The sequence below is a fragment of the Rubricoccus marinus genome (genome assembly GCF_002257665.1).
Classification (GTDB): Bacteria; Bacteroidota; Rhodothermia; order Rhodothermales; family Rubricoccaceae; genus Rubricoccus; species Rubricoccus marinus.
This window is the reverse complement of sequence record NZ_MQWB01000001.1, coordinates 1,074,741-1,126,561: the sequence shown is the minus strand read 5'-3', so window position 1 is coordinate 1,126,561 and position 51,821 is coordinate 1,074,741. Positions and strand designations below refer to the sequence as shown.

At 66.9% G+C, this 51,821-nt stretch carries 47 protein-coding genes and 1 tRNA gene; 20 read left to right on the top strand and 28 right to left on the bottom strand.

The window, feature by feature from the left end; all coding sequences use genetic code 11:
- Positions 1 to 114 precede the first annotated feature (114 nt).
- From hisB to hisD, 5 genes are all read left to right on the top strand, one after another.
- Positions 115 to 687: an imidazoleglycerol-phosphate dehydratase HisB gene (gene hisB / locus BSZ36_RS04565; protein ID WP_094546448.1), complete on the top strand. Its 573-nt coding sequence runs from the start codon at positions 115 to 117 to the stop codon at positions 685 to 687.
- On the top strand, positions 684 to 1,268 hold the full coding sequence (gene hisH / locus BSZ36_RS04560) for an imidazole glycerol phosphate synthase subunit HisH (protein WP_094546446.1): 585 nt from the start codon (positions 684 to 686) through the stop codon (positions 1,266 to 1,268). The genes hisB and hisH overlap by 4 nt, the downstream gene beginning before the upstream one ends.
- 136 nt (positions 1,269 to 1,404) lie before the next feature.
- Positions 1,405 to 2,271 carry an imidazole glycerol phosphate synthase subunit HisF gene (gene hisF / locus BSZ36_RS04555; RefSeq protein ID WP_094546444.1) on the top strand — a complete coding sequence of 289 codons (867 nt, stop codon included), beginning with the start codon at positions 1,405 to 1,407 and terminating at the stop codon, positions 2,269 to 2,271.
- 148 nt (positions 2,272 to 2,419) lie between these two features.
- Complete coding sequence (gene hisIE / locus BSZ36_RS04550; RefSeq protein ID WP_094546442.1) at positions 2,420 to 3,658, top strand: bifunctional phosphoribosyl-AMP cyclohydrolase/phosphoribosyl-ATP diphosphatase HisIE; 1,239 nt, start codon at positions 2,420 to 2,422, stop codon at positions 3,656 to 3,658.
- Between the two features lie 23 nt (positions 3,659 to 3,681).
- The gene (gene hisD, locus BSZ36_RS04545; RefSeq protein ID WP_143536751.1) at positions 3,682 to 5,040 is read left to right on the top strand and encodes a histidinol dehydrogenase; all 1,359 of its coding nucleotides are present in this window, start codon (positions 3,682 to 3,684) and stop codon (positions 5,038 to 5,040) included.
- A gap of 11 nt (positions 5,041 to 5,051) precedes the next feature.
- On the opposite strand, the gene BSZ36_RS04540 is transcribed toward hisD, so the two are convergent.
- The 3 genes from BSZ36_RS04540 to glmS all read right to left on the bottom strand — a co-directional run bounded on the left by BSZ36_RS04540 (position 5,052) and on the right by glmS (position 8,042).
- Positions 5,052 to 5,435, bottom strand: coding sequence for a nuclear transport factor 2 family protein (locus BSZ36_RS04540; protein ID WP_143536750.1), 384 nt, complete (start codon positions 5,433 to 5,435; stop codon positions 5,052 to 5,054).
- A 181-nt stretch (positions 5,436 to 5,616) separates the two neighbouring features.
- On the bottom strand, positions 5,617 to 6,045 hold the full coding sequence (locus BSZ36_RS04535; RefSeq protein WP_094546436.1) for a hypothetical protein: 429 nt from the start codon (positions 6,043 to 6,045) through the stop codon (positions 5,617 to 5,619).
- Positions 6,046 to 6,203: 158 nt separating this feature from the next.
- Complete coding sequence (gene glmS, locus BSZ36_RS04530; RefSeq protein WP_094546434.1) at positions 6,204 to 8,042, bottom strand: glutamine--fructose-6-phosphate transaminase (isomerizing); 1,839 nt, start codon at positions 8,040 to 8,042, stop codon at positions 6,204 to 6,206.
- Between the two features lie 184 nt (positions 8,043 to 8,226).
- Between glmS and BSZ36_RS04525 the strand changes: the two genes are divergently transcribed.
- Positions 8,227 to 9,144, top strand: a complete 918-nt coding sequence (locus tag BSZ36_RS04525) for an ADP-ribosylglycohydrolase family protein (RefSeq protein ID WP_094546432.1) — start codon at positions 8,227 to 8,229, stop codon at positions 9,142 to 9,144.
- A 58-nt stretch (positions 9,145 to 9,202) separates the two neighbouring features.
- Here BSZ36_RS04525 and aroF read toward each other — a convergent pair whose 3' ends face one another.
- From aroF to BSZ36_RS04490, 7 genes are all read right to left on the bottom strand, one after another.
- On the bottom strand, positions 9,203 to 10,240 hold the full coding sequence (gene aroF, locus BSZ36_RS04520; protein ID WP_094551163.1) for a 3-deoxy-7-phosphoheptulonate synthase: 1,038 nt from the start codon (positions 10,238 to 10,240) through the stop codon (positions 9,203 to 9,205).
- Between the two features lie 268 nt (positions 10,241 to 10,508).
- Positions 10,509 to 10,733, bottom strand: a complete 225-nt coding sequence (locus BSZ36_RS04515; protein ID WP_094546430.1) for a hypothetical protein — start codon at positions 10,731 to 10,733, stop codon at positions 10,509 to 10,511.
- Entirely contained in the window at positions 10,733 to 12,205 is a 1,473-nt protein-coding gene (locus tag BSZ36_RS04510) for a sensor histidine kinase (protein ID WP_218827554.1), read from the bottom strand. Before BSZ36_RS04510 ends, BSZ36_RS04515 begins: the two co-directional genes overlap by 1 nt.
- Before the next feature lie 59 nt (positions 12,206 to 12,264).
- Entirely contained in the window at positions 12,265 to 12,972 is a 708-nt protein-coding gene (locus BSZ36_RS04505) for a response regulator transcription factor (RefSeq protein WP_094546426.1), read from the bottom strand.
- Positions 12,973 to 13,096: 124 nt separating this feature from the next.
- Entirely contained in the window at positions 13,097 to 14,254 is a 1,158-nt protein-coding gene (gene alr / locus BSZ36_RS04500; protein WP_179271020.1) for an alanine racemase, read from the bottom strand.
- Positions 14,255 to 14,286: 32 nt separating this feature from the next.
- A complete protein-coding gene (locus BSZ36_RS04495) occupies positions 14,287 to 14,880 on the bottom strand; it encodes a hypothetical protein (RefSeq protein WP_094546422.1) in 594 nt (197 codons plus the stop codon).
- Between the two features lie 7 nt (positions 14,881 to 14,887).
- A complete protein-coding gene (locus tag BSZ36_RS04490) occupies positions 14,888 to 16,108 on the bottom strand; it encodes an alanine dehydrogenase (RefSeq protein ID WP_094546420.1) in 1,221 nt (406 codons plus the stop codon).
- Positions 16,109 to 16,258: 150 nt separating this feature from the next.
- Here BSZ36_RS04490 and BSZ36_RS04485 point away from each other — a divergent pair, with 150 nt between their 5' ends.
- Positions 16,259 to 18,631 (top strand): acyl-CoA dehydrogenase family protein, encoded by a 2,373-nt coding sequence (locus tag BSZ36_RS04485; protein WP_094546418.1) that lies wholly within the window; start codon positions 16,259 to 16,261, stop codon positions 18,629 to 18,631.
- 114 nt (positions 18,632 to 18,745) lie between these two features.
- Here the strand turns inward: BSZ36_RS04485 and BSZ36_RS04480 are convergent, their stop codons facing one another.
- Together BSZ36_RS04480 and BSZ36_RS04475 are read right to left on the bottom strand one after the other, a co-directional pair.
- The gene (locus BSZ36_RS04480; protein ID WP_094546416.1) at positions 18,746 to 19,195 is read right to left on the bottom strand and encodes a hypothetical protein; all 450 of its coding nucleotides are present in this window, start codon (positions 19,193 to 19,195) and stop codon (positions 18,746 to 18,748) included.
- A 162-nt stretch (positions 19,196 to 19,357) separates the two neighbouring features.
- Positions 19,358 to 20,131, bottom strand: coding sequence for an endonuclease/exonuclease/phosphatase family protein (locus BSZ36_RS04475; protein ID WP_094546414.1), 774 nt, complete (start codon positions 20,129 to 20,131; stop codon positions 19,358 to 19,360).
- Between the two features lie 255 nt (positions 20,132 to 20,386).
- Between BSZ36_RS04475 and BSZ36_RS04470 the strand changes: the two genes are divergently transcribed.
- The 9 genes from BSZ36_RS04470 to BSZ36_RS04430 all read left to right on the top strand — a co-directional run bounded on the left by BSZ36_RS04470 (position 20,387) and on the right by BSZ36_RS04430 (position 29,893).
- Positions 20,387 to 20,761, top strand: a complete 375-nt coding sequence (locus tag BSZ36_RS04470) for a hypothetical protein (RefSeq protein WP_094546412.1) — start codon at positions 20,387 to 20,389, stop codon at positions 20,759 to 20,761.
- A 237-nt stretch (positions 20,762 to 20,998) separates the two neighbouring features.
- A complete protein-coding gene (locus BSZ36_RS04465; RefSeq protein WP_094546410.1) occupies positions 20,999 to 22,063 on the top strand; it encodes a D-alanine--D-alanine ligase family protein in 1,065 nt (354 codons plus the stop codon).
- Between the two features lie 54 nt (positions 22,064 to 22,117).
- Entirely contained in the window at positions 22,118 to 23,443 is a 1,326-nt protein-coding gene (locus tag BSZ36_RS04460) for a UDP-N-acetylmuramoyl-tripeptide--D-alanyl-D-alanine ligase (RefSeq protein WP_179271019.1), read from the top strand.
- Between the two features lie 71 nt (positions 23,444 to 23,514).
- A complete protein-coding gene (locus BSZ36_RS04455; RefSeq protein ID WP_218827553.1) occupies positions 23,515 to 24,114 on the top strand; it encodes a CIA30 family protein in 600 nt (199 codons plus the stop codon).
- A gap of 73 nt (positions 24,115 to 24,187) precedes the next feature.
- Positions 24,188 to 25,639: a glucose-6-phosphate dehydrogenase gene (gene zwf, locus BSZ36_RS04450; protein ID WP_094546405.1), complete on the top strand. Its 1,452-nt coding sequence runs from the start codon at positions 24,188 to 24,190 to the stop codon at positions 25,637 to 25,639.
- A gap of 5 nt (positions 25,640 to 25,644) precedes the next feature.
- Positions 25,645 to 26,370 (top strand): 6-phosphogluconolactonase, encoded by a 726-nt coding sequence (pgl, locus tag BSZ36_RS04445; protein ID WP_094546403.1) that lies wholly within the window; start codon positions 25,645 to 25,647, stop codon positions 26,368 to 26,370.
- Positions 26,371 to 26,487: 117 nt separating this feature from the next.
- Complete coding sequence (locus BSZ36_RS04440) at positions 26,488 to 27,843, top strand: DUF2851 family protein (RefSeq protein ID WP_094546400.1); 1,356 nt, start codon at positions 26,488 to 26,490, stop codon at positions 27,841 to 27,843.
- Between the two features lie 168 nt (positions 27,844 to 28,011).
- Complete coding sequence (locus BSZ36_RS04435) at positions 28,012 to 29,046, top strand: polyprenyl synthetase family protein (protein WP_094546398.1); 1,035 nt, start codon at positions 28,012 to 28,014, stop codon at positions 29,044 to 29,046.
- A 52-nt stretch (positions 29,047 to 29,098) separates the two neighbouring features.
- Positions 29,099 to 29,893, top strand: coding sequence for an MBL fold metallo-hydrolase (locus BSZ36_RS04430; protein ID WP_218827552.1), 795 nt, complete (start codon positions 29,099 to 29,101; stop codon positions 29,891 to 29,893).
- Positions 29,894 to 29,942: 49 nt separating this feature from the next.
- On the opposite strand, the gene BSZ36_RS04425 is transcribed toward BSZ36_RS04430, so the two are convergent.
- The 6 genes from BSZ36_RS04425 to BSZ36_RS04400 form a co-directional block, all read right to left on the bottom strand.
- Positions 29,943 to 30,509, bottom strand: a complete 567-nt coding sequence (locus BSZ36_RS04425) for an SPOR domain-containing protein (RefSeq protein WP_094546396.1) — start codon at positions 30,507 to 30,509, stop codon at positions 29,943 to 29,945.
- A 43-nt stretch (positions 30,510 to 30,552) separates the two neighbouring features.
- Complete coding sequence (deoC, locus tag BSZ36_RS04420) at positions 30,553 to 31,209, bottom strand: deoxyribose-phosphate aldolase (RefSeq protein WP_342760089.1); 657 nt, start codon at positions 31,207 to 31,209, stop codon at positions 30,553 to 30,555.
- Between the two features lie 285 nt (positions 31,210 to 31,494).
- Complete coding sequence (locus BSZ36_RS04415; RefSeq protein ID WP_094546394.1) at positions 31,495 to 32,889, bottom strand: sigma-54-dependent transcriptional regulator; 1,395 nt, start codon at positions 32,887 to 32,889, stop codon at positions 31,495 to 31,497.
- Positions 32,890 to 33,088: 199 nt separating this feature from the next.
- Positions 33,089 to 34,429, bottom strand: a complete 1,341-nt coding sequence (locus tag BSZ36_RS04410; RefSeq protein ID WP_094546392.1) for an acyl-CoA dehydrogenase family protein — start codon at positions 34,427 to 34,429, stop codon at positions 33,089 to 33,091.
- 232 nt (positions 34,430 to 34,661) lie between these two features.
- On the bottom strand, positions 34,662 to 36,545 hold the full coding sequence (locus BSZ36_RS04405) for an AMP-dependent synthetase/ligase (protein ID WP_094546390.1): 1,884 nt from the start codon (positions 36,543 to 36,545) through the stop codon (positions 34,662 to 34,664).
- Between the two features lie 131 nt (positions 36,546 to 36,676).
- Positions 36,677 to 37,285 carry a TetR/AcrR family transcriptional regulator gene (locus tag BSZ36_RS04400; RefSeq protein WP_094546388.1) on the bottom strand — a complete coding sequence of 203 codons (609 nt, stop codon included), beginning with the start codon at positions 37,283 to 37,285 and terminating at the stop codon, positions 36,677 to 36,679.
- A gap of 67 nt (positions 37,286 to 37,352) precedes the next feature.
- Between BSZ36_RS04400 and pepT the strand changes: the two genes are divergently transcribed.
- The 3 genes from pepT (at position 37,353) to BSZ36_RS19980 (ending at position 39,259) form a co-directional block, all read left to right on the top strand.
- Positions 37,353 to 38,750: a peptidase T gene (pepT, locus tag BSZ36_RS04395; RefSeq protein ID WP_094546386.1), complete on the top strand. Its 1,398-nt coding sequence runs from the start codon at positions 37,353 to 37,355 to the stop codon at positions 38,748 to 38,750.
- Between the two features lie 47 nt (positions 38,751 to 38,797).
- Positions 38,798 to 39,040 carry a hypothetical protein gene (locus BSZ36_RS04390; protein WP_094546384.1) on the top strand — a complete coding sequence of 81 codons (243 nt, stop codon included), beginning with the start codon at positions 38,798 to 38,800 and terminating at the stop codon, positions 39,038 to 39,040.
- Positions 39,041 to 39,136: 96 nt separating this feature from the next.
- Positions 39,137 to 39,259: a hypothetical protein gene (locus tag BSZ36_RS19980; RefSeq protein WP_281253132.1), complete on the top strand. Its 123-nt coding sequence runs from the start codon at positions 39,137 to 39,139 to the stop codon at positions 39,257 to 39,259.
- On the opposite strand, the gene rpoC is transcribed toward BSZ36_RS19980, so the two are convergent.
- Both rpoC and rpoB read right to left on the bottom strand, forming a co-directional pair.
- Positions 39,256 to 43,635: a DNA-directed RNA polymerase subunit beta' gene (gene rpoC / locus BSZ36_RS04385; protein ID WP_094546382.1), complete on the bottom strand. Its 4,380-nt coding sequence runs from the start codon at positions 43,633 to 43,635 to the stop codon at positions 39,256 to 39,258. The genes BSZ36_RS19980 and rpoC overlap by 4 nt on opposite strands.
- Before the next feature lie 109 nt (positions 43,636 to 43,744).
- The gene (rpoB, locus tag BSZ36_RS04380) at positions 43,745 to 47,734 is read right to left on the bottom strand and encodes a DNA-directed RNA polymerase subunit beta (protein ID WP_218827551.1); all 3,990 of its coding nucleotides are present in this window, start codon (positions 47,732 to 47,734) and stop codon (positions 43,745 to 43,747) included.
- A gap of 83 nt (positions 47,735 to 47,817) precedes the next feature.
- On the opposite strand from rpoB, the gene BSZ36_RS19235 reads away from it, so the two are divergent.
- Complete coding sequence (locus BSZ36_RS19235; protein WP_179271017.1) at positions 47,818 to 47,973, top strand: hypothetical protein; 156 nt, start codon at positions 47,818 to 47,820, stop codon at positions 47,971 to 47,973.
- A gap of 34 nt (positions 47,974 to 48,007) precedes the next feature.
- On the opposite strand, the gene rplL is transcribed toward BSZ36_RS19235, so the two are convergent.
- The 8 genes from rplL to BSZ36_RS04340 all read right to left on the bottom strand — a co-directional run.
- Complete coding sequence (rplL, locus tag BSZ36_RS04375; protein WP_094546378.1) at positions 48,008 to 48,385, bottom strand: 50S ribosomal protein L7/L12; 378 nt, start codon at positions 48,383 to 48,385, stop codon at positions 48,008 to 48,010.
- Positions 48,386 to 48,546: 161 nt separating this feature from the next.
- Positions 48,547 to 49,077, bottom strand: coding sequence for a 50S ribosomal protein L10 (rplJ, locus tag BSZ36_RS04370; RefSeq protein ID WP_094546376.1), 531 nt, complete (start codon positions 49,075 to 49,077; stop codon positions 48,547 to 48,549).
- A gap of 17 nt (positions 49,078 to 49,094) precedes the next feature.
- A complete protein-coding gene (gene rplA, locus BSZ36_RS04365; RefSeq protein ID WP_094546374.1) occupies positions 49,095 to 49,817 on the bottom strand; it encodes a 50S ribosomal protein L1 in 723 nt (240 codons plus the stop codon).
- A 145-nt stretch (positions 49,818 to 49,962) separates the two neighbouring features.
- Positions 49,963 to 50,400, bottom strand: a complete 438-nt coding sequence (gene rplK / locus BSZ36_RS04360; RefSeq protein WP_094546372.1) for a 50S ribosomal protein L11 — start codon at positions 50,398 to 50,400, stop codon at positions 49,963 to 49,965.
- A 185-nt stretch (positions 50,401 to 50,585) separates the two neighbouring features.
- Positions 50,586 to 51,128, bottom strand: coding sequence for a transcription termination/antitermination protein NusG (nusG, locus tag BSZ36_RS04355; RefSeq protein WP_094546370.1), 543 nt, complete (start codon positions 51,126 to 51,128; stop codon positions 50,586 to 50,588).
- 36 nt (positions 51,129 to 51,164) lie between these two features.
- Positions 51,165 to 51,365: a preprotein translocase subunit SecE gene (gene secE / locus BSZ36_RS04350; RefSeq protein ID WP_094546368.1), complete on the bottom strand. Its 201-nt coding sequence runs from the start codon at positions 51,363 to 51,365 to the stop codon at positions 51,165 to 51,167.
- A 62-nt stretch (positions 51,366 to 51,427) separates the two neighbouring features.
- Positions 51,428 to 51,500, bottom strand: a tRNA-Trp gene (locus BSZ36_RS04345).
- Between the two features lie 90 nt (positions 51,501 to 51,590).
- On the bottom strand, positions 51,591 to 51,821 hold a 231-nt coding region (locus BSZ36_RS04340), incomplete at its 5' end, for an EF-Tu C-terminal domain-related protein (RefSeq protein ID WP_483880254.1).

Genomic DNA, 51,821 nt, shown 5'->3' with positions numbered 1-51,821 from the left:
CTCCCCCGCCCGCCATCACGGCGTAACTGCCCTCCGTCTGGCGTAGCCGCCGCCCCGCTCCGCCTCTGGCGCCAGAGGCACCCCCGCTGGCCACTTCCCCTCCCCACTGGCCCCATGTTCGAGACCACCCGCACGACCAAGGAGACCACCGTCTCCGTCTCCCTCCGCATCGACGGCTCGCAAGAGGCCAACAACGACACGGGCCTTCCGTTTCTGGACCACATGCTGGACCAGCTCGCCTTCCACGCGGGCTGGGACCTGACGGTCAAGGCCACAGGCGACCTGCACGTGGACGAGCACCACACGGTCGAGGACGTGGCGATCACGCTGGGGGGCGTGCTGCAAGAGGCGTGGCGCGATCGGTCCGACCGGTTCGCGCGCTACGGCCAGCGGTGGCTGCCGATGGACGACGCGCTCGTGCTCGCCGCTGTCGACCTCTCGGGGCGCCCGTTCTGCGACGTGAGCCTGAAGCTCAAACGCGACGCCGTGGGAGGCATTGCGGCGGAGATGTGGGACCACTTTTTCGAGAGCCTCGCCACCTCTGGCGCGATCACGTTGCACATCAAGCGCGAGCGGGGACGCAACTCGCACCACGTTGTGGAGGCCTCGTTCAAGGCCCTCGCGCGGGCGCTCCGCGAAGCCCTCGCGATCACCGACCAGGCTACCAGCACGAAGGGCTCGCTATGATCGGCATCGTCGACACGCGCGCGGGCAACCTCACAAGCGTCCGCGCCGCGCTGAACCGCCTCGGGGTGGACCACGTGACGCTGGAGGCGCCACGTCTGGAAGGCATCCACACGCTTCTCGTGCCCGGCCAAGGCCGCTTTGCGGCGGTCATGGAGACCCTCGACGCCAGAGGATGGCGCGAGCCACTTCTCGAATGGCACGCCGAGGACCGACCGTTGCTCGGTATCTGCGTGGGCCAGCAGATCCTGTTCGAGACCTCGGACGAGGACCCCGGCGCCAGAGGCCTCGGCATTCTGCCCGGCCACGTCGAGAAGCTGGCCTTCCCCAAGTCCCCGATGGTCGGCTGGGCGCCCGTCGCGTGGACGCCAGAGGCCTCTGGCGAGCGCGACCTCGCCTCGGGCGACGCCTACTTCGTCAACTCCTACGCCGCGCGCGAGAGCGACGCCGCCATCGCGACGACGACGTACGGCGAGACGTTCGTGAGCGCGGTCCGCAAGGGCAACACGGTCGCGGTTCAGTTCCACCCTGAGAAAAGCGGCACCTGGGGACAGGCCGTGCTCGGACAGCTTCTGGCGCGATGACCGCTCCTCTCCCCCGACCGGTGTCATCGCGAGCGCAGCGCGGCGATCTGCCGGGTTTGCGCTCGGCGTCGCGAGATCGCCACGCGCCGCTCGCGATGACACCCCCTGGATTGACTCTCTTTCCCGCCAGAGGCCGATGATCGACTCCACTGATACCCTCCGCCGCCGGATCATCCCGTGCCTCGACGTCAAGGCCGGGCGCGTGGTCAAAGGCGTCAACTTTGTCGGCCTGCGCGACATGGGCGACCCGGTCGAGCTCGCCTCGCGCTACGAGGCCGAGGGCGCCGACGAGATCGTGTTCCTCGACATCGCGGCCAGCGCCGAGTACCGGCCGACCGCGCTCGACATGGTGCGCCGGACGGCCGCGGCCCTCTCCATCCCGTTCACGCTCGGCGGCGGCCTCCGCACGCTGGACGATGTCTACGCCTTTCTCGACGCGGGCGCGGACAAAATCGCGCTCAACACGCGCGCCGTGGAAGAGCCCGGCCTGGTGGACGACTGCGCCCGGCAGTTCGGCAGCCAGTGCGTCGTCGTGGCCGTCGACATCAAGCCCGATGCGCCTCTGGCGCCAGAGGTACCGGGTACGCGGTACGGGGTACAGGATTCGCCAGAGGCTTCTGACGGCTCACAGCCCCTTCGCTATGGCGTCTACACCCACGGCGGGCGCGAGAAGACCGGCAAAGAGGGGCGCGCCTGGGCGCGCGAGCTCGCCGCCAGAGGCGCGGGCGAGATCCTCCTCACGGCCATCCACCGCGACGGAACCGGCGAGGGCTTCGACACCGCCTTCACCGGCAGCCTCGCGCGCGAGCTGAGTTGCCAGGTCATCGCCTCTGGCGGGGCCTCCACGCCCCAGCACTTCCTCGACGCTTTTGAAGCCGGTGCCGACGCTGTGCTCGCGGCCACCATGTTCCACTCCGGCGAGTACCACGTCGGCGACAGCAAGCGCTGGCTCGCCGAGCGCGGCATCCCGGTAAGGCTGGGGCCAGTAGCCAGTAGCCAGTAGCCAGTAGCCAGTAGCCAGTAGCCAGTAGCCGCAATCACGTGGCCTCTGGCGCCAGAGGCAACCCTTCTTGAACTGAGTTGCTCCGCCGTTCTCCACCACCCGTCCTGTCGTTTCCCGCCACTGGCCACTCCCCACTGGCCCCCTCCTCATGATCATCCCCTCCATCGACCTCTCCGACGGCCAGGCCGTGCAGTGGCGCCAGGGGCGCGACCCGGTTCTCGCCCGTTCCGACGTGTTCGAGCTTCTGGAGCGCTTCTCGCTCTACGGCGAGGTCGCCGTGATCGACCTCGACGCGGCGACGGGCGCGGGCTCCAACGCCGACCTCATCCGCGAGCTCTTGGCGACCGGCGTGCCCATCCGCGTTGGCGGCGGGATTCGCGATCTGGTGACGGCGCGCAACTGGCTCAAAGACGGCGCCTCTCGCGTCATCCTCGGGACTGCGGCCCGCGAGGACTGGGTCACCAAGTTGCCCAAAGCCCAGGTCGTCGTCGCGCTCGACGCCAGAGGCGACGAGTGGACCACGCACGGCTGGCAGGAAGGCTCGGGGCAGCAGGTCGCGGACCTTATCGCGCCTCTGGCGGAGCGCTGCGGCGCGTTCCTGTACACGCAGGTCGAGAAGGAGGGCATGATGCAGGGCGTGGACTGGGACCGCGTCGAGGGCGTGGTCAAGGCCTCGCCGGTGCCCGTGACCGTCGCGGGCGGGATCACGACGCCAGAGGACGTCGCGCGGCTGCACCGGCTCGGCGCCGACGCGCAGATCGGCATGGCCGTCTACACCGGCGCGCTGGACTTGGACGACGCCTTCGTGGCGCAGGTCGACTTCGCCAAGGGCGACGGCCTCGTCCCGACCGTCGCACAAGACGCGGCCTCTGGCGAGGTGCTGATGGTCGCGTACTCCAACGAGCAGAGCCTGCGCGACGCGCTCGCGAACCGCGTCGGCACCTACTGGAGTCGCAGCCGCGCCGAGCTCTGGGAAAAAGGGCTGACCAGCGGCCACCGCCAGAGGCTCGTCCGCGTCGACCTCGACTGCGATGGCGACACACTGCTGTTCCAGGTGGAGCAGACCGGCCACGCCTGCCACCTGCCGCGGCGCTCCTGCTTCCCCTCGCAGACCGGCCCGTTCACGCTCGCCACGCTCGACCGCGTCCTCGCCGACCGGATGGAGAGTCCACCCGAGGGCTCATACACCGCCAAGCTGTTCGCCAGCGCCGATCTCCGCGCCGAGAAGCTCCGCGAGGAGATCGAAGAAGTGCTCACCGCGCCCGACAAGGACAACCTCCGCTGGGAGGTCGCGGACGTGATCTACCACCTCCTCACCCACGCTCGCGCTGAAGGCCTCACGCTCGCGGACATCGAATCCGAACTCGGCGCCCGACACGGCGGATGATGCGTACTGCGTAATGCGTGAGGGTGCTCTCTCGCTCCTCCGCCGCTCGCCTCTGGCCCCAGAGGCCTCCCCCTTGCCGACCGCCTCTGGCGATTGACGACCCCAACATCCCCGACACGATGAACCCGGAACCCGGAAACCGGAGCCGTCAGGCCCGCGATGCGCACCAGGAACCCCAGACCATCCCCGCCGCCGAGTGGCGGCGCCCCTCCACCGACGAGGCCTCTGGCGCGATGGACGACGCGCGCGCCATCCTCGACCGCGTGAAGGTCGAGGGGGACATTGCAATAACGGAATACAGCCAGCGGTTCGACGGCGCCGCGCCAGAGGCCATCGACCTCCAGCCGTTCGAGAGCTACGACCTCCCGCCCGAGGCCTCTGGCGCCATCCGCCTCGCGCACGACCGCATCACGCGGTTTGCGGAGATGCAGCGTGAGACCTACCAGAACCGCGAGTTCACGGACGAGACCGGGACGTACGGCCAGCGCATCCAGCCCGTCGCGAGCGTCGGCGCGTACATCCCGGGCGGGCGCCACCCGCTCGTGTCCACAGCGCTCATGACGCTCGTCCCGGCGCGCGTCGCAGGCGTCGAGACCCGCGTCGCGGTCTCCCCCAGCGACGACCCGGCAATCCTCGCCGCGTGCAGCCTGGCCGGCGCGACCCGGTTTGTCCGCATGGGCGGCGCGCAGGCCGTCGGCGCCCTCGCCTATGGCTCTGGGTGGGCGCCCAAAGTGGACATGATCGTCGGCCCTGGCAACGCCTGGGTGGCCGCCGCCAAAACGCTCGTGCAGGGTGTCGTCGGCATCGACACTGTCGCCGGCCCGAGCGAGGTCCTCGTCATCGCGGGCCCCGAGGCCGATCCGACGTGGCTCGCCTGGGATCTCATCGCCCAGGCCGAGCACGATCCTCTGGCGTTCAGCGTCCTCGTCTCGTGGAGCGAGGAGCTTCTGGACCGCGTCCGCCAGCGGCTCGCGGGTCTTCCCGAGGCCTCTGGCGCGGTCGCCAGAGGCGGCATCCAACTCGTGCTGGCCGAGGATGAAGCGGATGCCATCGCGTTCTCCGACCGGATGGGGCCCGAGCACTTGCACGTCCACAGCGACACGCTCACGCCAGAGGCGTTTACCAGCTATGGATCACTGTTCCTCGGCGCCGAGAGCGCCGTCGCGCTGGGCGACTACGTATCGGGCCCCAACCACACGCTCCCGACTGGCGGCTACGCCGCGGTCAAGGGCGGCCTCTCGGTCGGTGACTTCCTCCGCGTGCTCACGTGGCAGCGCGTGACGCCTTCCGGCCTCGGCATCATCGGCCCGGCCGCCGCCGCCCTAGCCGACGCCGAAGGACTCACGGGTCACGCCGAGAGCGTATGCCAGAGGCTGCAGTAAGCCTCTGGCGCCTAGCCTGTCGCGTTCGAGCGGTGCGAGGCGACGATGCGACAGCGGTTCCGACTCCGCACCCAGGTGTCTGTGTATCGGGAGCGTCGCTCCGGCCGCCCCTCGCCTCCGGGCACGACGTAGATCCCATGTAGGATGGCCATGCTGTCGAACATGCGGATGGACCGTTTCTGCGTGAATGGAACGGGGGTCTTCACCTCACGGAGTGGGAGGCGGTTCAGCCCCGCGATCATCCCCTCGCGCGTGAGTACAGACCCGTCCGGGAGCGTCGCCGTAAACCCATCTCCTAAGATTACGGCCATCGCCCTCCGGTCGTGACGCGCCGACGCATCCAGCCATGCCTGTTCGGCATCGCGGAGCTCGCCCAGGAGATCGTCAGGTTCCATCGGGCCTAGAGAGACGCACCCCGCAAGGCACAGGACAGAACAGATCAGGACAAACGCGCGCACAAGACGTTGGGGAAAGCACACGCTGAACCTAACGCGGCCTCCGGCGCCAGGGACCAAGAGAAAGCCTCTGGCGAGACCGATCCCGCCAGAGGCTCAACGCACGTGGAGACCTCTCGCGCTACTCGTTGGGAAGCACGCGTGAGAAGCTGCCTGAGCCGGTCAGCACAAGCGGTTCCTCATCGCCGAGGCGGCTCACGAGGTACGAATCCACGTCGCCGTCCTTCTCGATATCCAACCTGTAGCCCTCCAACCCGGAGCTGGGAAGAGGAATGATGATGGTGTACGGGCTGACCACCGCCGCGCACCGGTTATCAGCTAGCGCCGGCCCCAACACCTCGATCTGGATGGACTCCGAATCGCCATTGATGTCGACGTCCAGGCCGCAGTTCGTTCCGTACTCCTCCTCAGTCTGGAGGAGGAGGCTGTTGTAGGGAACGCCAGTCGGGTTGAGCGTGAGGGTGAGGTCCCCGATCCCGCTCTCAGGACCGGACGAGTCACAGCCGATCAGCAGGAGCGGGAGCAGAGCACAAAGGGCGAGGAAACGCATAGGAGAACAGTCGTGTGACATCCGGGGCAAAACTCGGCCGTTGCTGGCCTCTGGCGCCAGAGGTTCGCCCCCCAAGGCTCTGGCAGACCGGGCAAAACGACGGGGCCTCTGGCGGGTCGATTCGCCAGAGGCCCCGTGGCGAGGAACTGAGCGGCGGGTTACTCCACCGTCACGCTTTTCGCAAGGTTGCGGGGCATGTCTACGTCGCAGCCGCGCATGACGGCCACGTGGTAGCTCAGGAGCTGGAACGGGATCACCGTTAGCAGCGGCTCGAACGCATCGGACGTCTTCGGCACCTCGATCACGTGCTCGGCGAGGTCGTCCAAGCCACGGTTTCCCGTATCGGTGATCGCGATGACCGACCCGCCTCTGGCGACGACCTCCTCGATGTTCGACACGACCTTGTCGTAGGTCGCCTCTCGCGTGGCCACGAACAGGACCGGCATAAAGCGGTCGATCAGCGCGATGGGACCGTGCTTCATCTCCGCCGCGGGGTAGCCCTCGGCGTGGATGTAGGAGATCTCCTTGAGCTTGAGCGCGCCTTCGAGTGCGACCGGGAAGTTGACGCCGCGGCCGAGGTACAGCGCGTTCTGCGCCAGCCGCATCTCGCGCGCGATGGCCTCGATCTTCTCCGCCTGCTGCTCGAGCACCTCGCGGATCTGCGTCGGGATTTTTGCGAGTGCCTCCAGGTTTTCCTTGAGGTCGGCATCCGAGAGCACGCCGCGCGTCTTGCCGAGCAGGAGCGCGATCTGGGCGAGGACGGTCACCTGGGCGGTAAACGCCTTGGTAGAAGCCACGCCGATCTCGGGACCCGCGTGCAGGTAAACGCCCGCATCGGTCTCACGGGCAATCGTGGAACCGACGGCGTTGACCACGCCGAGAGCGAGGACGCCGGCCTCCTTGGCCTGACGAACTGCCGCGAGCGTGTCGGCAGTCTCGCCACTCTGAGAGATCACGAGCACGACGTCGTTCTCGTTCAGGATCGGGTCGCGGTAGCGGAACTCGCTCGCGTACTCCACCTCCACGGGGATGCGCGCAAAGCGCTCGATGAGGTACTCCCCCACCAAGCCCGCGTGCCACGACGTGCCGCACGCGCAGATCACGATGCGATCCGCCGCCTCCAACTGCTTCATCACGTCCTCCAGCCCGCCGAGTTTGACCGTGCCTTCGTCGGCGTGGACGCGGCCGCGCATCGCGTTGGCCAGCGCCTCGGGCTGCTCCATGATCTCCTTGTACATGAAGTGATCGTAGCCGCCCTTCTCGATCTCCTCCAGGTCCCACTCTAGCGCGTGAACCTCTTTGGCAACGGGCGCGCCGTTGATCTCGGTCACCTCGTATCCGTCCGCGCGGACGACCGCCATCTCGCCGTCGTTGAGGTACACCACATTGCGGGTGTATTCGATAAACGGGCTCGCGTCGCTGCCGATAAAGTGCTCGCCCTCGCCGACGCCGAGCAGCAGCGGGCTGCCGTTGCGCGCCACGATCAGCTCGTCGGGGTTGTCCTCCGAGAGCGCTACGATGCCGTAGGCACCCTCCACCTGCGTCAGCGCCTGTCGGATGGACTCCGCGAAGTCCAGGCCGGTCTCCTTCTGGATGTCGTCGATAAAGTGAGCGAGGACCTCCGTATCAGTCTCGCTCAAGAACGTGTACCCCTTGTCCATCAGCCGCCGCTTGATGGAGCCGTAGTTCTCGATGATGCCGTTGTGGATGATCGCAAAGCGTCCGCCGCCGGCGATGTGCGGGTGCGCGTTGACATCGGTCGGAGCGCCGTGCGTGGCCCAGCGCGTGTGCCCCATGCCGACCGTCCCGTGCACGGGGCGCGCCTTGAGCAGCGACGCGAGTTCGTCCACCTTGCCTTCCTTTTTCCTCACGTCCAGCGTCCCGTTCGCGACGGCGACGCCCGCGGAGTCGTACCCGCGGTATTCGAGCCGTTTGAGGCCAGAGACGAGAAGCTCACCCGCCTGACGCGGTCCAATGTATCCGACGATTCCGCACATAGAGTTCTGAGGTTGAGTCGCGCTAAGAAAGCTGTGGATCGGCGGCGTAGCACTCCCGCATGGAGGAATGCGCGGCGAATCCGAGAAGGCCAACCGCATATATGAACCGGATGATACCGATTCGGACGCCAGAGGCCTCTGGCGGGGCGCGAGTAGGTTCGTCCCTCTGCTCTCTCCTATCGGAATGCCCTCTCGCTCCGACCGCATCGAAGGCGCCCTGTGGGGCCTGCTCATCGGCGACGCCCTCGGCGTGCCGTACGAGTTCACGCCGCCAGAAGCCATGCCGCCTCTGGCGCAGATCGAGTTCGACCCGCCCGCCGGCTTTCCCCGCGCGCACAGAGACACGCCGCCTGGCACGTGGAGCGACGACGGCGCGCAAGCGCTCGCGCTACTGGCGTCGCTTCAGGAACGCGGTCGGCTCGACGTAGACGACCTCGGGCGGCGCTTCGTCGCGTGGCTCTCGTCCGGCTACATGGCCGTGGACGACGACGTATTCGACTGCGGCGTTCAGACCCGCGCGGCTCTGGAAAGCATCCGAAGCGGCATCCCTGCGCCAGAGGCCGGGGCATCGGGCGAGTTCGACAATGGCAACGGCTCCCTTATGCGCGTGCTGCCTCTGGCGCTGTGGCACACCGGCACGGACGCCGACTTGGTGGCGGACGCGGCGGCGCAATCGCTTCCGACGCACGGCCATCCGCGCGCGTGGGTCTGCTGCGCGCTGTACTGCCTGTGGGCGCGGCACATCCTCCGCGAAGCCCCTGGCGATGGCTGGAACGCCGCGGTCGCGTCCTTGCACGAGATCTACGCTCCGGGCTCGCCAGAGGCCCGGGAGTTGGACATCGTCCTGGCGTTCGACTCGCCCTCGGGCTCCGGCTACGTCGTGGACACCCTGCACTCGGCGCGGGCCTGCCTCGCCAGAGGTTCGTACGAGTCCGTCGTTAAGGCGGCGGTCGCGATGGGGCACGACACCGACACCACGGCGTGCGTGGCAGGCGGTCTCGCCGGGCTCCGCGACGGCGTAGACGCGATCCCGAGCCGATGGCGCCAGAGGCTGCGCGGGCAGAGCCTCGTGGAGCCCTTGCTGAGCAGGCTGCTGGCGTGACACCAACGCGCCAGAGGCCCATTGAGAGCCTCTGGCGCGGTCCAGCAGGTCAGGGTGGCTACGCCGCGACCAAATCCGCGGGCGCGATCGTCCGGTCGATGGCGAGCGCCACGCGGCGCACCTGGTCCATCAGGTCGTCGAACTGGTCGAAGTAGAGCGACTGCGGGCCGTCGGAGAGCGCCTCTGGCGGGTTCGGGTGCGTCTCGATCATCAGACCGTCGGCGCCAGCGGCCACGCTCGCACGGGCCATCGGCATCACCTTGTCGCGCAGGCCGACGCCGTGGCTCGGGTCCGCGATGATAGGCAGGTGGCTCTTCTTCTTCACGACGGGGATCGCCGAGAGATCGAGCGTGTTACGCGTCGCGGTTTCGTAGGTGCGGATGCCGCGCTCGCACAGGATCACGTTCGGGTTGTCCTCCGCGAGGATGTACTCCGCACTCTGCAACCACTCCTCGATGGTAGCGGACATGCCGCGCTTGAGCAGGACGGGCATCCCAGTCTTGCCCACCTCCTGCAGCAACGGGAAGTTTTGCATGTTGCGCGCGCCGATCTGGAAGATGTGGGCGTACTTCGCGACGGAATCGATCTGCTTCGGCCGCATCACCTCGGTTACGACCTTGAGGCCGTGACGGTCTGCCGCCTCGCGCATGATCCGAAGGCCTTCCACACCGAGGCCCTGGAACGCGTAGGGCGACGAGCGCGGCTTGTACGCGCCCCCGCGGAGGATCCTCGCACCGGCGCGCGCGACCGACGCCGCCGAGGCCTCGATCTGCTCCTCGCTCTCGACCGAGCAGGGCCCGGCCATGACGATCACCTCGTCGCCGCCCACGATGACGCCGTCCACGTCAACCGTGCTGCGCTCCGGGTGCCAGTCGCGAGAGGCCAGCTTGTACGGGCTGGAGATGCGGAACACGTCCTTGACGCCGTCCAACACCTTGATGTGGCGGACGTCGAAGTCCGGCCGGGCGCCGATGGCGCCGAGAACGGTGTGCTCCGCCCCGGTCGAGCGGTGGACGCCAAAGCCGTAGCCGTCCAGGCGCGCCACCACGGCTTCGATCTGGGCCTCTGGCGCCCCGGGGTTCATCACGACAACCATGTCCGTCACAGGAGTATTGGATTTTCAGGCAGGAGTGAAAGCTACGCGCCGCCTGGGTGGCCGTTTCGCGCTACAGAGGTTTGGCCGCGTCCTCACGCGGCCGCCGCGAAGCGTTCGAACGGAGAGCGCCCGTCGCCAGAGGCCTCTGGCGCGGCTGGGCGCATCGCGCAACGTCGCGGACTCCGCGCCTTCTCTCGCGATCCTGGCACTACGGGCGTCGCCGTTGGGCACGCCAGAGGCCCCTTGCGTTCGCGCGTACGGCTCCGGGCTACGCCAGGCGCAAGAACCGGTCGACGTGCTCTACGATCTCGGACTGCCGCTCCTCGTCGAGGTACAGCGTTTCCTCCTCGAACGCCATCGCGAAGGTCCCGCCAGAGGGCGCGATCTTCTCCAGCGTGAAGTGGTCGCCGACGAGCACGAGCGTGCCGTTGTCGTCGTGGAAAGAGCGGGTGGCGACGTAGGTCTCGCCGATCTCCATGTCGGTCAGTCTCATCAGACGCCGGCGAATTCAGCCTCAGGCACAAGCGAGTCGGCTTCGTCCGAACCCTCCAATGGCAGCTCGAACCAGAAGCGCGTGCCGCGGCCCTTTGTGCTCTCCACGTGCGGGGTCGTGCCGTGCGCTTCGAGGATCTGCTTGGTGATGGCGAGCCCCAGACCGGTGCCGCCCATTTTCCGAGAGCGGGCCGTGTCCACGCGGTAGAACCGCTCGAAAATGCGGTCGAGGTGCTCGGCGCCGATCCCGCGCCCGGTGTCTACCACTTCCACACGCGCCTGGTTGAGGTGGCGGCGCATCCGGCACCGGACGGAGCCCTCGTCCGTGTACGAGATCGCGTTGTCGATCAGGTTGGTGAGCACCTGTCGGATCCGGTTCCGGTCGGCGTAGACCATCACGGACGGGTTCTCGAAGCTGAGTTCGAGGCCCTTGTCGACCGCCTTCGGCTCCAGCATCTCGCCAATCTCCTCGATCAGTTCCTGCAGGTCGAAGGTCTCCGGGCGCACCATGTCCTCGCGGTACTCCAGTTTCGCGATCTCGATCAGGTCCGAGAACAGGTTGTTGAGCCGGTGCAGGTTCGCGAGTCCCTTTTGAGCGTACCGCTTGCGCTGCTCGGCGGGGAGCGTATCGCTGGCGAGGGCTTCGAGGTATCCGAAGACCGCGAAAATCGGGTTTTTGACCTCGTGCGAGACGTTGCCGATGAACTCGCTCTGGACGCGCTGCGCCTGCTTCAACTCCCCGATGTCCTGCCGGAACTGTGACGCCATCCGGTTCAGGCTCCGCGTGAGCGCGGTGAACTCTTTGGTCCGCGTACGGACGTGGATGGAGCGCTCCAGATCGCCCTCGGCGATGCGCTCGGCGCTGCCGGTGATCGCGCGGAGCGGCCCCACCACCTGCCGGCTCGCGATCCACGCGCCGATGAGGGCTAGCAACAGCGCCAGGGCCATCCCGATCGCGAGAACGGCCTGCACCTTCTGCACCGCTCGGTACAGCGGCGGCGCGGGCTCGCCGAGCCGGATGAGCATGCCTGTGGCCGGACGGAAGACAGCGACGAACAACTTCTCTTGTCCGTCCACGTCTCGCTCGCCGATGCCGACCTCGCCAGAAGCCAGGGCGTCCCGCACCTCCTCGCGCTCGAAAAACGCCTCTGGCGACACGGCGTCCGCGCCGAAGCTGCCGAGAAGCGCGTCGCGCGTGGCGATGTCGATGTCGAGTTCGGTGACGCCCGCGATCTGCTCACCGAGGCGGAGCATGGAGGCGCGGTCGGGTTGCGCTTCGAACTGGACCGCGAAACGCTCCGCTTGCTGGCGGAGCGTTTCCTGGGCGGCTTCGCGAATCTGGCCGCGGAGCACGAAATACGAATACAGCCCCACGCCGACGACGGCGGCGCCCACGAAGAGCCCGAACGTCAGCATCATCCACGACTGGACCGAGGCCCGCCGGGGAAAAAAGGGAATCCTGAAACGAGGCATAGGGAGCCGCGTGTCGCCAGAGGCATGAGAGGGCCTGTGGCCCCCTCACGCGCTCAGGTTCACGCTTCGTCCGATGCTTCCTCCACGAACCGGTATCCAACGCCGCGGACGGTCTGGATGTGCTTGGCGAAGTCGCCCAGCTTCTCGCGGAGGTTCTTGATGTGCGCGTCGACCGTGCGCTCGGTCACCATCATCGCGTCCTTCCAGATGGTCTCCAGAAGCTGCTGGCGCGTGAACGCCTTGCGAGGGTGACGGACGAGGTAGCGAAGAAGCTCGAACTCGGTTAGCGTGAGGCCGAGGTCGTCGCCACCGAGAGTGGCGCGGTACTCGTCTTCGTAGATCGTGAGCCCGGCAACGCTAAGCGTTTTGCTCTCCTCGGTCCCGGTCCGGCGTAGCACGGCGCGGATGTTCGCGAGGACGACCTGCGGGCTGACCGGCTTGGTCAGGTAGGTGTCGCCACCGGCGGCGAGGCCTTCGAGCATATCGCTCTCCTCGGTCTTGGCCGTCAGGAAGAGGATCGGGATGGTTTCCGTTTCTACGCGTCCGCGGACGCGCTTGGCGATCTCGAAGCCGCTCATGCCTGGGAGCATCACGTCGAGCACCATGCAGTCAACGTCGGGGCCCGCTTTTGCGAGCGCCTCGTCGGCGTCATGGGCGACGAGGACGTTGTAGCCCTCCTCGCGGAGAAAGTGGGAGATGATCTCGGCGACGTCTTCTTCGTCGTCTACGACGAGAATCGTGATCTCGGAGGGAGTGGCGGTGGCCATGCAGCGAGGGGGCTAGCGGAAAGGGTGAGTGAACCTACTACGCCAAAGGCGGTCCGCAGTTCTGCATCTTCACAAATGCTGATTTCGTCGCGATGCCTCTGGCGTTTATCGGCTTACGAGGACGCTACGGGCCGCCAGGGGCTCCGTCTCGCCACGTTCGGGCGACGCGCGGCGCGAGCCCGCAAGTGAGGTCGTAGGAGATGGTGCCTGCGGCGTCGGCCTGGCGGAGGATGTCGGGGCCGCCTGGACCGAACAGGACGGCCTCGTCGCCGACACGGATCGCGCCCGAACCGTGTGGGCGCTCCGTTCCCGGGGCGGACGCCTGGGGCGGGCCGAGGTCCACCATCAGCATGTCCATGCATACCCGGCCCGCGATGGGATACAGCCGCCCGCCGATGCCGACGTGCCCGGAAGATGAGAGCGCGCGCGGCACGCCGTCGGCGTAGCCCGCGGCGAGCGTGGCGATGCGCCGGGCCTCTGGCGCGACCCAGGCGCGGCCGTAGCTCACGCTTTCCCCCGCCTCGACGGTCTGGAGGTGGACGACCCGGGTCGAGAGCCGCATGGCGGGCTTCAGGCCAGCGGCGTCGGCCTCTGGCGCGAGGTCGCCGCTGGAGGAGAGCCCGTAGAGCACGCCACCGGCTCGGATCAGCGTACTAGGTCGGGCAACCTCATGCGTCAACCGGATCAGCGCCGGCCCATTTGCGACGTGGACCGTCAGCGGCGCCAGAGGCCCGAGGCGATCCACGAGCGCGCTGAACGCGCGGAGTTGCTCGCGGGCGTAGTCCAGGTCGCCGTCGGCCGTGGCGAGGTGCGTCCATAGCGCGTCCACCGACACGCCAGGCGCCTCTGCCAGGTACCGCAGCGCCTCGGGCACGGCCTCTGGCGAGAAGCCCAGCCGGTGCATCCCCGTGTCCACCTTCACGTGGCACGCCAGGGGCCCGTGCACGCGCGCGGCTTCGACAACGGCCTCGGCAACCTCTGGCGACGAGACGGTGACGCCCAGCTCCAGGCGGGCGTACGCCGCGAGCGATTCCGCCAGAGGCGCGGCGAAAACGAGGATGGGCACGGTCACGCCCGCCTCGCGCAACTGGACGGCCTCGCCGACCGTGGCGACGGCGAGTTGCTGCACGCCTTCCTCGACCAGCACGTTCGCGACCTGCTCTGCCCCGTGACCGTACGCGTCGGCTTTGACCACGCCGAGGAGCGCCGCTGGCGCCGCGAGGCGGGCGAGCGTACGCGCGTTGTGGCGGATGGCGCCCAGGTCGATGTCGGCTCGGATCACAATTGGGTTCGCCTATGGCGCCAGAGGCAGGGCTACTGAGGCGTGGGGAGGATGCGCAGATGGCTCACCATACCCTCCCACCCAGCGACATCCGCATTGGGAGGCGTCAGGGCAATTATGAGCACGATCCCACCCGTTGCTTCTACAACGCCGAAGTGCATCACCGGCCCCGCCGCCTCCGGCACCTCCGGGTACACCTCTCGGATCGACTGCCACGTGAACGGGTATCCAGAAACTTCGCGCGAACGGCGAGGCTGGATATCGAACCAGTCCTCTGCCTCGGGGTCTCCTTCGCCGCTCATCGCGAACACCATTTGGTCGAGCATCACTTCTGCGAGAGCCTCTGGCGGTACATCGCTCGCCCATTCGTGGGGCACCCAGCTTGGCGAGAAGTAGGTCGAGTCCGCAACGTGGCTGAACAAGAACTCTCCCTGGAGCATTTCGCCGGTCGGCAATCCGGCCTCCCAACCCTCGGGTACGTGGACAGAGAAACGCCCTGTCGCGCTTTCCAAGACGCGGTCCTGCGGCAGCGCCAGAGGCTTGCTGAAACGGGATTGCCCGGCCGCCTCTGGCGAGAACACTACGCCAGAGGCCAACACGGCGAGGAATGCGAGGGCGCGAAGCATGAGGCTGCTAGATGCCGCTGGCGATGAGGAGTTCGATGCCGCGGTGGGACATCCCGAACATCGTCGCGAGGCTCTTTTTGCAGAGGTGTCCGCGGTACACGTACGTGCCCATCTGGAGGCTGGGGCTGTTCCACAGCGCGTCGTTGATGCTCGGCGCGTCGCCAATCTCCATCATGTACGGCGTGAGCACGTTCGAGAGCGCGTAGGTGGCCGTCCGCGCGACGGCGCTCGGCAGGTTGGGCACGCAGTGGTGAATCACGCCGTGCTGGACAAACGTCGGCTCGTCGGCCGTTGTTGGCCGGCTGGTCTCCACGCATCCGCCCTGGTCGATGACCACGTCCACGATCACGGCCCCGTCGCGCATCTTCGCCACGGTCTCCTCGGTCACGAGGACCGGCGAGCGCGTGCCGAGGCCCATCATCGCGCCGATGACGACGTCGGCACGGCGGACGGCCTGACGCACGTACTGCGGGTTGGCCATCGCCGTCGTCACGCGGCGGTCCAAGCTGTGCTCGATGGAACGGAGCGCCGAGAGGTCCGTGTCCAGCACGATCACGTGCGCGCCGAAGCCCAGCGCGGTCCGCGCCGCCCACTCGCCGACGACGCCGGCGCCCAGGATCACGACCGTCGCGGGCGGCACGCCCGAGATCCCGCCCAACATCAGGCCTCGGCCGCCAGCGGTGCTCTCCAACAGGCGCGCGGCCGTCTGCACCGCCATCGAGCCCGAGATCTCATGCATCATCCGCACGATGGGCAGCGTGCCGTCGCGCTCGGCGATGAACTCGAAGCCGATGGCTGTCACGCGCAGCTCCATGAGCCGCTTCAGCATGTCCGGCGAGATCGCGCCGAGGTGCATGGCCGACACCAGCACCTGGCGCTCCTTCATCATGGCGATCTCGTCCGGGCGCGGCGGGAACACCTTGACCACCATGTCGGACTCGCCGTAGATCTGCCCCGCTCCGTCGACGACTTCAGCGCCCGCGTCCGAGTACTCCCGGTCCGAGAAGTGCGCGGCCTCCCCCGCCCCGCTCTCGATGCGGATCTCATGGCCGCTGGCGACGAGGATCCCCGCCGCGTACGGCGCCAGCGCGACGCGGCGCTCCTGGTTGGGCGCCTCGCTCGGCACGCCGATCCGGAGCCGGCGTTGCGCGGTCGAGACCTTCTGCTCTTTCTCCAACGGGAGCAGCGCGACATCAGAGCCGAGGCCCTGGATCGAGGGGAGTTCCATGAGAGAAGCGCACGGTAGAGGGGAGCGCGAAGATACGGCCGGCGAAGTCTGCCTCTGGCGCCAGAGGCCTCTCCATCGGAAACGGATGCCGCAGGGCGGCAACCCGTCCGCCTCTGGCGGGTTGACCCGGAAACCTCTCCCCACACCGAGATGCCCTCGCTTCTGCCCCCCGACGAGAACCCCGTCGCCGACGTTTCGCCCGGCCTCGCCTCTGTCCTCCCCTTTCTCTACGTCGCCTGGGCCGATGGGCTCCTGGCGCCGGGCGAGGTGGCCACGCTGCGAGACCGCGTAGGAACGCTGGACGGCCTAAGCGACGCCGACCGCGACCGCGCGCGTGGCTGGCTGGACCCGCAGAACCCGCCCGACGCCACGACTTACTTCCGCTGGGTGCGCACCATCCGCGAGGCCGCGCCGCACATCCCGGACGCCGCCAACAAAACGCTCGCAGACCTGGGCTGCGAGCTGGCCCGCGTCGCGGGCGAGAGTGACGGCATCGCCGCCACGCCAGAGGCCCGCCAGGCGCTGACGGAGATTGAGGAGGCCCTTGGGCTCTCCACTCGCGAGGTCGTGCGCGATCTCGTGGAGCGCCACCTCCCGCCCCACGCCTCTGGCGATGGGCAGGCAGGCGCCCCGCCCGAGCCGCCGTCGTCATTCGACATTGCGGCGCTGCGCACGGTCGTGGACGGCCCGCACCGCGACATCCGTGACCGCGTTCGCAGCCTCTTGCGTGACCCCGCGTTTACGCGCCCGGACCCCGAGACGCCCGACGACGAGTACCGCGATGTCGTCCTCGGTTGGACGCGGCTTCTGGCGGAGCAGGGCATCGGCGCGCTGGCGTACCCGGAGTCCGCGGGCGGCCAGGACGACATCGGCAAGTTTATCGCGGCTTTCGAGACCATCGGCTTCCACGACCTCGACCTCGTGGTCAAGTTCGGCGTCCAGTTCGGGCTGTGGGGCGGCAGCGTAAACCAGCTCGGCACCGACAAGCACCGCGAGAAGTACCTCCCGGCCACAGGCACGCTGGAGCTCCCCGGCGCCTTCGCGATGAGCGAGCGCCGCCACGGCTCCAACGTCCGCGACCTGCAGACGACCGCCACGTTTGACCGCGAAACGGACGAGTGGATCATCCACACGCCAGAGGAGCGCGACCACAAGGAGTGGATCGGTAACGCCGCGCGTCACGGCCGCATCGCGAGCGTGTTCGCCCAGCTCGTCATCGACGGCGAGGGCTACGGCGTCCACGCGTTCGTCGTCCCGCTGCGGGACGAAAAGGGCGAGGTGCTGCCCGGCATCCGCATCGGCGACAGCGGTCACAAGATGGGGCTCAACGGCGTGGACAACGGCCGGCTGTGGTTCGACCACGTGCGCATCCCTCGCGAGAACCTGCTGAACCGCTTTGCGGACGTCAGCGCCTCTGGCGAGTACACGTCGCCCATTCCGAGCGCGTCGAAACGGTTTTTCGTGATGCTCGGTACGCTCGTCGGTGGGCGCATCGCGGTCGGCTCCGGTGCCAACTCCGCCGCCAAGGCGGGCCTCACGATCGCGGTCCGCTACGCGGAGAAGCGCCGCCAGTTCGGCCCCGCGGGCGGTGAGGAGGTCTTGCTGATGGACTACCTCAGCCACCAGCGCCGCCTCCTCCCTCTCGTCGCGAAGTCCTACGGGCTCAGCTTTGCTCTGCACGATCTGGCGCAGACCTTCGCGGACCTCCCCGCCGGGGGCGACACGCGCGAGATCGAGGCGGAGGCTGCCGCGCTCAAATCCGCCGCGTCCTGGCACGCCACGCGGTCACTACAAGAGGCGCGAGAGGCGACAGGCGGCGAAGGCTTCCGCTGGACCAGCCGCATCGCCTCGCGCAAGGCCGACTCCGACATCTTTACCACGTTCGAGGGCGACAACACCGTCCTCATGCTGCAGGTCGCCAAGGGGCTCCTGGCGGGCTACAAGCAGGAGTTCACCGACATGAACGCTTTCGGCATGCTCCGCTACGTGCGCGACCTCGCCGACGTCCGCTTCGGCGAGATCAACCCTCTGGCGCGGCGCAAAGCCGACGCCGCGACGCTGGCCGACCCGGACTGGCACGCGAGCCTCTTCGAGCGCCGCGAGCGCCAACTCCTCGTCACCGCCGCGCAGCGCCTCAAAGGCCGCATGGACCGCGGCGACGACTCCTTCGAGGCGTTCGTGGAAGTGCAGGACCACCTCCTCACGCTCGCTCACGCTCACGCCGACCGCCTCATCCTCTCGCGCTTCCGGGCCGCGCTCGACGGTGACGTGTCCTCCACAGCGCCCGCGCCCTCTGGCGAGACAAAGCGCGTCTTGGAGCTGGTGTACCGCCTCTACGCGCTGACCACGCTGGAGGAGCGCCGCGGGTGGTACCTGGAGCAGGGGCTCTTCGAGGGCAACGTCTCCAAGGCGATCCGGACGGAGATCAACAGCCTCCTGCACCGGATGCGGCCTCTGGCGAAGGGCCTCGTGATGGCCTGGGGCATCCCGGACGAGGTACTGGCCTCGGACTTGGTGCGGTGACCCCGCCCGCCTAAGGCTCCGCGCCAGAGGCCGTGCTTCTGGCAGTGACCGCTTTGCGAGAACAGGCGTGCGGCAGGTTCTGCACACGACAGACCTGCAGCACTCCCTTCAGCCTTACGAGCAGGGAGTGCCAGCAAACTCCACCAAAAGAGTGCTCCACCCTGCCGACCCAACCATGAGAGTGAGGCGATTCGTTGATCGGCCACTTAGCGTGCCGATCCGTTGCTGGTACCCCTCTCCGGACTCGGCTACCGTCAGGGTCCCGGAGTCAAGACCAACCGACTCAAGCAGCGCTTCGGGAGATGGAAAGCTGACTCCTGAGTTCAGGTGGAACCCGTATGCCTTCCCGTCGCAGAGGTCGACGTCGAGCATCCCTCCTTTCTCCAAGTCGTAGCCCCGGCCGCTTTTGCGTGGGCCCGGGCCGTCAGGCGGAATCGTCAAAAATCGAGGCTCTCCCAGAACGGCGTCGATCTCGCTGGCCGTTTTCCCTAGCAGGCTGTGCAAGTCGACCGAGGAGGCTAGGCCCGTTGCGAGGATTGTTGCGAGAATGAAAGCGCGGATCATCTGGCGAGAGGCATCTATACGTAGCTGTACGCACCATGCCGGGGAATTCTACACGACGCCGTTCATACTACGCCTGCAGCAACGGTATTCCCTACCGCTTGGCCGTCCCCCGGTAGCCCGCATCCGTGCAACTACATCAGCGTGCGCCTCTGGCGCCAGAGGCTATCCCACCACCACGCGTCCCACCAGCGGGAGGTGATCCGAAGCCTGCTTGCTCGCCGCCGTCTCATGCGCGTGCAGGTCGCAGAGGTTCAGACCGCTGGCGTAGGCGCGGTCCAGCGCGAGGACCGGGCGGACGCTCGGCCACGAGGCGGGCCAGCGCTCGTTGTTGTGCCGCTCGGCGTACGCGTCCAGCCCGCGCGAGGCCGGGTTGCGGCGCCACGCGTTCATGTCACCCAAGAGCAGCGTCGGCGCGCCATCGAAGTGGGGGTGTTCCAGGAGCGCCTTCACCTGCCTCGTGCGCGTGCGGTCCATGAGCGCGAGGTGCGTGGAGACGATGCTGATGCGTTCGCCATCGCCGCCAGAGGCCAAACGCACCGCGAGGGCGGCGCGGCGCTCCAATCGCCCGAACGTGAGGTCGATGGCCTCGGCGCTGGCGAACGGGTAGCGTGAGAGAACGGCGTTTCCCAGTTCGCCGCGCTTGTGCATCCGCGTGACGACGAACGCGAGATGCATCCCCATCGCGCGCGCGGCGCGGCGAAGTGGGTCGCGCCCGTCGAACGGCCTTAGGACTTCCTGGAGCGCGATCACGTCGGCCTCCAGTTCCTCCATCACGCCCATCGCGCGCTCCGGCTCGTACTGCTTGCCGCCGCGAACACCCGCCCAGCGGTGCACGTTGTAGGTCGCCACGCGAAAGCCGTCGGTCAGCGGAGGCGGCTCGGCCTCTTGCGGAGGCGCGGCGACGAGTTCGGCGAGGTACGGCGTGGAGATCGGCATCGCGGCAACCAACGACGCCAGAGGCGGGAGGGTCCAGGCGCGCGAGGGAGATGGGGTGTAGAGACGCCCCTTTTGGAGTAGGCCAGGGCGCTCCGTGGCCGCTGGCGCCAGAGGCTCGTCTGGCTATTCGCGGCGGCACGCCGGGCGACGATCCGCCGCCGTGAAGAGAGGCCGAGAACGGTCTCAGCACGAGACCGCCGCACAACCATTTCGGGACAGCCCCGTATTCTGCTACGAACACACCCCACAAACACGATGGACCGACTTCAGTGCAAGGCTTGCGGCTCCACCTCCATGATTCCCATGGAGGTAGATCCCGGAGACGCCGCCGAGTTCGACCTCCAGGAAGAGGAGGCCGAGGCTCGCTTTTTCACCTGCCACGTCTGTGGCGACAACTGGCTTTCCGTCCGCCGCGTGGACCAGAACGACTGCCAGATCACGTTTGTCCACCAGATGGGCTTGCAGCCGCTTCTCAAGCGCGTGGCTCACATGCAGACGCCGGTCATCCTCACCGAGGCGACCGTCGACCGCTGGGACTACCTCATCGGTGACGAGCCCGTGCCCGAGGACGAGTGGCGCGACGAGCTCGACGACCGCCGCCAGGTGCTCCGCTCAATCTGCTCCAACTAGCCAGCGCGGCCCCCGGACTCCGGTCCGGCGGCGCCAGAGGCTCTAGACCGCGAGGCGTGTCCGTTCTGGGCACGCCTCGCCTCGTTTAAGGCGCTGCCCTGCCAGCAGCGGTCCAAGCGCAGCCTCTGGCGATAGCGCCTGGCCTCTGGCGCTCCGCGGCGCGCCGTGCTGCCTGTCGCCAGAGGCGGACCGGGCGCGCACGCCCGTAGTTTCGGCCTTCCCCTCTGCCCCTCCCGGATGCCCCAGCCCCTCCACGTCGGCCTCGTCTACGGCGGCCAGTCCACCGAGCACGACGTGTCCGTCCGCTCGGCCCGCAACGTCCTCGCGATGCTGGGCGACCGCCACCGCGTCACGCCGATCCTCATCACGCGCGACGGCCGCTGGCTCGTCCAGACGCCAGAGGCGCTCGGGGACCCGGCCTCTGGCGACGGGCATCCCGCGATGTTCGCGCCCGAAAGCGAGACGTGCTCGGTCCTCGAAGGCGGCGACGCGATCCGCGAGTTGGATCTCGATGTCGCCTTCCCGATCCTCCACGGCCAGAACGGAGAGGACGGTCGCGTGCAGGGTTTTCTCCATACGCTCGGCCTCCCGTTTGTCGGGCCAGACGTGCTGAGCTCGGCGGCGTGCTGGGACAAGGAGGTCACCAAGCGGCTCTTGGAGCACGCGGGGATTCCGGTGACGCCATACATGACCGTTCGCCGCGGCGACGAGGTCTCGTGGGGGCACCTGACGGAGCAGCTGGGATCGCCCGTGTTTGTCAAGCCGTGCAGCTCAGGATCGTCGGTCGGCGTGACGAAAGTCTCGGCCTCTGGCGAGTTGGACGCGGCGCTCGCGCTCGGCTTCGAGTACGACCGCAAGCTGCTCGTCGAGACCGGCATCAGCGGGCGCGAGATCGAGTGCGCCGTCCTCGGCAACGAAACGCCAGAGGCCTCGGTCCCGGGCGAGATCGTGAGCACGGCGCAGTTCTACACCTACGACGCGAAGTACGAGGACCCGGACGCCTCGCGCATGGAGGTCCCTGCCGACCTGCCGCCCGAGATCGCCGAGACCATCCGCGCGCTCGCGCTGGAGGCCTACCGCGCGCTGGAGTGCGAGGGCATGGCCCGCGTCGACTTCTTCTACACGGCCTCTGGCGAGGTGATGGTCAACGAGATCAACACCATCCCCGGCTTCACCTCGCGCAGCATGTACCCCGTCATGTGGGCGCACTCCGGCGTGGACAACGCCGCGCTCGTCGACCGCCTCGTCGCCCTCGCGATCGAGCGCCACGCGCGAGACGCCGCCGTCCGAACCACGCGGTAGCCTCTGGCGCCAGAGGCGAGCACTTTCTGCCAGTCCCCAACACCCAGTCCCCACGTGGCGTTCTCCACCGACACCCGCACGATCCAGCCCGGCGAGACCTACGTCGCCATCCGCGGCGAGCTGCACGACGGCCACCGCTTTATCCCGCAGGCGATCGAGGCCGGGGCCTCTGGCGTCGTGACCGAGCAGGACGTGGAGGCGCCCGAAGGCGTAGAGGTGACCCGCGTGGAAAGCTCCGTCGCGTGGCTCGTCGAGCAGGCGCGCCAGAGGCTAAAAACCAGCGGCGCGCGCGTCGTCGCGATCACCGGCTCGGTCGGCAAGACGACCACGCGGGCGGCGGTCCGGGCGGTCCTGGACGAGGCGTTTCCGGTCGTGGCGAGCGAGGGCAACAAGAACACGCCGCTGGGCCTCTCGCTTATGATCCTCAACGCCGAGATCAGCGCGGAGACCGTGATGGTGCTAGAGATGGGCGCGCGCTTCGAGGGCGACATCAAAGAGCTGTGCGAGGCGTTCCCGCCCGACGTATCCATCGTCACCAACGTCAAGCCTGTGCACGTGGAGACGTTCGGGAGCATCGACGGCGTGCAGCGCGAGAAGAGCGAGCTCGTCCGCGGCCTCGCACACAACGGCGCGTCCTCTGGCGTGGCGGTCCTCAACGGCGACGACCCGCGCACCCGCGCGATGGCCGACCTCCACGCCGGCCGCACGATCCTCTTCGGCACGTCCGACGGCTGCGACCTCACGCCGGCCTTCGTCACCGCGGACCTGCCCATCCTCGGCGATCACGCCACGATGACCGCCCTCGCCGCCTCTGGCGCGGGCCTCGCGCTGGGCATGACGCCAGAGGCCGTCAACCGTGGCCTCGCGAACATCACGCCCGAGAAGGGCCGCCTGGCCAAGCTGCCTGGACGCAGCGGGAGCACGCTGATCGATGACACCTACAACGCCTCGCCAGACGCGACGCTCGCCGCGCTCCGCGTCCTCGCCGGGCTCCCCGCCACGCGCCGTATCGCGGCTCTCGGCGACATGCTCGAACTGGGCGAGACCGAGGTCGAGCAACACGTCGAAGTCCTGCGGGATGCATTGTCCCACGCCGACCGCGTGGTCGCCGTCGGTAGCATCATGGCGCGCGCGCACGCCGAGATCGGGCCGATGGCGCCAGAGGACGCCGAACGCCTCGTGCACGTCGAGGCCTCTGGCGACCTCGCGGAGCACATCCGAAGCGGGCAGACCGACTGGCCGCGCGAGGGTGACGTGGTCCTCGTCAAGGGATCGCAGGGCGCGCGCATGGAGCGCGTGAGCGAAGCCGTGCTCGCGCCAGAGGCCGACCCCGCCGACGTGCTGCCTCGGCAGACCGAGGCCTGGAAGGCCATCGCGTAGATGGCCGGGGGAGTTCCCGAGGACCCGCGTGCAGAGCACGCGCGTGAGCACGGCCCTCCCCTCTCCCGACCGTGCGCGCTTTCCTCCTCGCTCTCGTCTTTCTCGGCTGCAACGGCGCGGCACCGCCCCCCGACGCCTCGTCGACGCCAGAGGGCCTCTCCCCTCGTGCCATGACAACCGACTCGACGCGGACGCTTTTCGATTTCGACTCGGGCGAGGGCGCTCCGTGGCGCATCGTCAACGACGGCGTCATGGGCGGAAAGTCCCAGGGCTTCTCTGAGATCCGGGACGGCGCGCTGCGCTTTACCGGCACGCTCGTTACCGATGGCGGCGGCTTTACCTCCACGCGTGTGGACCAGCGCATGGACCTTAGCGGCTACGCCGCCATCGAGCTCCGCGTGCGCGGCGGCGGCCGCTCGTTCGAGCTAGACGTGGACGACGGCACGCTGCGCGGCTTCCGGCCCGTCTCCCGCCGCGGCGCGTTTCCCACCTCTGGCGACTGGCAGATCGTCCGCGTCGAGTTCGCCGACCTCCAGACCAGCGTGTTCGGCCAACCCGTGCGCGCCGAGCCTCTGGCGCCCGAGGCCGTCCGCAGCCTCTCGCTCTTTATCGCCGACGGACAGGACGGGCCGTTTGAGCTGGAGGTGGACTGGATTCGCGCCGCGCCGTAGCGCCAGAGGCCTCTGGCGCCGCAACCAATGGCGCCCCTGCGGCATTCGCAGCGCGACTCCCCTCTCCGCGCCCATGACCCCGCACCTTTTCGTTCTCTTCGGCGCCACCGGCGACCTGGCGGCCAAAAAGCTCTTCCCCGCCCTCTACCGATCCTTTGGCGACGCCAGTGGCGTGCGTGTTCTGGGCGTGGGCCGCTCGGACTGGGACGACGCGAAGATTCAAGACGAAGCTGCGGGCGCACTCGTCGAGTCCGGCATCGAGGAGTCCGACGCCCGCGCGTGGGCCGACAAGACGTTGACGTACGCCCGCGTCGAGGCCTACGACGAGTTGGGGCCCGTCTTCGACCGAGCCGATGAGATCGAGGCCTCTGGCGAGACTGAGGGCAACCGCGCGTACTACCTCGCGCTGCCGCCGAGCACCTTCCCAGGGACGATTACGGCCCTCGGCGATCACGAAGCCGACAACGACCGGGCCCCGAACGAGGATGGGCACCAGGAGGGCGGCTGGACGCGGCTCGTGATCGAGAAGCCGTTCGGGAGCGATCTGGAAAGCGCCCGCGAGTTAAACGCCGTCGTCCACGAGCACTTCCGCGAAAAGCAGGTCTACCGCATCGACCACTTCCTGGGCAAGGAGACGGTCCAGAACCTCCTCGTCTTTCGCTTCGCGAACGCGATGTTCGAGAGCCTGTGGAGCCGCTCGCACGTCGAGGCCGTCGAGATCGTCGTCGCCGAGACGAACGACGCCGAGGGCCGCGCGGGCTACTTCGACGGCGTGGGGACCATGCGGGACATGATCCAGAACCACCTCACGCAGCTCTTCGCGCTCACGGCCATGGAGCCGCCCGCCCGCCTGGACGCCGACGGCATCCGGCGCGAGAAGACCAAGGTGCTCACCTCGACACGGGCGGCCTCGCCCGAGCACGCGGTGTACGGGCAGTACGGCGCCGGCGAAGGCAAGGAGGCGTACGCCGAGCACGAAGGCGTGGACGCGGACTCCAAGACGGAGACCTTTGCCGCCGTCCAACTCCACGTCGACAACTGGCGGTGGCAGGGCGTGCCGTTCACGCTGCGGACGGGCAAGCGGCTCAAGGAGCGGCTGACCGAGATCATCGTCACCTTCCGGCGTCCGCCGGTCTCGCTGTTCAACTCCGCCAAGGACGGCTGCGAGCCCTCGCCCAACGTGCTCCGCATCCGCCTCCAGCCCGACGAAGGCTTCCGCCTCTCGTTCGACGTCAAGGCGCCCGGCTCCGGCTTCTCCACGTCCACCCAGCACTTCGACTTCGACTACGCCGACGCCTTTGGCGACCCGCCGGACGCGTACGAAACGCTACTTCGCGACGTGGCCTCTGGCGACACCACGCTGTTCGTCCACGCCGAGGAAGCCGAGCAAGCCTGGCGCATCTACGAGCCCCTGCTGAACGCCGACATGACGCCAGAAGCCTACGCCACCGGCACCTGGGGCCCCCAGGAAGCCGAGCGCCTAGGCTTCACCCTCGATCCCGCCACGCCCTACTCCGACTGCTAACCCCGATGGATATCGACGTTCAGGTCTACCCCCACACCCTAGCCCTCGCGCACGCTTTCGCCGAGGCCACGGCCACAGCCCTCCGCGAAGCGCTAGACGGCGAGCCGCGCGCGACGCTATGCCTCACGGGCGGCTCCACCCCTGAGCCCGCTTACAAGCTCCTGGCGGACGCGGACCTCCCCTGGGACCGCATCCACGTCTTCTGGACCGATGAGCGCATGGTGCCACCGGACCACGAGCAGAGCAACTACGCGATGGCGAAGCGCGCGCTTCTGGACCCCGCGGGCATCCCGGAGTCCAACATCCACCGCATGGACGGCACGCTCCACCCGAAGGAGGCCGCAGAGGACTACGAATCTGTCCTGCACCAGTTTTTCGGCGAGGACCCCGTCGCCTTCGACGTGCTCCACCTCGGGATGGGCTCGGACGCGCACGTGGCCTCGCTTTTCCCCGGCGGCCCTGAACTGGAGGAGTACGACCGCTGGACCGTTCCGTCGCGCGCGCCCGCAGGCACGGAGATCCGTCCCAGGCTCTCGCTCTCGTTTCTCGCGCTGAACACCGCCCGCCTGGCGCTCGTCATCGCCGCTGGCGAGAAAAAGGGCGAGGCCTTCGCCGAGGTTGTGGAGGCGTACGAGTCAGAGACGATCGCGCCGCCGCCTATCGTCCGCGTGCGTCCCGCTGGGGACTTGGTCTGGATGATCGACCGCGCACTCGCCGACGCGGCCTCCTAGACCTCTGGCGGGCAGTCTGCTCTCCATCGTACCGGCCCGGCCTCTGGCGCCAGAGGCCGAGGCTGGAGCGTTAGAGGCGGCGGGGACGAGGGTCTAAGGGGCCACCCTCGCGCCGAAATGCCACGCCCTTCCAGCCCGCCCTCCTCGCGCGTCGCGGAGCCCATCGTGGCCGAGCCCGACGCGCCTGTTTGGCGTGTGCCGGAGGCCGTGATTCAGGACGCCTGGGGCCGCCTCCTGTTCGACACGTCGAACCTCAAAACCACGACGGGCGAGCCGGTCGTCATCCTCTCGCCCGGGCACCTCAACCGCGGCTCGGGTCCGGACTTCTCGCAGGCTACCGTCCGCATCGGTTCGGCGCCAGAGGATCTGCTGTGGGCGGGCGACATCGAGATCCATCGCACGAGCGCGGAATGGAACCGCCACCGCCACGGCGAGGACCCCGCGTACGCGCGCGTCGTCCTGCACGTCGTCCTCTCGCCGGATCACACGACGGGCACGCTTACCCGAAGCGATGGGACCGGAATACCCGAGTTGGTGCTGCTGCCGCACTTGGACCGCTCGCTGCGCGCGCTCGTCCACGACTTCCACGCGCAGCCGGTTGGCCTCGTGCCGTATTGCAGCGAGCGGTGGGGCGCAGTCCCGGAGTCCCAGCGGCGGGCATTCGTCCGCGAGACGGGCGTGGAGCGGCTTCGGATGCGTGCGCAACGTCTCGCGAGGGAGTACGGGCGCTCTCCCAGCCCCGAGCGGCTCCTGATCCAAGCGCTCTTTCGCGCCCTGGGCTACGCCCCCAACGCCGACGCGATGGAACGCCTGGCGCGCCGACTCCCGCTCCAACTGGTGCGGAGCCTGGACGCGTACGACGACATCTACGCGCTCCTGATTGGGCTCGCTGGCCTGGCGGACACCCGCTTTTTCAGCGAGGACTTCGGCGACCGTTTTGCAAGCCTGGCGAGCGCCCACGCCCTTCCCCGCTCCATGGCGCCAGAGGCCTGGCGTCACGGCGGGCGTCCCGCCAACGCGCCCCGGCGGCGGCTTGCCCAGGCGGCCGCGCTCCTCAGCGCTGGAGGCCTCTTGCGCGACGAGCCTCTGGCGCAACTCGGCGACGCTCTCGCGGCGGAGCAGCCTGTCCAGGCTCTCCGCGAGCGGATCCGAGCCCAGGCCGTTGAGAACGTGCCCGGAATTGGAGCCTCACGCGCCGACGTGATTCTCGCCAACGCTGTTCTGCCCGTTTTGTACCTCGACGCCGAACTCCGGGAGGACCACGCCGCCGAAGCTCACGTGCTCGCGGCCCTCGACGCACTCCCGCCGGAAAGCGACCGCATCACGCGAGCCTTCGAGGAAGCGGGCTTGGAGCCCACGTCGGCGCTCATCTCACAGGGGATGCACCAACTCGCCGAGGCGTACTGCGAAGAAGGACGGTGCGCCCGGTGCGCCATCGGTGTGCAGCTGTACCCGGCTCTCGCAGGCGTCTAGGCCCCTAGCGTGCGCAGACGCGTCGGGGACGGCGCCAGAGGCGGTCGCGAGCACAGGTCCTGCCCATCTCGCCAGCGGCATCCTCCATGAAAACAGTGGGAGGCCTCTGGCGGAGCAACAACGAGACCGAGCGGGAGTACGAGCTTTCAGTCCAGAGTGAAAGTTCAGATGCCCGCGACCCTCAGCGCTCCCCCCTTCTCGCCAGAGGCCTCGGGCCTCTCCGGCGTCACGCCGGTCTCGCTGGCGCAGATCCGCGAGCCGGTCGAGGCGCCGCTCGCCACCTTCCGGGATCACTTCCGCGACGCGATGCGCTCGGACGTGACCATCCTGGACCGCGTGACGCAGTACGTGCTCCGCCGGAAGGGGAAGGAGATCCGGCCGACGCTCGTGCTGCTCGCCGCCGAGATGTGCGGCGGCGTGCGTGAGGAGAGCTACACGGCCGCCGCCCTCGTCGAACTGCTCCACACTGCTACGCTCGTGCACGACGACGTGGTGGACGAGGCCGAGACGCGCCGCGGCGTGCTCGCCATCCACCGCCGCTGGAAAAACAAGGTCGCCGTCCTCTTCGGGGACTACTTGCTCAGCCGCGGTCTCCTCCTCGCGCTAGACCACAAGCAGTACGCCTTGCTCCACACCATGTCCGACGCCGTGCGCCGGATGAGCGAGGGCGAGCTGCTCCAGATCGAGACCGCGCGCAAACTGGACATCACGGAGGAGACCTACTTCCGCATCATCGGCGACAAAACGGGCTCTCTGATCGCGGCCTGCCTGGCCGCTGGCGCCGAAAGCGCAGGGGCCGATGAGGCTACGGCCGACCACGCGCGCACGATCGGCGAAAAGCTCGGCCTCGCCTTCCAGATCCGCGACGACCTCTTCGACTACGACAGTTCGAACACAGGGAAGCCAGCCGGGCTGGACCTCCAGGACCGCAAGATGACGCTTCCGCTTATCGCTGCGTTGGAGCTCGCGCCAGAGGCCGAGAGCGCGCGCATCATGCGCATCGTCAAAAAGCGCCGGAAGTCGCCCGGCAAGATCCGCGAGGTCGTCGCGTGGGTGCACGCCTCTGGCGGCGTCGCCGCCGCGCGGGCGCGGATGGAGCAGTTGGCGGGAGAAGCCGCCGACGGCCTCCGCACGTTCCCACCGGGCGAAGCGCGAGAGGCGCTGATCGGTCTGTGCGCCTTTGTCGTCGCGCGGAAACGCTAAACGCAAGGGGCCTCCGCGTCGGTAGGTTCAGGGCACGCTTCTGCCCCCTCCCGTGACGATCCACCTCCTCGGCACCGGCGCTTCCGTTAGCGACGTCGACCGTACGACCACCATGCTCGCCTTCGAGGAGGCCGAGCAGTTCTTCCTCGTGGATTGCGGGGCCGACGCCGCCCGCGAGCTCGCCCGCGCCGAGCTTGACCCGACGCGCTTGGAGGCGATCGTGCTCACGCACGAGCACCCAGACCACGTCTCCGGCTTCGCGCTTCTCATCGAGAAGATGTGGCTGCTCGGGCGCCGCGAGCCCATTCCGGTCTATGGCCCCGCCAGCGCAATCCAGGTGGCCCAAACCTGCTTCGGCGCCTACGCGACGGACCGTTGGGAAGGCTTGCCGGCCCGCGAGTACCACGAGATCCCGATGGCCTCTGGCGAGCTCGTGTTCGAGACCGACGCTTTCCGCGTCACCTCGTCACCCGTGGATCACCCCGTCCCCACTGTCGGGCTCCGCGTCGAGACCACCTCTGGCGCCATCGCGGCGTACTCCGCCGACACGGCCAAAGTCGATGCCGTTGTAGACCTCGCCAGAGGCGCGTCGGTTTTGGTCCACGAAGCAACTGGGCACCTTCCCGGCGTGCACGCCTCGGCCGAGGAGGCCGCCGAAACGGCTCGCGATGCGGGGGTCGACCGCCTCTTGCTCGTCCACATCCCGCCGGGCTGCTCCGACGACGACCTTGTGACCGCGCGCTCCATCTTCCCCCACACCTCGTGGGGGCATGACGGCCAGGCTGTTTCCGTGCAGTCCTCCGAGGCGGCGCCTCTGGCGCCAGAGGCCCGGTCGATCCCGCTGTAGCGTTCTGCACGCTGCTTGGTGAGCGCTTGAGGCGCCTCGCGAACCGAGACTAGCGAACCGTCACGCGGTCCGGCACGATAAACGCGTTGCCGTACTGGCGGCGCACAAACTCTAGGGCGTCATCGGCGTCCTCCTGGAACTCGAAGGCGCCGACGCGCACGCGGTAGTACGGCTGCACGTAAGCGACCACGATTTCCAGGTTGCGCGGCGCGCCGGGACGGTTGCGCGCGTCGCGCCACCACGCCGCCGCGGCGTCCCGGATGCGCTCGGCCGATTGACGGTCCTCGCTGCGGCCGATGTGGATCCGAAAGCCTTCGACCTCGCGTGGCTGGCCCTCGTTGGTGGGAGCGGCCACGGTCCCCGGAAGCTGAACCGTCCCCTCCATTGTCCGCGCCGGAACATCGTGCTCGATCGTCACGCGCGGAGGCGGCTCAGCGTTGTACGCCGACGGGTCAAAGGTCTCGTAGCTCGGGAATCCCGCGACCGGGGCTTCGGGGCCCGCGTCGGGCCCGTCTCCGCCGTCAGCGATAGGCCCCGAGCCGGAGCACGCCGCGAGTACGGGGAGCAGCGCCAACAGCGCGAGAGAACGGAGGGTGCGACCAGCGAACGTCGTCATCGTGTGTACCGTGGGTGGGGCCTCTGGCGAACGCCGCGCGGCGCTAGTACGACGCGTCGGACGTGAGGCCTTTCAAGATAGCGACCCCCGCGCTCGCTCCGAGCCGCGTCGCGCCGCTTTCGACCATGCGGTAGGCGTCCTCAGCAGAGCGGATGCCGCCAGAGGCCTTCACCCCCATCCCCTCGCCCACCACGCGTCGCATCAGCGCCACGTCTTGCGGCGAGGCGCCGCCAGAGGCGAACCCGGTGGAGGTCTTGACAAAGTCCGCGCCCGCGTTCTGCGCGAGCACGCACGCGATCACCTTCTCCTCGTCGGTGAGGAGCGCCGTTTCCAGGATCACTTTTACCGTCCGGCCGCTGGCGGCCTGGACGACGGCGCGGATGTCCGCCTCGACGAGGTCGTACTGCTCGCTCTTCATCCGCCCGATGGCAAGCACCATGTCGATCTCCTCGGCACCGTCGCGGACGGCCTGCTCCGTCTCAAACGCCTTGACCGGCGTGCGGACGGACCCGTGCGGGAAGCCCACAACGGTGCAGACCTTCGACGGACGCCCGCCGAGTTCCTCCGCAGCGACGGGCACCCAGACGGGGCTCACGCACACGCTCGCAAAGCAGTATTCGCGGGCTTCGGCGCACAGCTCGCGGATCTGCGCCTCGGTCGTGTCCGGCTTGAGGACCGTGTGGTCGATCAGGCGCGCGATGGGCGGCGCGAGCGCACACGCGTCCGCGTTTCCAGTCTTGTCCGCGCGCAGGCCGAACCGGCTCGCGCCAACCCCGACCATCGTTTCCAGCGCTTCCCCCAGCGCGGTCCGGGCGGTTGAGTCCATCCGCTGCGCGCCGTTTCCGGTGAGGCGGGAGATGAGGTCGTCTTTCTGAGCGTCGGTCACGGGAGCGTGGCAGTGCAGGTGTGAGCGTGCAAAATGCGACGCCGCAGGAGCGGATGGAGCACGGAATCGAAGAAACCGGAGCGCCTCTGGCGCCAGAGGCTAGGCCGCGAGCGCCTCGACCTCCTCGTCCAAGTTGTACTTCTTGCGCTTCTCCCAGAGCGTCTTTTTCGAGATACCGAGCACCTTGGCGACCTCGGAGAACGGTGCCTTCATCTCCGCCAGCGTGTGGCGGATGTAGGCGTGCTCGAGGTCCTCCAGGCTACCCCGCGAGCGGAATTTGAACGCGTCGCTATCGTCCTCCGGCGCGGCGAAGGCGTCGGACTTGAGGAGAATGAGGTCAGACGCGTCCAGCGTGGGCGTCTTGGCGAAGATGAGCGCGCGCTCCAGCACGTTGCGGAGCTCGCGGACGTTGCCGGGCCAGTCGTGGCCTTTGAGAATCTCCTCCGCCTCTGGCGTGAAGCCCTCGAACGGCTTGTGGAACTCCGTGGCGAAGCCGGCGGCCACCTTCTCCGCGATCGTGACCGCATCGTCGCCCATGCGGCGGAGCGGCGGGAGTTGCAGCGTGACCACGTTGATGCGGTAGAGGAGGTCCTTGCGGAACTCCTTTTCGGCGACGCGCTCCTCCAGCTTCGCGTTCGTAGCACACACGATACGCGTGGACACCTTGATGTTCTCGGTCCCGCCGAGGCGCCGGAACTCTCGGCTTTCCAGGAAGGAGAGCAGCTTGGCCTGCAGCGGCAGGCTCATCGAGTCGATCTCGTCCAGGAACAGTGTGCCACCGTCCGAGACTTCCAACAGGCCCGGCTTGGCCGCGCGGGCATCGGTAAACGCGCCCTTTTCGTAGCCGAAGAGCTCGGACTCCAGCAGGTTGTCTGGAAGCGCGGCGCAGTTGATCTCCATGAACCGCCCACTCGCCCAGCGCGATTCGTAGTGGATGGTCTGCGCAACGAGGTTTTTGCCCGTCCCCGTCTCGCCACGTACGAGGACGATTGTGTTCGGGATGTCCTTGAGCGTCTGGATCGTGTCCCGCACCTCCTGCACCTCATCGCTCGTGCCGATGATCTTGGAGACGGAGTTCTTCTTTTTCCGCTCGCGCTTGATCTCCTGGAGCTCTTGCTTGTCGGAGTAGAGGTCGAGCGCTTTGGAGAGCAGCGCCCGCATCTCCTCCAGGTTGACCGGCTTCTGGAGGTAGTGGAAGGCGCCCATCCGCATCGCCTCCACGGCCGTTTGCACGCTGGAGTGTGCGGTCATGAGGATGACCGGGATCGTGATGCCCTTGTCGGACAGCGCCTCCAGGAGCTGCATTCCGGACACGTCCGGCATCATGAGGTCCGTAAGGACCAGGTCTGGCGGGTCCCCGGAGTCCAGTGTGTCCAGAAAGTCCGAGGCTCGCGTGTACGCCTGGACGGCATAGCCGTCGCGCTGGAGCACTTTGGCGAACAGGTCTCCGATCTTCGGGTCGTCGTCAACGACGACGATGTGCTTCTGGCTCATCGGGCGGTGTGGCGGGGGAAGGAGACACCAAGAGCTGATGATGTTACGAATCGTAACGACTGCGCGCCAGAGGCGGCCATTGGCGCGGCCGCCTCTCCACCGCTCTACTACCTCTGGCGCCAGAGGCGGCGTCCTACCTCGCCCTCACCCCCGCCAGAGGCGGAATGCGCCTCTGGCGGGACCACTCGCGCGCCAGAGGCTACACGAACGCGCTGATGCCGGTCACCTCGCGTCCGACGATCAGCGAGTTCACTTCGTTGGTGCCCTCGTAGGAGTAGATCGCCTCCGTATCGCAGAAGTACCGCGCAACGTGGTTCTCCAGCAGGATGCCGTTACCGCCGTGCAAATCACGCGCAAGCGCGACCACGTCGCGACAGCGGGCAGCGGTGTACACCTTCGCGAGCGACGCCTGGGCGTCGGTCATGCGGCCCTGGTCCTGGAGCTGGCTCAGGCGGAGGCACATGCTCTGGAGCGCGGTCACGTTGCCCAGCATGTGGACCAGCTTGTCCTGGATGAGTTGGAAGCTCGCGATGGGCTTGCCGAACTGCATCCGGGTGGTGGCGTAGCGCTGCGAGCGCTCGTACGCGCCCATCGCGCAGCCGACCGCCTGCCACGCGACGCCCGCGCGCGTCAGGCGTAGGACCGTCGCCACGTCTCGGAAGGAGTTGGCGTTCTGAAGCCGGTCGCTCTCGGGTACGCGGCAGTCGGTAAGCGTGATGAGTCCGTTTTCGACGGCGCGAAGCGCCACCTTCCCGCGGATCTTCTCGACGGAGTAGCCAGGGTTCTCGGGCGCTCGCACGATGAATCCCTTGACCTGGTTGTCCTCCTCGTCACGCGCCCAGATCACGACCAAATCTGCGAACGTGGAGTTGCCGATCCACTTTTTCTGGCCGTTCAAGACCCACTCGTCCCCCTCGCGGCGGGCCGTGGTGGTGACGCCGCCAGCGATGGCGCTACCCACGTTGGGCTCGGTCAGGCCAAAGGCGCCGATCACGTCCCAGTTGCGCATCTTGGGGAGCCATTCTTGCTTCTGCTCCTCGCTGCCACACACGAGCAGGCTCTGCATCGCGAGGCCGCTGTGGACGCCGAAAAACGTGGCGGTGCTGACATCGACGCGCGCCAGTTCCATCGTGAGGAGGCCCTCCATCACGGAGCCGTTGGGCTCGCGAGAGGTGAGGTCCTTGCCGTAGACCGGCGTCAGCAGGTCGAGCTTGCGGAACCCCTCGCGTAGCACGTCGACGGGGGTCGAGTCGCGCAGCCAGTAGTCGTTGATGATGGGCTCGACTTCGCTCTCCATAAACGAGCGGAGGTCGGCCATTTTGCGGCGGTGCTTCTCCTCGATCAGCCCGTCAATGTCGAAGTAATCACCGTCGGGCTCCGGCGGCGTGTACGACTCGCCAGAGGCCGGCTTTTCCAGCGCTCGATACGAGCGCGCGACCTGGGCCTCGTCCATGCTGTCGTAGGCGGCGGCGAGGCGGTCCAGGTCGACGCCTCTGGCGGCGAGGCGGTCGAGGGCATCGGAGGTGGGGGGCGCTTCCATGGGTCAGGAGGTGGGTTTCGGGTTGGATGCCGAGGCCGTGGCAGCGTTCCAGGCAGGCTCCGGGGAGACCGTGGAGTCTCGGTGGGTCCGGTACGGAGCCGCCTCTGGCGAGCAGGTGGCCTCTGGCGAGCAGATGGCCTCTGGCGAGCGAGGGCATCTCACGCGCGGGGGCCATACAAAACCGCCCCGCCGGAAATCTCCCAGCGGGGCGGCTTGCTCAGGCGCCAGAGGCTCAGGCGACGGCCGCCACACCGTGTCCGTTGCCGCTCACCTTGGCCGCGTACATCTTCTCGATCTGGTTGTCGTACGCCTCGCCAACCTGCCGGCGCTTCACCTTCATGGTGGGCGTGAGGAGCTCGTTCTCGACGGTCATCAGTTCGGAGACAAGCGTGAAGCGCTGAACCTGGGTCCAGTGGTCCATGCCCTTGTTCGCGTTCGCTACGAGGTCCTCGTAGTGGCGGAGAACCTTCGGGTCCTTGAGCAGCGCCTCTTCCGAGGCGGAGGCGTCCACGCCGTTGTGCTTGGCCCAAATCTTGAGCCCGTCGATGTTCGGGAAGAGCAGCGCGGTGCAGAACTTCTGGCTGTTGCCCACGACGACGGCCTGCTCAATAAGCGGGCTTTCCATGAGCGTGTTCTCGATGGGCTGCGGGATCACGTACTTGCCCGTGGAGAGCTTGAAGAGCGCCTTTTTACGGTCGGTGATCTTGAGGAAGCCATCGGCGGTGAACTCCCCGATGTCGCCGGTGTGGAACCAGCCGTCGGCGTCGATCACCTCGTCGGTTTTGTCCTGGGCCTTGTAGTAGCCCCTCATCACGTGCGGCCCACGGGTGAGGATCTCTCCGTCCTCCGCGATGGCGACCTCGACGCCCGGGATGGGCTGTCCCACCGCTCCCGCGCGGTTGTTGGTAGGGGTGTTCATCGTGATGACGGGACTGGTCTCGGTAAGCCCGTACCCTTGGACGATGGGAATCCCGAAGGCCGTAAACGAGCCGGCGAGATCGGCGCGGAGCGCGGCGCCGCCAGAGGCCACGGTTTTGACCCGCGTGAGCCCCAGCTTCTCGCGCAGCTTGGAGTACACCAGCTTGTCCGCGATGGCGTGCTTGATACCGCTCACGTCGCCGCCCGGTTTGGAGATGTCGTACTCGCCAGCGAGGTCCAACGCCCAACGCCCGATCTTCTGCTTGAGGCCTGTGGCCTCCATCACGCCGAGGTTGACCTTGTCGTAGACCTTCTCGAGCACGCGCGGCACCGTCGAGAACATCGTGGGCCGGACCTCGGCGAGGTGGCCGACGAGTTGATCCGGGTTGGAGAAATAGAGCTGGTGCCCCCACGCGACGTGCGCGATCGTCAGCGTCCGCGCAAAGATGTGCGTCATCGGCAGGAAGGTGATGATCACCTCCTCTTGGTGGCCGAGCGCGCCGAGGGTGGGCAGCGCGGAGCAGACGTTGGACGAGATGTTCTCGTGCGTCAGCATCACGCCCTTGGGCTGCCCCGTCGTGCCGGACGTGTAGATCAGCGTCGCGAGATCCTGCGCGTCGATCTGGTCGCGGAGCTCGTCGGGCTCGTTGGGTGCGTTTTCCCGCCTCTGGCGTCCCTTGGCGCGAAGCGCTTCCAGCGTCGTGAGTTCAACGCCGTCGGGAAGCGAGGCGCCAGAGGCCTCGCCCTCGGCGAGAACCACGAGCTTCACGTCCGGCACCTGATCTGCCCAACTCGCGAAGTTGGTCAGCATCTCCGCGTTGCTGATGATCATCGCCTTGGCCTCAGCGTGCGTGGTCACGTACACCAGGTTTTCCGGCGCGTACGTCGTGTACAGCGGCACGTTGACGAGCCCCGCGATGAGCGTCCCGAAGTCGCACATCACGAAGTAGAGATCGCTGTCCATGAAGAACGCAATCCGCTCCCCACGGCTCATCCCGTGTTCCAACAGGCCGAGCGCGATCTCGTCCGCAGCGTCGAGGATCTCGCGGTTCGAGTATGTCTTCCACCCGTCGCCATCCGGCTGGTTAAAGGCTTTGGGGTTGGAATACCGGTCGACCGCCTCGTCGAAGAGCGCGGGCAGCGTGGTGTCCAAGACGATGGTCCCGGACGAATCGGCGGGGGCGGTGTAGATCTGCATAGGGTGGCGGGGCCGAGGAAGTGGAATGAACGTACGGTTAACACACAGGCTCCCGCACGGCCGAAGTAGCGGCCTCTGGCGCCAGAGGCGCGGGGACCGAACGGAGCTTAGACGGTCAGGGGCCTCAGCCGTTACGCGCGGAAGGCCCGGACGGTCCGAGCTAGCGCGGCATCGGTGAAGGCATCGGCGGCGAGGCGGACGTCGATGCGCTCGGCGAGACGGAGCGAGACGAGGCCGTGGAGCGATGTCCACAGCGCGTGCGCGGCGACTTCGGGCGTGGGCTCGGCATCCAGCACGGACGCCTCGGCGCCAGAGGCCAGCACGTCTTCGAAGAGGTCCAGATTGCGACGCGCCCGACGGTAGTCTTCGGCGGGGAAGCGCGCCATCCGCTCCGGGTGGAGTTGGAACATCACCTCGTAGAGTTCGGGGTTGTCCAGGCCGAAATCGACGTAGGCGCGGCTCAGCGCCGCGAGGCGACCGACCGGATCGCCTGCGGGGTCCGCTGCTTGCAGCGCTCCGAACAGGCTCCGCATTCCCTCCCCGATCAGTGCGTGGATCAGCGTGTCCTTGCTTTCGAAGTGGAGGTAGATGCTCGTCGCGCTGCACCCGACGCCGTCCGCGATTTTGCGCATGGACAGCTTGGGGTACCCTACATCGATGAGCAGGCGCCGCGCTTCGTCGAGGATGGACTGGCGGAGATCGGCGCCGGTGGCGGCGCGCGTAGGAGCGATCGGAGGCATAGCGGTAAGGTAGCAGCCTCTGGCGCGCTTCCCCTCCGTCCGCGACGAGCAGACTCCCTAGCGGACCGTGACACCGCTGACGTCGGAAATCGCCTCTGGCGCCAGAGGCGCCGCGGAACTTCTGCGCGCGCGTCGGTCCAATCCCGTTCTCCTCTCCCCTTCTCGTACCGTGCCGGTCCCTGCCTCCGAGTTCGCCCTTCCGCCCGTTGCCGAGCGCTTCTGCCGCTACGCCCGCGTGTACACTACGTCCGACTTCGACTCGGCCGCGGTACCCACGACAGAGCGCCAGAAAGACCTCGGGCTTCTCCTCGTCAACGAACTCCGAGCCATCGGTGCCACATCCGTCGAGATGGACGACGAGGGCTACGTCTACGCGACGCTGCCGTCGCCTCTGGCGCCAGAGGCCGCGGCGCGGCTCCCCGCTCTCGGGCTGTGCGCGCACATGGACACGTCCCCAGACGCTCCGGGCGAGAATGTGACGCCACTTATCCACCCGGACTACAACGGCGGCCGCATAGAGCTGCCGGGCGCGCCAGAGGTCGACCTGAGCCCCGCGACGAGCCCGCCTCTGGCGGATGCCATCGGACACGATCTCATCACGAGCGACGGCACCACGCTGCTGGGCAGCGACGACAAGGCGGGCGTGGCGGTTCTCGTCCAGCTTGCCGCAGACCTCGTCGCGAGCGAGGCCGACGCCGTCGCCAGAGGCGAAGGACCTGCCCCGCGCCCGACGATCCAGCTTCTTTTCACGCCCGACGAGGAGGTGGGCCGAGGCACGGACCACCTCGACTTGGAGCGCTGGGGCGCCGAGGTCGCGTACACGCTGGACGGCAGCGGCGTGGACTCCCTCAACGTGGAGACTTTCAACGCCGCCGAGGCCATCGTGACGTTCCACGGCGTAGGCGTCCACCCCGGATACGCCAGAGGCATCCTCGTCAACGCGCTGCGCGTCGCCGCGGACTTTATCGCCTCCTGCCCCGCTCACGAAGCGCCCGAGACGACCGACGGCCGGGGAGGCTACCTCCACCCCCACACGGCCTCTGGCGACGTGGTCCGCGCCGAAGTCCGCGTGCTCCTGCGCGATTTCGACGGGAGTGGCATGGACGCAAAGCGCTCTCTTGTGCGAGAGCTGGCCTCTGGCGCGGCGCAACGCCATCCGGGATCTCGCGCGGAGGTCGACATCCGCGAGAGCTACCGCAACATGCTCGCGTACATCGAGGACGTGGACCCGCGCGCCGTCTCGGTCGCGCAAGAGGCCGCGCGCGAGATGGGCATGGACCTCGCGTTGGAGCCCGTCCGCGGTGGGACTGATGGGGCCCGGCTGAGCGAGAAGGGCGTCCCCACGCCCAACGTGTTCACGGGCGGCCACGAGTTCCACAGCGTGCGCGAGTGGAACACCGTGCAGAATCTGGAGCGTTCCCTGGCGTACACGCACGCGCTCGTTCGCGCCTGGGGCCGCCAGTAGCCTCTTGCGCGCCGTCCCTCCTGGCGCCATCGGCGCCTTCTCGATCTATGCCGACCCCTCTCTCTCGCCGTAACACCAAGCTTTTCGTCGCGGGGTTCATCCTGCTCACGGTTACGCTGATCGCGACGGCCACGTACTTCATCCAGCGCGGTATGAGCAGCGAGGAGTGGCAGGCGCGTATTCAGACCAGCCGCGAGGCGCGGGAAGCGCGCGAGGCAGGGGTGGACAGCACGGGCCTGGACGATCCGGGCGAGGGCGGCAAGGCCGTACGCCTCTCAACCGAGGAGTAAGCCTCTTGCAGGTAGGTCTCGGCCTCTGGCGCCAGAAGCGAGCACACTCAGCCTCTCCCCTTGGGGAGGCGCTTGCAGGGTAGAGGGGTTTGGGCCATGCCCCGCCTCCGAGCCCCGCCAGAGGCCTCTGGCGCGAACGCAAAGCGCCCCGGCCTCTTGCGAGACCGGGGCGCGGATCTTCTTCAGCGCCAGAGGCGCATCCATTCGCCAGAGGCTTAGCCCAGGCGGCGGTTGATCTCGGCCAGCGCTGCGTCGTCCGTGCTGTCCGGCCCGACGTTGGGTAGCGAGAAGCCACTGCCGTCGCCAGCCTCGCTCATGCCGCGGTCCAGCGCCTCGTTGGCGGCGTGGAGCGCTTCGAGCTCGGCCTTGGAACCGACCACGATATCCTTGTAGTCGCGGAGACCGGTACCGGCAGGCACAAGGTGCCCGACGATCACGTTCTCCTTGAGTCCAAGCAGCGGGTCCGTCTTGCCCGCGATGGCGGCCTCGGTGAGCACCTTGGTCGTCTCTTGGAAAGAGGCGGCCGAGATGAACGAGTCCGTCGCGAGGGCGGCCTGCGTGATGCCCAAGAGCACCGGTTCGGCCACGGCCAGCTCGGCATCGCGGACTTCGACGCCACGCTTGTCCTGGCGCTTCATGTCCGAGTTCGCTTCGCGCATACGGCGGCGGTTGATGTTGCTGCCGATGCGGATCTCGGTGTCACCCGGGTCCACCACCACGAACGTGTCGTAGAGACCGTTGTTGGTGTTCTCCAGCACGAAGCGGTCGACGAGTTCGCCTTCGAGGAAGGTGGTGTCACCGGGGTCGGTGATCCGGACCTTCTGCATCATCTGGCGGACGATGGTCTCGATGTGCTTGTCGTTGATCGTCACGCCCTGCAGGCGGTACACCTCCTGCACCTCGTTGACGAGGTACTCCTGCACGGCCGTTGGCCCGAGGATGGAGAGGATGTCCTGCGGAGAGATCTGACCGTCGGAGAGCGCTTCGCCCGCGCGGACGAAGTCGTTCTCGTGCACGAGGAGGTGCTTGGAGAGGGAGACCATGTAGGTCTTCTCCAGCTCACCGTCACGGCTGGTCACGATCACCTCCTGGCTACCGCGCTTACGGCCACCCATCGATACCACACCGTCGATCTCAGAGACCACGGCAGGATCGCTCGGCTGACGCGCCTCGAAGAGCTCGATCACGCGCGGAAGACCGCCCGTAATGTCTCGCGTCTTCGAGCTCTGACGGGGAAGCTTCGCCAAGACAGCTCCGGGCTCGATCTCCTCGCCTGCGTCCACCTGGAGGCGGGCACGGACGGGCATCATGTACTCGCGGCGGCCGCCCTCTCCCTCGATTACGAGGGACGGCGTCAGGTTCCGCTCGCGCGTTTCCGTGATCACCTTCTCGCGGAAGCCGGTCTGCTCGTCGCTCTCTTCGCGGAACGTCGTGCCCTCAATCACATCCTGGAAGCGGAGAACACCTCCCACCTCACTGACGATGACCGAGTTGTACGGGTCCCACGTCGCGATCACGTCGCCCTTCTCCACCACGTCCCCTTCCTGGACCGTGACATCGGCGCCGTAGGGGATGGTGTACGCGATCATCTGGCGCCCTTCAGGGCCCATGACCTTGACCTCGCCGGAGCGGCCGAGCGCGATCATCTTCGCAGACGCGCCCGTTCCGTTCTGGACCGTTCTCAGGTTCTCGAACACGATGGTGCCTCCGAACTTGGTCTCGATCGTGGACTCCGCCGAGATGCGCGACGCCGTACCACCGATGTGGAAGGTGCGGAGCGTTAGCTGCGTGCCGGGCTCGCCGATGGACTGAGCGGCGATCACGCCGACAGCCTCACCGGGCTCCACCATGCGGCCTGTGGCCAGGTTGCGACCGTAGCAGAGCGCGCACGCCCCGCGGTCAGCCTCACACGCCAGGACCGAACGGATCTCAACGGTTTCGATGCTGGTCTGCGCGATGGCAGCCGCGATCTCTTCCGTGATGAGGCCGTTGCGCTCGACGAGGATCTCGTCGCTCAGCGGATCGCGCACGTCGTGGACCGACACGCGGCCCAGGATGCGGTCCGCCAGAGGCTCCACGATGTCCTCGTTGTCCTTCAGCGCCGATGTGCGGATGCCGCGAAGCGTCCCACAGTCGTTGATCATGACGGTCATGTCCTGGGACACGTCCACCAATCGACGGGTGAGGTACCCGGCGTCGGCCGTCTTCAGTGCCGTATCGGCCAGACCCTTACGAGCACCGTGCGTCGAGATGAAGTACTCGACGACGCTCAGGCCCTCCTTGAAGTTGGACTTGATCGGGTTCTCGATGATCTCGCCAGCGGCGCCGGCCACACTCTTACGAGGCTTGGCCATGAGGCCACGCATGCCACCCAGCTGACGGATCTGCTCGCGCGAACCACGCGCGCCAGAGTCCGCCATCATGTAGATGGCGTTGAAGCCCTCGTCGTCGTTCTGGAGCGCGTCGTAGAGAACGTTGGAGATCTCGTTGTTCGTCGTCGTCCAGACGTCGATGACCTGGTTGTAGCGCTCGTTCTCCGAGATGAGGCCCATCTCGAAGTTGGCCCTGATGTCGTCGACTTTCTCCTCAGCGTCGGTGATGAGCTTGAACTTGGCGTCTGGGACCACGATGTCCGAGAGCGAGAAGCTCAGCCCGCCACGCATGGCCTGACCGAATCCGAGGTTCTTGACGTCGTCCAAGAAGGCGGCCGTCTTCGGGAAGTTGGTCCGCTTGAAGATGCCGCCGATGATGATGCGGAGGTTCTTCTTCGTCAGGACGTCGTTGATGTAGCCAACGCCCTCCGGCACGATCTCGTTGAAGAGCGCGCGGCCGACCGAGGTCTCGATCATCTCGCCAGCGGCCTGCTTGCCGTCGAACGTCGCCGTCTCCAGCTTGACCGAGATCATAGCGTGGAGGTCCAGGAGCCCCTGGTCGTACGCCTGACGGACCTGCTCGATCGAGCCAAAGCGCATGCCGTGACCCTTGAGCCCCTTGCGGCTCTTGGTCAGGTAGTACATGCCCAGGACCATGTCCTGCGACGGCACGGCCACAGGCCCACCGTGAGCGGGGCTCATGATGTTGTGCGCCGAGAGCATCAGGATGCGCGCCTCCAGGATCGCGTCCTGAGAGAGCGGCACGTGGACGGCCATCTGGTCGCCGTCGAAGTCGGCGTTGAACGCCGTCGTCGCCAGAGGGTGCAGGCGGATCGCCTTGCCCTCGATGAGGACCGGCTGGAACGCCTGGATACCCAGTCGGTGGAGCGTCGGCGCTCGGTTGAGCATGACGGGGTGCCCGTCGATGACGCGCTCCAGGATGTCGAACACGTCCGCCGTGCGGCGGTCGACCACCTTCTTGGCGCTCTTGACCGTCTTTACGATGCCGCGCTCAATGAGCTTGCGGATGATGAACGGCTTGAACAACTCCACGGCCATCTGCTTGGGCAGACCGCATTCGTGGAGCCCAAGCTCCGGGCCGACCACGATGACCGAACGACCGGAGTAGTCGACGCGCTTGCCGAGGAGGTTCTGACGGAAGCGGCCCTGCTTGCCCTTGAGCATGTCGCTCAGGGACTTCAGCGCGCGGTTCGAGTCGCTGCGGACCGAGTTGGAGCGGCGGCTGTTGTCAAAGAGGCTATCAACCGCCTCCTGCAGCATGCGCTTCTCGTTGCGCAAGATGACCTCTGGCGCCTTGATGTCGATCAGGCGCTTCAACCGGTTGTTCCGGATGATGACCCGGCGGTAGAGGTCGTTGAGGTCGGACGTCGCGAAGCGGCCGCCTTCGAGCGGCACGAGCGGACGGAGCTCGGGCGGAATGACGGGGATGACCTTCATCACCATCCACTCCGGGTTGTTCTCCATCTTCGCGTTCGCGGTCCGGAAGGACTCCACGATGCCAAGACGCTTGAGAGCCTCGGCCTTACGGGCCTGGCTCGTCTCCGTCTTGGCCTGGAAGCGGAGTTCGACCGCGAGCGACTCCAGGTCGAGCGCCTTCAACAGCGTCTCGACGGCTTCGCCACCGATCATGGCGACGAACTTCTCCGGGTCGTCGTCGGCGAGGCGGTTGTTGTCCTCGCGGATGCGGTAGAGCACGTCGTAGTACTCCGTCTCCGTCAGCAGCGTGCCGCGCTCAATGCCGAGCGACGCCGCGCCGCCCGGGTTGATGCAGACGTACTGCTCGTAGTAGATGACCTTGTCGAGGTCCTTGGACTTCATGCCCAAGAGCGCGCCGATCTTGTTCGGCAGGCTCTTGAAGTACCAGATGTGGACGACGGGGACGCTAAGCGTGATGTGCCCAGCGCGCTCGCGTCGGACCGCCTTCTGGGTCACCTCCACGCCACAACGGTCGCAGATGATGCCCTTGTAGCGGATCCGCTTGTACTTGCCACAGTGGCACTCCCAGTCCTTGACGGGACCGAAGATCTTCTCGCAGAAGAGGCCGTCCTTCTCCGGCTTGAACGACCGGTAGTTGATCGTCTCCGGCTTGAGCACCTCGCCGAACGAGCGCTCCAGAATCGACTCTGGCGAGGCGAGACTGATAGTAATCGAATTAAACTGCTTCTTAGGGGCGGGCGCCTGAGGCTTGATGCCGAATGCCATAATTGAGGACTAGGTGTTGGGGACTGCAGAACGGGGGTGGGGATCGAGAGGCCCGGCCTCTGGCGCCAGAGGCACCGGCGCCAGAGGCGGGCTCTCAGTCCTCAGTCCCCTAGTCAACTTTCACTTCGAGGCCGAGACCTTGCATCTCGCGAACGAGGACGTTGAAGCTCTCCGGGACGTTCGGCTCGGGGACGTTGTCACCCTTGACGATGGCCTCGTAGGTCTTCGAGCGGCCCTGCACGTCGTCGGACTTGACGGTGAGCATCTCGCGGAGCACGTTGGCCGCGCCGTACGCGTAGAGCGCCCAGACTTCCATCTCGCCGAAGCGCTGTCCACCGAACTGTGCTTTACCACCGAGCGGCTGCTGCGTGATAAGGCTGTACGGCCCAATCGAGCGAGCGTGGATCTTGTCCTCGACAAGGTGCGAGAGTTTGAGCATGTAGATCTGACCGACCGTGGTCGTCTGATCAAAGGGCTCGCCGGTCGCGCCGTCGTAGAGCTGGATGCGGCCGTCTTCGGGCAGACCCGCCTCACGGAGCTTCGCCTGGATCTGGTCCATGCTCGCGCCATCGAAGGCAGGCGTCGCGTAGGTCTCGCCCAGCTTGTCGCCGGCCCAGCCCAGCATGATCTCGAAGATCTGTCCGAGGTTCATGCGGCTCGGCACGCCGAGCGGGTTGAGGCAGATGTCGACGGGCGTGCCGTCCTCAAGGAACGGCATATCCTCCATCGGGACGACCTTCGCGACGACACCCTTGTTGCCGTAGCGACCAGCCATCTTGTCGCCGACCTGAAGCTTGCGCTTCTTCGCGACGTAGACCTTCGCCAGCTGCACGATGCCCGGGGGCAGCTCGTCACCCATCTGGATGCGGTACTGCTCCTGCTTGGCAGCACCCTCGACGGCCTGGTGGCGCCGCTGGTAGTTCGCCAGAAGCTTCCAAACCTGCTTGTTGAGATCGTCATCGAGCGTAAACGCCTGACGGATCTTGAGGTCTGCGGGCTCGATGTCGGAGAAAGCCTTCTTGGCAATCTTTGCGCCGTCAGAGACGACAATCGTGCCGTCACGGAGTTCGACCGCACCGCCGACCTTCCGGCCGTTGATGAGCGAGAAGAACCGCTCGTAGAACGAGCTCTGGAGCGCGTCGATCTCGCGCGTAAGCGCCTTCTCGATCTCCTCCAGTCGCTTCTCCTCCGCCTTTTTGGTAACGGGGTCCGTCTTGCGACGGCTGAACAGCATCGTGTCGATCACGACGCCCTTCATACCTGGCTTCGCCTTGAGAGACGCATCTTTCACGTCGCCGGCCTTGTCGCCGAAGATCGCGCGGAGCAGCTTCTCCTCTGGCGTTGGGTCGGTCTCGCCCTTTGGCGTGATCTTGCCGACGATGATGTCACCGGGCGTGACTTCGGCGCCGACGCGGACGATGCCGCGCTCGTCGAGGTCCTTGGTCGCCTCCTCAGAGACGTTCGGAATCTCGCGTGTCAGCTCCTCCTCGCCACGCTTCGTATCGCGGACCTGGTGGTCGAACTCCTCGATGTGGACCGAGGTGAACACATCGTCACGGACGAGGCGCTCCGAGAGCACGATGGCGTCCTCGAAGTTGTAGCCCTTCCACGGCATGAACGCCACAAGGACGTTTTTGCCGAGCGCGAGTTCGCCGTTCTCCGTTGACGCGCCGTCGGCCAAGACATCGCCCTTAGACACACGCTGGTTCGCCTTCACGAGAGGCTTCTGCGTAATGGACGTGTCCTGGTTGGTGCGACGGAATTTGACCAGCGGGTAATCGCGGACGGGCTCCTCGAATGCCGCGTCGGCATCCTCTGGCGTCTCGTCGTAGCGGACCGTGATCTTGCGCGCGTCCACGTACTCCACCGTTCCGTCACCCTCGGCGACGATGATGGCGCGAGAATCGCGAGCGACGCGGCCTTCCAGACCGGTGCCCACAAACGGCGCAGACGGCCGGAGGAGCGGCACAGCCTGACGCTGCATGTTCGAGCCCATGAGCGCACGGTTGGCGTCATCGTGCTCGAGGAACGGGATCAGGCTCGCCGCTGGCGAGATGATCTGGTTCGGCGCCACGTCCATGTAATCAACCTCGTCGGGCCGCACGAGCGGCACGTCGCCGCCGATACGGGCGCGGACGAGATCGTTGGTGAACGTGCCGTCGTCGTTGAGCGGCGCGTTGGCCTGCGCGACGACGAAGCGGTCTTCGCTTTCTGCACCGAGGTACTCGATCTCCTCCGTCACCACGCCGTCCTTGACGATGCGGTACGGGGTCTCGATGAACCCGAACTCGTTCACGACGCCGTGCACGCACAGCGACGAAATGAGGCCGATGTTCGGCCCCTCTGGCGTCTCGATCGGGCAGAGACGACCGTAGTGGGTGTAGTGAACGTCTCGAACCTCGAAGCCCGCGCGCTCGCGGGTTAGACCACCAGGTCCCAGGGCGGACATGCGACGCTTGTGCGTCAGCTCCGCCAGAGGGTTGGTCTGGTCCATGAACTGCGAGAGCTGGTTCGTCCCGAAGAAGGTGTTGATCACCGACGAGACGGTCCGCGCGTTCACGAGGTCCTGAGGCGTGAACCGGTCCGCGTCGCGGAGGTTCATGCGCTCCTTGATGGTCCGCGCCATGCGCGCGAGGCCGAGCGAGAACTGGCTCTCCAGCTGCTCCCCCACGGTCCGCACGCGACGGTTACCGAGGTGGTCGATGTCGTCCACCTGGCTCCGGCCGTTCTGGAGCAGGATGATCTCGTTGACGATGGCGACGATGTCCTCCTTGGACAGCGTGACGCTGCGGTTCGTCTTGTCCAGCCCGAGACGGCTGTTCATGCGGTAGCGGCCCACCGACCCGAGGTCGTAGCGCTTGTCCGAGAAGAACAGGCGGTCGAGCAGAGCGCGCGCGGTGTCAACGTCTGGCGCCTCAGCGCCGCGCAGAAGCTGGTAGAGGTACTCGAGGGCCTCCTCAGAGGAGTGCGTCGGGTCCTTCTTCAGCGTGTTGAGAAGCGTACCGCGGTCGATCTGGTTGTCGTCGTCGTCCTCGTTCTGCTCCTTGCGGAGGATGACGCTCTCGACGCCCGCGTCCTTCAGCGTGCCGTAGTCGTCCTCGGTCAGCTCGTGCTCGGCGGGGAAGATCACCTCACGCTCGTCCCGCTCCTCGATCACTTCGCCCGTGTCCTCATCGATCACTTCGTGATGGATGTTGACCGTAACGGTCGAGGCGAGCGTGCGGCCGACGAGCTTCTTGAATGCGCGCTTGTTCGAGACCTCGACCTCATCGGCCAGGTCGAACAGCGTCACGATCTCAGCGTCGGAGGAGTAGCCCAGCGCACGCAAGAGGCCCGTGACGGGCATCTTCTTCTTGCGGTCGATGTATGCCCACATCACGTTCGCCACGTCCGTCGAGAACTCGATCCACGAGCCGCGGAAAGGGATCACGCGAGCGGAGTAGAGATCCGTCCCGTTCGGGTGCACCGACTGAGAGAAGAAGACGCCGGGAGAGCGGTGCAGCTGGCTGACGATGACGCGCTCGGCGCCATTGACAACGAACGTGCCCTTCTCCGTCATGACGGGAAGGTTGCCGAGGTAGACGTCCTGCTGGACGGCCTCCTCGGGCTCGTCCTCGTCCTCGTCCTCCTTAGCGGAGAGACGGAGCTTCGCCTTCAGGGGAAGCGCGTACGTCAAGCCCTGCGCGAGGCACTCCTCGATGGAATGCTTCGGGGCGTCGAGCGCGAAATGGAGGTACTCTAGCGTGTACCGCTCGCGAGTGTCCGTGATGGGAAAGTGCTCCTGGAACACCTTCTCCAACCCCTGCGCGGGGTTACGTTCCTCTGGCGCGAGCTCAGCCTGGAGAAAATCGTGGTACGACCGGAGCTGGACGCTCAGGAAGTCCGGGTAATCGATGACCGGCTGGATATCACCAAACGACTGTCGTGTGGCTTCTCCTCCGGTGCGGGTGGTGGCGCGCGTCCGCGCCTTGCCGTTCGTGCTGCTCAAGGGGACCCTTGGGTTGTGACCGCTGATGCAGGAATCCGCGCCGTGCGTCTGCACGGGCGGGCGCAGCGGGATCGCCATCGGCCGGGGCCTCTGGCGCGCCATGCGCGGCATCCCTCTCCGCCGGTGCGGAGTCGACGGGCAGATACAGATGCTTGCGTGCGGAGTTCCTGCAAGCACCGTCCCTGTCGTGGGGGATGATGGACTCAACGGGGCAAACCCGCCGAGTGGTGCGGCCTCTGGCGGGATGCATCCCGGAAGAAGCCGCGAACGCCCGCCCCACGTCAAGCGCCAGAGGCGCCGTCCGCGAGGCGGGCGAATCGAGCCGGACAGCCGCCAGAGACCGCGCGTGAACGCACCATCTGACGACGTGTTCGACCCGTCGGATTACTTGAGCTCGACGGTCGCGCCGGCGCCCTCGAGCTTGCCCTTGATCTCGTCGGCCTCCTCCTTGGTGGCGCCTTCCTTGATCGGGGACGGTGCGCCGTCGACCAGCTCCTTGGCCTCCTTGAGACCGAGGCCGGTGATGGTGCGGACCTCCTTGATGACGTTGATCTTCTTGTCGCCAACGGCGGTGAGGATCACGTCGAACTCGCTCTGCTCCTCGGCTGCAGCGGCGTCGCCACCGGCTGCGGGGCCAGCCATGACGGCAGCGGCAGCGGCGGGCTCGATACCGTACTCGTCCTTGAGGACGGTCAGCAGGTCGTTGGCCTCCTTGATGGTGAGGTTGACGAGGGACTCGGCGATCTGGTTGATGTCAGCCATTTCTTGGGGGGGTTCCAGCGGCGGTCTCAGCCAGAGTGGCTACGCCGCGTATTAAGGTGGAAGTGAAGTCGGAGCCGGAGCTCCTGGATCGGGGCGGAGCCCCGTCGTACGGTGTCGCGCTAGAGGCGAGCCAGTGTAGGCCGACCTCTGGCGCCAGAGGCCTAGGCCTCTTCTTTCTCGGAGATCTGCTGGATGACGCTCGCGAGGCCGGAGCCCTGCGCACCGAGTGCGCTGGCAACGTTCGTGATCGGCGCCATGAGCAGGCCCAGGATGTCGGCGAGGAGCTCGTCCTTGCTCTTCAGAGCCGCGAGGGCATCGAGCTGCCCCTCGGGGTAGATCGCGCCGTCGATGTAAGCGCCCTTGAAGTGCGGGATCTCGACGTCGTTGTCCTTCAGGAACTTCTTCAGCACCTTCGCGGGCGCTGCAGGGTCGTTCGTGAAGGCGACGGCCGTAGGTCCGTTGAGCTGCTCGAGCAGGTCGTCGAATCCGCCGCGGCTCTCCATCGCACGCCGAAGGAGCGTGTTCTTGAGAACGCGGAACTGGATGTCAGCCTCGCGGAAGGACCGGCGAAGCGAGTTCGCCTGGTCGACCGTCAGGCCTTTGTAGTCGGTGAGGTAAACGGTGTTGGCTTCGCTGAGCGTCGCCTCGATCTCTTCGATCGCCTCCGCCTTTTGGTCTCGTGTGAGCGGCATGGTTGGGTAGGCTTGGGTTAGCGGGCAGCGGAAGCGCCGACGGAACGGTCGACCGGAACGGCCGGGCCCATCGTCGTAGAGAGCGTGACGCTCTTCACGTAGGCGCCCTTAGCGGCGGCCGGGCGAAGGCGGACGATCTCCTTGATGAAGGCGAGTGCGTTCTCGTGGATCTGCTCCGTCGAGAAGGACGACTTGCCGATCGAGGTGTGCACGATGCCGGTCTTGTCGACGCGGAAGTCGATCTGACCAGACTTGACCGCCTTGACTGCAGCGGCAACGTCCGTCGTGACCGTGCCGGACTTAGGGTTCGGCATCAGGCCGCGAGGACCGAGAACGCGACCGAGGCGGCCGATCTTTGGCATCACGTCGGGCGTGGCGATCATCACGTCGAAGTCTGTGAACCCGTCGTTCTGGATCTTGTCCACGAAGTCATCGAGGCCGACGAGGTCGGCGCCGGCGTCGCGGGCGTCGCCCTGCTGACCTTCGTTGGTCAGGACGAGAACGCGGACGTCCTTGCCCGTCCCGTGAGGGAGCGCGACCGAGCCGCGGACCATCTGGTCAGCGTGGCGGGGGTCAACGCCGAGGCGGATATCGATATCGACGGACTCGTCGAACTTGGCGCGGGCGGTCTTCTTGATGAGATCCGCTGCGGTGTCCAAGGGGAGCCCACCTTCAGCGTCCTCCACCGCGCTCGCGATGAGTTCAGCCGCTTGGGTGTAGCGCTTGCCTTTCTTGGCCATGTGCGTGTGTGTTGTGCGGTGCGTGCGTCCGGCCTCTGGCGTGTGCCGTCGGCGTCAGACTCCCGCGAGTGGTGGCGCGGACGTGCGCCAGAAGCTCTCCGCCAGAGGGTGCCCGATTGGCTCTCCCCTGGCGCAAGAGGCAGACTTAGGCGATCGGAGCGCCGGTTACCGTGAGGCCCATCGAGCGTGCCGTGCCCGCAATCATGCGAGCGGCGTTGTCGAGATCGGTGGCGTTGAGGTCCTCCATCTTCTGCTGAGCGATATCGCGGCACTGGTCCCACGTGACCTTGCCGATCTTCTCGCGGAGCGGGTCGCCTGCGCCCTTCTGGACCTTGGCGGCCATCTTCAGGAGGACTGCAGCTGGCGGGCTCTTCGTAATGAACGAGAAGCTCTTATCGCCGAAGACAGTGATCACGACTGGGATCACGAGACCCATCTTGTCCTGCGTCTTGGCGTTGAACGCCTTGCAGAACTCCATGATGTTGACGCCCTTCTGGCCGAGCGCTGGGCCGATCGGTGGGGCTGGCGATGCCTGCCCTGCCTTGATCTGCAGCTTGATGTAGCCGTCGATCTTCTTTGCCATCGATTGTATGCGGTGCAAACGCCCGGTCTAAGGGCTCCCGCGCTAGTGGGTTCTACGCCGGAGCGCAGAACGGGGAATCTACCGAGACGCCAGAGGCGAGATGAGCCTCTCGCGACGTTTCGCGCCGTGTTCACCCCCTCGCCTCTGGCGAGCGGGAACGGCTGAGATGAGCAGAGCGAGGACTCCTAGCCCTCGTGCTCGACCTGGAGGTAGTCCAACTCCAGCGGCGTCTTGCGGCCGAAGATAGATACCATGACGCGGACCTTCATCTTGTCCGGGTACACCTCCTCGACGAAGCCCGTAAACGTGTTGAACGGACCGTCCACCACCTTGACGGCGTCGCCCTCCTTGAATGGGATCTCCGGCTGCTCAGACTTGTCCTCGTCCATCATGCCGAGGATCCGGTTTACCTCGTGCGGAGGTAGCGGCGTAGCCTCACCGTCGACGCCCAGGAATCCGATCGTGCTCGGCGCGCCCGAGATGATCTCCTTGATGTAGGGATCGATCAGTGCCTGGATCAGGATGTAGCCAGGGAACGACGTCTTTTCGCGCGTGCGCTTTTTGCCGCCCCGCATCTCGAAGACCGTATCCGTCGGGATCACGATGTCGCCGAGCTTCTCCTGCTGGCCAAGGCGCTCGACCTCACTCTCGAGGTGCTCCTTGACCTTCTTCTCGTGACCGGAGAAGGTGCGGAGCACGTACCACTTGCGGACTTGAAGGAGAGCCATAGGTGAATCCTCTGGCGCCAGAGGCGCAGGTCGGATTTAGTAGATGTACGAGAGAAGCGTGCTGATGACTTGGTCCGCTCCGAAAATGAAGAGCGAGACCGCCAGCGCCGACACGAGCGTGAGCACCGTGTTGTTGATCAACTCGCGGCGCTTCGGCCAGTTCACCTTTTTGGACTCCTTAAGGACCTCCTGGATGTAGGACGTCGACTTGGCGGGGGTCTGGGTTTGCGTAGCCATTCTCTCAGGGTCCCGAACGCGGGAGTTGGGGTCGGACAAAGCGCTGACCGAGGTCAGCGAGGCACCAGCGGCAGGACTCGAACCTGCAACCCTCGGTTTTGGAGACCGATGCTCTGCCAATTGAGCTACGCTGGTAGATAGCACCGCCAGTGCCCGGAGTCGGACACTGGCGGGCCATAAGATACGCGCCTCTGGCGATTGGCTTTCGCCAGAGGCGTTCGGCTATCAGTCGAGGATCTTGGAGACGACGCCGGCGCCGACCGTCCGCCCCCCCTCGCGGATGGCGAACCGGAGCCCCTGCTCCATCGCCACCGGCTGGATCAGCTTCACCTTGAACTGCGTGTTGTCGCCGGGCATCACCATCTCGACGCCCTCGTTGAGCTCGATGTCGCCGGTCACGTCCGTCGTGCGGAAGTAGAACTGCGGGCGGTACCCCTTGAAGAACGGCGTGTGCCG

Bases quoted from the DNA above. Each gene is read 5' to 3' on its own strand.
- BSZ36_RS04415 (WP_094546394.1), bottom strand. From the start codon at position 32,889: ATGAGCCAGAAGCACATCGTCGTCGTTGACGACGACCCGAAGATCGGA.
- rplL (WP_094546378.1), bottom strand. From the start codon at position 48,385: ATGGCTGACATCAACCAGATCGCCGAGTCCCTCGTCAACCTCACCATC.
- hisF (WP_094546444.1), top strand. From the start codon at position 1,405: ATGATCGACTCCACTGATACCCTCCGCCGCCGGATCATCCCGTGCCTC.
- secE (WP_094546368.1), bottom strand. From the start codon at position 51,365: ATGGCTACGCAAACCCAGACCCCCGCCAAGTCGACGTCCTACATCCAG.
- hisIE (WP_094546442.1), top strand. From the start codon at position 2,420: ATGATCATCCCCTCCATCGACCTCTCCGACGGCCAGGCCGTGCAGTGG.
- BSZ36_RS04495 (WP_094546422.1), bottom strand. From the start codon at position 14,880: ATGCTTCGCGCCCTCGCATTCCTCGCCGTGTTGGCCTCTGGCGTAGTG.
- BSZ36_RS04480 (WP_094546416.1), bottom strand. From the start codon at position 19,195: ATGATCCGCGCTTTCATTCTCGCAACAATCCTCGCAACGGGCCTAGCC.
- nusG (WP_094546370.1), bottom strand. From the start codon at position 51,128: ATGGCTCTCCTTCAAGTCCGCAAGTGGTACGTGCTCCGCACCTTCTCC.
- BSZ36_RS04405 (WP_094546390.1), bottom strand. From the start codon at position 36,545: ATGCAGATCTACACCGCCCCCGCCGATTCGTCCGGGACCATCGTCTTG.
- pgl (WP_094546403.1), top strand. From the start codon at position 25,645: ATGGATATCGACGTTCAGGTCTACCCCCACACCCTAGCCCTCGCGCAC.
- BSZ36_RS04465 (WP_094546410.1), top strand. From the start codon at position 20,999: ATGCCCCAGCCCCTCCACGTCGGCCTCGTCTACGGCGGCCAGTCCACC.
- BSZ36_RS04470 (WP_094546412.1), top strand. From the start codon at position 20,387: ATGGACCGACTTCAGTGCAAGGCTTGCGGCTCCACCTCCATGATTCCC.
- BSZ36_RS04525 (WP_094546432.1), top strand. From the start codon at position 8,227: ATGCCCTCTCGCTCCGACCGCATCGAAGGCGCCCTGTGGGGCCTGCTC.
- zwf (WP_094546405.1), top strand. From the start codon at position 24,188: ATGACCCCGCACCTTTTCGTTCTCTTCGGCGCCACCGGCGACCTGGCG.
- BSZ36_RS04425 (WP_094546396.1), bottom strand. From the start codon at position 30,509: ATGACGACGTTCGCTGGTCGCACCCTCCGTTCTCTCGCGCTGTTGGCG.
- BSZ36_RS04535 (WP_094546436.1), bottom strand. From the start codon at position 6,045: ATGCGTTTCCTCGCCCTTTGTGCTCTGCTCCCGCTCCTGCTGATCGGC.
- BSZ36_RS04540 (WP_143536750.1), bottom strand. From the start codon at position 5,435: ATGGAACCTGACGATCTCCTGGGCGAGCTCCGCGATGCCGAACAGGCA.
- BSZ36_RS04390 (WP_094546384.1), top strand. From the start codon at position 38,798: ATGCCGACCCCTCTCTCTCGCCGTAACACCAAGCTTTTCGTCGCGGGG.
- BSZ36_RS04490 (WP_094546420.1), bottom strand. From the start codon at position 16,108: ATGGAACTCCCCTCGATCCAGGGCCTCGGCTCTGATGTCGCGCTGCTC.
- BSZ36_RS19235 (WP_179271017.1), top strand. From the start codon at position 47,818: ATGATGGACTCAACGGGGCAAACCCGCCGAGTGGTGCGGCCTCTGGCG.
- rplA (WP_094546374.1), bottom strand. From the start codon at position 49,817: ATGGCCAAGAAAGGCAAGCGCTACACCCAAGCGGCTGAACTCATCGCG.
- BSZ36_RS04410 (WP_094546392.1), bottom strand. From the start codon at position 34,429: ATGGAAGCGCCCCCCACCTCCGATGCCCTCGACCGCCTCGCCGCCAGA.
- BSZ36_RS04435 (WP_094546398.1), top strand. From the start codon at position 28,012: ATGCCCGCGACCCTCAGCGCTCCCCCCTTCTCGCCAGAGGCCTCGGGC.
- BSZ36_RS04485 (WP_094546418.1), top strand. From the start codon at position 16,259: ATGCCCTCGCTTCTGCCCCCCGACGAGAACCCCGTCGCCGACGTTTCG.
- rpoB (WP_218827551.1), bottom strand. From the start codon at position 47,734: ATGCCGCGCATGGCGCGCCAGAGGCCCCGGCCGATGGCGATCCCGCTG.
- hisB (WP_094546448.1), top strand. From the start codon at position 115: ATGTTCGAGACCACCCGCACGACCAAGGAGACCACCGTCTCCGTCTCC.
- BSZ36_RS04505 (WP_094546426.1), bottom strand. From the start codon at position 12,972: ATGGCCACCGCCACTCCCTCCGAGATCACGATTCTCGTCGTAGACGAC.
- glmS (WP_094546434.1), bottom strand. From the start codon at position 8,042: ATGTGCGGAATCGTCGGATACATTGGACCGCGTCAGGCGGGTGAGCTT.
- BSZ36_RS04510 (WP_218827554.1), bottom strand. From the start codon at position 12,205: ATGCCTCGTTTCAGGATTCCCTTTTTTCCCCGGCGGGCCTCGGTCCAG.
- BSZ36_RS19980 (WP_281253132.1), top strand. From the start codon at position 39,137: ATGCCCCGCCTCCGAGCCCCGCCAGAGGCCTCTGGCGCGAACGCAAAG.
- BSZ36_RS04515 (WP_094546430.1), bottom strand. From the start codon at position 10,733: ATGAGACTGACCGACATGGAGATCGGCGAGACCTACGTCGCCACCCGC.
- rplK (WP_094546372.1), bottom strand. From the start codon at position 50,400: ATGGCAAAGAAGATCGACGGCTACATCAAGCTGCAGATCAAGGCAGGG.
- BSZ36_RS04440 (WP_094546400.1), top strand. From the start codon at position 26,488: ATGCCACGCCCTTCCAGCCCGCCCTCCTCGCGCGTCGCGGAGCCCATC.
- BSZ36_RS04475 (WP_094546414.1), bottom strand. From the start codon at position 20,131: ATGCCGATCTCCACGCCGTACCTCGCCGAACTCGTCGCCGCGCCTCCG.
- BSZ36_RS04400 (WP_094546388.1), bottom strand. From the start codon at position 37,285: ATGCCTCCGATCGCTCCTACGCGCGCCGCCACCGGCGCCGATCTCCGC.
- rplJ (WP_094546376.1), bottom strand. From the start codon at position 49,077: ATGCCGCTCACACGAGACCAAAAGGCGGAGGCGATCGAAGAGATCGAG.
- hisH (WP_094546446.1), top strand. From the start codon at position 684: ATGATCGGCATCGTCGACACGCGCGCGGGCAACCTCACAAGCGTCCGC.
- rpoC (WP_094546382.1), bottom strand. From the start codon at position 43,635: ATGGCATTCGGCATCAAGCCTCAGGCGCCCGCCCCTAAGAAGCAGTTT.
- aroF (WP_094551163.1), bottom strand. From the start codon at position 10,240: ATGGTTGTCGTGATGAACCCCGGGGCGCCAGAGGCCCAGATCGAAGCC.